The 56,556-nt window shown below is 67.1% G+C and carries 58 protein-coding genes; 27 read left to right on the forward strand and 31 right to left on the reverse strand.

The features are described from left to right. Positions 1-664: 664 nt before the first annotated feature. Together ACIBVN_RS52960 and ACIBVN_RS52965 are read left to right on the forward strand one after the other, a co-directional pair. Positions 665-1,792, forward strand: a complete 1,128-nt coding sequence (locus ACIBVN_RS52960; RefSeq protein WP_397149205.1) for an SMI1/KNR4 family protein — start codon at positions 665-667, stop codon at positions 1,790-1,792. A 776-nt stretch (positions 1,793-2,568) separates the two neighbouring features. Then, positions 2,569-3,513, forward strand: coding sequence for a bacteriocin fulvocin C-related protein (locus ACIBVN_RS52965; RefSeq protein ID WP_397149207.1), 945 nt, complete (start codon positions 2,569-2,571; stop codon positions 3,511-3,513). Positions 3,514-3,522: 9 nt separating this feature from the next. Here ACIBVN_RS52965 and ACIBVN_RS52970 read toward each other — a convergent pair whose 3' ends face one another. From ACIBVN_RS52970 to ACIBVN_RS52985, 4 genes are read right to left on the reverse strand one after another with little or no spacing between them, the layout of a single operon-like run. After that, complete coding sequence (locus tag ACIBVN_RS52970) at positions 3,523-3,708, reverse strand: hypothetical protein (protein WP_397149209.1); 186 nt, start codon at positions 3,706-3,708, stop codon at positions 3,523-3,525. A gap of 20 nt (positions 3,709-3,728) precedes the next feature. Next, a complete protein-coding gene (locus ACIBVN_RS52975; protein ID WP_397149210.1) occupies positions 3,729-5,057 on the reverse strand; it encodes a hypothetical protein in 1,329 nt (442 codons plus the stop codon). After that, on the reverse strand, positions 5,054-5,719 hold the full coding sequence (locus tag ACIBVN_RS52980) for an ABC transporter ATP-binding protein (RefSeq protein ID WP_397149212.1): 666 nt from the start codon (positions 5,717-5,719) through the stop codon (positions 5,054-5,056). Before ACIBVN_RS52980 ends, ACIBVN_RS52975 begins: the two co-directional genes overlap by 4 nt. Beyond that, a complete protein-coding gene (locus tag ACIBVN_RS52985; protein ID WP_397149214.1) occupies positions 5,712-6,440 on the reverse strand; it encodes a PadR family transcriptional regulator in 729 nt (242 codons plus the stop codon). The genes ACIBVN_RS52980 and ACIBVN_RS52985 overlap by 8 nt, the downstream gene beginning before the upstream one ends. 48 nt (positions 6,441-6,488) lie before the next feature. On the opposite strand from ACIBVN_RS52985, the gene ACIBVN_RS52990 reads away from it, so the two are divergent. Then, positions 6,489-6,815: a hypothetical protein gene (locus ACIBVN_RS52990; RefSeq protein WP_397149218.1), complete on the forward strand. Its 327-nt coding sequence runs from the start codon at positions 6,489-6,491 to the stop codon at positions 6,813-6,815. Between the two features lie 226 nt (positions 6,816-7,041). On the opposite strand, the gene ACIBVN_RS52995 is transcribed toward ACIBVN_RS52990, so the two are convergent. Beyond that, positions 7,042-7,326 (reverse strand): hypothetical protein, encoded by a 285-nt coding sequence (locus tag ACIBVN_RS52995; RefSeq protein WP_397149220.1) that lies wholly within the window; start codon positions 7,324-7,326, stop codon positions 7,042-7,044. Positions 7,327-7,549: 223 nt separating this feature from the next. Next, positions 7,550-8,035: a hypothetical protein gene (locus ACIBVN_RS53000; protein ID WP_397149222.1), complete on the reverse strand. Its 486-nt coding sequence runs from the start codon at positions 8,033-8,035 to the stop codon at positions 7,550-7,552. 482 nt (positions 8,036-8,517) lie between these two features. On the opposite strand from ACIBVN_RS53000, the gene ACIBVN_RS53005 reads away from it, so the two are divergent. Both ACIBVN_RS53005 and ACIBVN_RS53010 read left to right on the forward strand, forming a co-directional pair. After that, complete coding sequence (locus ACIBVN_RS53005; RefSeq protein WP_397149224.1) at positions 8,518-8,907, forward strand: hypothetical protein; 390 nt, start codon at positions 8,518-8,520, stop codon at positions 8,905-8,907. A gap of 184 nt (positions 8,908-9,091) precedes the next feature. Further along, positions 9,092-9,820, forward strand: a complete 729-nt coding sequence (locus ACIBVN_RS53010; protein ID WP_397149226.1) for a hypothetical protein — start codon at positions 9,092-9,094, stop codon at positions 9,818-9,820. Positions 9,821-10,026: 206 nt separating this feature from the next. On the opposite strand, the gene ACIBVN_RS53015 is transcribed toward ACIBVN_RS53010, so the two are convergent. The 6 genes from ACIBVN_RS53015 to ACIBVN_RS53040 all read right to left on the reverse strand — a co-directional run bounded on the left by ACIBVN_RS53015 (position 10,027) and on the right by ACIBVN_RS53040 (position 15,347). Continuing rightward, a complete protein-coding gene (locus ACIBVN_RS53015) occupies positions 10,027-10,506 on the reverse strand; it encodes an AAA family ATPase (protein WP_397149228.1) in 480 nt (159 codons plus the stop codon). A gap of 330 nt (positions 10,507-10,836) precedes the next feature. Next, positions 10,837-11,379 (reverse strand): hypothetical protein, encoded by a 543-nt coding sequence (locus ACIBVN_RS53020; RefSeq protein WP_397149230.1) that lies wholly within the window; start codon positions 11,377-11,379, stop codon positions 10,837-10,839. Between the two features lie 273 nt (positions 11,380-11,652). After that, positions 11,653-12,000, reverse strand: coding sequence for an SDR family oxidoreductase (locus tag ACIBVN_RS53025; protein WP_397149232.1), 348 nt, complete (start codon positions 11,998-12,000; stop codon positions 11,653-11,655). Between the two features lie 1,250 nt (positions 12,001-13,250). After that, on the reverse strand, positions 13,251-13,442 hold the full coding sequence (locus tag ACIBVN_RS53030) for a hypothetical protein (RefSeq protein WP_397149233.1): 192 nt from the start codon (positions 13,440-13,442) through the stop codon (positions 13,251-13,253). 40 nt (positions 13,443-13,482) lie between these two features. Continuing rightward, complete coding sequence (locus ACIBVN_RS53035) at positions 13,483-14,016, reverse strand: GNAT family N-acetyltransferase (RefSeq protein ID WP_397149235.1); 534 nt, start codon at positions 14,014-14,016, stop codon at positions 13,483-13,485. Between the two features lie 2 nt (positions 14,017-14,018). Then, entirely contained in the window at positions 14,019-15,347 is a 1,329-nt protein-coding gene (locus ACIBVN_RS53040) for a helix-turn-helix domain-containing protein (RefSeq protein WP_397149237.1), read from the reverse strand. Between the two features lie 920 nt (positions 15,348-16,267). Here ACIBVN_RS53040 and ACIBVN_RS53045 point away from each other — a divergent pair. From ACIBVN_RS53045 to ACIBVN_RS53070, 6 genes are all read left to right on the forward strand, one after another. Continuing rightward, positions 16,268-16,546, forward strand: a complete 279-nt coding sequence (locus tag ACIBVN_RS53045) for a hypothetical protein (RefSeq protein WP_397149239.1) — start codon at positions 16,268-16,270, stop codon at positions 16,544-16,546. Positions 16,547-16,801: 255 nt separating this feature from the next. Next, the gene (locus ACIBVN_RS53050) at positions 16,802-17,539 is read left to right on the forward strand and encodes a class I SAM-dependent methyltransferase (RefSeq protein WP_397149241.1); all 738 of its coding nucleotides are present in this window, start codon (positions 16,802-16,804) and stop codon (positions 17,537-17,539) included. Beyond that, positions 17,536-18,273, forward strand: a complete 738-nt coding sequence (locus ACIBVN_RS53055) for an aKG-HExxH-type peptide beta-hydroxylase (protein ID WP_397149243.1) — start codon at positions 17,536-17,538, stop codon at positions 18,271-18,273. The genes ACIBVN_RS53050 and ACIBVN_RS53055 overlap by 4 nt, the downstream gene beginning before the upstream one ends. Next, positions 18,270-18,944 carry a putative 2OG-Fe(II) oxygenase gene (locus tag ACIBVN_RS53060; protein ID WP_397149245.1) on the forward strand — a complete coding sequence of 225 codons (675 nt, stop codon included), beginning with the start codon at positions 18,270-18,272 and terminating at the stop codon, positions 18,942-18,944. Before ACIBVN_RS53055 ends, ACIBVN_RS53060 begins: the two co-directional genes overlap by 4 nt. Next, on the forward strand, positions 18,941-19,498 hold the full coding sequence (locus ACIBVN_RS53065; RefSeq protein ID WP_397149247.1) for a hypothetical protein: 558 nt from the start codon (positions 18,941-18,943) through the stop codon (positions 19,496-19,498). The genes ACIBVN_RS53060 and ACIBVN_RS53065 overlap by 4 nt, the downstream gene beginning before the upstream one ends. 89 nt (positions 19,499-19,587) lie before the next feature. Next, on the forward strand, positions 19,588-19,797 hold the full coding sequence (locus ACIBVN_RS53070) for a hypothetical protein (protein WP_397149249.1): 210 nt from the start codon (positions 19,588-19,590) through the stop codon (positions 19,795-19,797). 146 nt (positions 19,798-19,943) lie between these two features. On the opposite strand, the gene ACIBVN_RS53075 is transcribed toward ACIBVN_RS53070, so the two are convergent. From ACIBVN_RS53075 to ACIBVN_RS53090, 4 genes are all read right to left on the reverse strand, one after another. After that, positions 19,944-20,291 (reverse strand): DUF6300 family protein, encoded by a 348-nt coding sequence (locus ACIBVN_RS53075; protein WP_397149251.1) that lies wholly within the window; start codon positions 20,289-20,291, stop codon positions 19,944-19,946. Further along, the gene (gene dnaE / locus ACIBVN_RS53080; protein ID WP_397149253.1) at positions 20,288-23,842 is read right to left on the reverse strand and encodes a DNA polymerase III subunit alpha; all 3,555 of its coding nucleotides are present in this window, start codon (positions 23,840-23,842) and stop codon (positions 20,288-20,290) included. The genes ACIBVN_RS53075 and dnaE overlap by 4 nt, the downstream gene beginning before the upstream one ends. A gap of 323 nt (positions 23,843-24,165) precedes the next feature. Next, positions 24,166-24,465 carry a hypothetical protein gene (locus ACIBVN_RS53085; RefSeq protein WP_397149255.1) on the reverse strand — a complete coding sequence of 100 codons (300 nt, stop codon included), beginning with the start codon at positions 24,463-24,465 and terminating at the stop codon, positions 24,166-24,168. Between the two features lie 169 nt (positions 24,466-24,634). Then, entirely contained in the window at positions 24,635-25,045 is a 411-nt protein-coding gene (locus ACIBVN_RS53090; protein ID WP_397149257.1) for a hypothetical protein, read from the reverse strand. 162 nt (positions 25,046-25,207) lie between these two features. Between ACIBVN_RS53090 and ACIBVN_RS53095 the strand changes: the two genes are divergently transcribed. Both ACIBVN_RS53095 and ACIBVN_RS53100 read left to right on the forward strand, forming a co-directional pair. Then, positions 25,208-25,591, forward strand: a complete 384-nt coding sequence (locus ACIBVN_RS53095) for a hypothetical protein (RefSeq protein WP_397149259.1) — start codon at positions 25,208-25,210, stop codon at positions 25,589-25,591. 72 nt (positions 25,592-25,663) lie between these two features. Then, positions 25,664-26,440 (forward strand): endonuclease domain-containing protein, encoded by a 777-nt coding sequence (locus ACIBVN_RS53100; protein ID WP_397149261.1) that lies wholly within the window; start codon positions 25,664-25,666, stop codon positions 26,438-26,440. 63 nt (positions 26,441-26,503) lie between these two features. On the opposite strand, the gene ACIBVN_RS53105 is transcribed toward ACIBVN_RS53100, so the two are convergent. The 4 genes from ACIBVN_RS53105 to ACIBVN_RS53120 form a co-directional block, all read right to left on the reverse strand. Beyond that, positions 26,504-26,956 carry an NUDIX hydrolase gene (locus ACIBVN_RS53105; RefSeq protein ID WP_397149263.1) on the reverse strand — a complete coding sequence of 151 codons (453 nt, stop codon included), beginning with the start codon at positions 26,954-26,956 and terminating at the stop codon, positions 26,504-26,506. Continuing rightward, the gene (locus ACIBVN_RS53110; RefSeq protein WP_397149265.1) at positions 26,953-27,141 is read right to left on the reverse strand and encodes a hypothetical protein; all 189 of its coding nucleotides are present in this window, start codon (positions 27,139-27,141) and stop codon (positions 26,953-26,955) included. Before ACIBVN_RS53110 ends, ACIBVN_RS53105 begins: the two co-directional genes overlap by 4 nt. After that, entirely contained in the window at positions 27,138-27,800 is a 663-nt protein-coding gene (locus ACIBVN_RS53115; protein ID WP_397149267.1) for a hypothetical protein, read from the reverse strand. Before ACIBVN_RS53115 ends, ACIBVN_RS53110 begins: the two co-directional genes overlap by 4 nt. 210 nt (positions 27,801-28,010) lie before the next feature. Then, positions 28,011-28,544, reverse strand: a complete 534-nt coding sequence (locus tag ACIBVN_RS53120) for a toll/interleukin-1 receptor domain-containing protein (protein ID WP_397149269.1) — start codon at positions 28,542-28,544, stop codon at positions 28,011-28,013. Positions 28,545-28,763: 219 nt separating this feature from the next. Between ACIBVN_RS53120 and ACIBVN_RS53125 the strand changes: the two genes are divergently transcribed. From ACIBVN_RS53125 to ACIBVN_RS53135, 3 genes are all read left to right on the forward strand, one after another. Then, positions 28,764-28,958 carry a hypothetical protein gene (locus tag ACIBVN_RS53125; RefSeq protein WP_397149271.1) on the forward strand — a complete coding sequence of 65 codons (195 nt, stop codon included), beginning with the start codon at positions 28,764-28,766 and terminating at the stop codon, positions 28,956-28,958. A 451-nt stretch (positions 28,959-29,409) separates the two neighbouring features. Continuing rightward, positions 29,410-29,847 (forward strand): NUDIX hydrolase, encoded by a 438-nt coding sequence (locus tag ACIBVN_RS53130; protein ID WP_397149272.1) that lies wholly within the window; start codon positions 29,410-29,412, stop codon positions 29,845-29,847. A gap of 164 nt (positions 29,848-30,011) precedes the next feature. Further along, the gene (locus ACIBVN_RS53135; protein ID WP_397149274.1) at positions 30,012-30,614 is read left to right on the forward strand and encodes an NUDIX domain-containing protein; all 603 of its coding nucleotides are present in this window, start codon (positions 30,012-30,014) and stop codon (positions 30,612-30,614) included. Positions 30,615-30,848: 234 nt separating this feature from the next. On the opposite strand, the gene ACIBVN_RS53140 is transcribed toward ACIBVN_RS53135, so the two are convergent. Further along, positions 30,849-31,526, reverse strand: coding sequence for a YdcF family protein (locus tag ACIBVN_RS53140; RefSeq protein ID WP_397149276.1), 678 nt, complete (start codon positions 31,524-31,526; stop codon positions 30,849-30,851). 83 nt (positions 31,527-31,609) lie between these two features. On the opposite strand from ACIBVN_RS53140, the gene ACIBVN_RS53145 reads away from it, so the two are divergent. Together ACIBVN_RS53145 and ACIBVN_RS53150 are read left to right on the forward strand one after the other, a co-directional pair. Beyond that, positions 31,610-31,750 carry a hypothetical protein gene (locus tag ACIBVN_RS53145; protein ID WP_397149278.1) on the forward strand — a complete coding sequence of 47 codons (141 nt, stop codon included), beginning with the start codon at positions 31,610-31,612 and terminating at the stop codon, positions 31,748-31,750. Positions 31,751-32,196: 446 nt separating this feature from the next. After that, complete coding sequence (locus ACIBVN_RS53150; RefSeq protein ID WP_397149280.1) at positions 32,197-32,940, forward strand: hypothetical protein; 744 nt, start codon at positions 32,197-32,199, stop codon at positions 32,938-32,940. Positions 32,941-32,964: 24 nt separating this feature from the next. On the opposite strand, the gene ACIBVN_RS53155 is transcribed toward ACIBVN_RS53150, so the two are convergent. Next, positions 32,965-33,507: a peptide deformylase gene (locus ACIBVN_RS53155; protein ID WP_397149282.1), complete on the reverse strand. Its 543-nt coding sequence runs from the start codon at positions 33,505-33,507 to the stop codon at positions 32,965-32,967. Here ACIBVN_RS53155 and ACIBVN_RS53160 point away from each other — a divergent pair. Continuing rightward, on the forward strand, positions 33,491-34,021 hold the full coding sequence (locus tag ACIBVN_RS53160; RefSeq protein ID WP_397149284.1) for a hypothetical protein: 531 nt from the start codon (positions 33,491-33,493) through the stop codon (positions 34,019-34,021). The genes ACIBVN_RS53155 and ACIBVN_RS53160 overlap by 17 nt on opposite strands. 228 nt (positions 34,022-34,249) lie before the next feature. Here ACIBVN_RS53160 and ACIBVN_RS53165 read toward each other — a convergent pair whose 3' ends face one another. The 3 genes from ACIBVN_RS53165 to ACIBVN_RS53175 all read right to left on the reverse strand — a co-directional run bounded on the left by ACIBVN_RS53165 (position 34,250) and on the right by ACIBVN_RS53175 (position 37,953). Continuing rightward, positions 34,250-34,564, reverse strand: a complete 315-nt coding sequence (locus ACIBVN_RS53165; protein ID WP_397149286.1) for a helix-turn-helix domain-containing protein — start codon at positions 34,562-34,564, stop codon at positions 34,250-34,252. A 33-nt stretch (positions 34,565-34,597) separates the two neighbouring features. Beyond that, positions 34,598-35,962, reverse strand: coding sequence for a group II intron reverse transcriptase/maturase (ltrA, locus tag ACIBVN_RS53170; protein WP_397149288.1), 1,365 nt, complete (start codon positions 35,960-35,962; stop codon positions 34,598-34,600). 629 nt (positions 35,963-36,591) lie between these two features. Next, entirely contained in the window at positions 36,592-37,953 is a 1,362-nt protein-coding gene (locus ACIBVN_RS53175) for an IS256 family transposase (RefSeq protein WP_397149290.1), read from the reverse strand. 455 nt (positions 37,954-38,408) lie between these two features. On the opposite strand from ACIBVN_RS53175, the gene ACIBVN_RS53180 reads away from it, so the two are divergent. From ACIBVN_RS53180 to hemC, 3 genes are all read left to right on the forward strand, one after another. Further along, positions 38,409-38,561, forward strand: coding sequence for a hypothetical protein (locus tag ACIBVN_RS53180; protein WP_397149291.1), 153 nt, complete (start codon positions 38,409-38,411; stop codon positions 38,559-38,561). A gap of 103 nt (positions 38,562-38,664) precedes the next feature. After that, a complete protein-coding gene (locus tag ACIBVN_RS53185) occupies positions 38,665-39,540 on the forward strand; it encodes a hypothetical protein (RefSeq protein ID WP_397149293.1) in 876 nt (291 codons plus the stop codon). Beyond that, positions 39,537-40,490: a hydroxymethylbilane synthase gene (hemC, locus tag ACIBVN_RS53190; protein WP_397149295.1), complete on the forward strand. Its 954-nt coding sequence runs from the start codon at positions 39,537-39,539 to the stop codon at positions 40,488-40,490. Before ACIBVN_RS53185 ends, hemC begins: the two co-directional genes overlap by 4 nt. A gap of 76 nt (positions 40,491-40,566) precedes the next feature. Here the strand turns inward: hemC and ACIBVN_RS53195 are convergent, their stop codons facing one another. The 4 genes from ACIBVN_RS53195 to ACIBVN_RS53210 form a co-directional block, all read right to left on the reverse strand. Further along, complete coding sequence (locus ACIBVN_RS53195; RefSeq protein WP_397149297.1) at positions 40,567-41,934, reverse strand: cytochrome P450; 1,368 nt, start codon at positions 41,932-41,934, stop codon at positions 40,567-40,569. Between the two features lie 334 nt (positions 41,935-42,268). Next, complete coding sequence (locus tag ACIBVN_RS53200) at positions 42,269-42,421, reverse strand: hypothetical protein (protein WP_397149299.1); 153 nt, start codon at positions 42,419-42,421, stop codon at positions 42,269-42,271. A gap of 1,146 nt (positions 42,422-43,567) precedes the next feature. Beyond that, positions 43,568-43,744, reverse strand: coding sequence for a hypothetical protein (locus ACIBVN_RS53205; RefSeq protein WP_397149301.1), 177 nt, complete (start codon positions 43,742-43,744; stop codon positions 43,568-43,570). 398 nt (positions 43,745-44,142) lie between these two features. Then, positions 44,143-44,994 (reverse strand): hypothetical protein, encoded by an 852-nt coding sequence (locus tag ACIBVN_RS53210; RefSeq protein ID WP_397149303.1) that lies wholly within the window; start codon positions 44,992-44,994, stop codon positions 44,143-44,145. 492 nt (positions 44,995-45,486) lie between these two features. On the opposite strand from ACIBVN_RS53210, the gene ACIBVN_RS53215 reads away from it, so the two are divergent. The 3 genes from ACIBVN_RS53215 (at position 45,487) to ACIBVN_RS53225 (ending at position 50,886) form a co-directional block, all read left to right on the forward strand. After that, positions 45,487-46,302, forward strand: coding sequence for a hypothetical protein (locus ACIBVN_RS53215; RefSeq protein WP_397149305.1), 816 nt, complete (start codon positions 45,487-45,489; stop codon positions 46,300-46,302). Continuing rightward, positions 46,299-49,898, forward strand: a complete 3,600-nt coding sequence (locus tag ACIBVN_RS53220; RefSeq protein ID WP_397149307.1) for a DEAD/DEAH box helicase — start codon at positions 46,299-46,301, stop codon at positions 49,896-49,898. The genes ACIBVN_RS53215 and ACIBVN_RS53220 overlap by 4 nt, the downstream gene beginning before the upstream one ends. A gap of 655 nt (positions 49,899-50,553) precedes the next feature. Then, entirely contained in the window at positions 50,554-50,886 is a 333-nt protein-coding gene (locus ACIBVN_RS53225; protein WP_397149309.1) for an Lsr2 family protein, read from the forward strand. A 225-nt stretch (positions 50,887-51,111) separates the two neighbouring features. On the opposite strand, the gene ACIBVN_RS53230 is transcribed toward ACIBVN_RS53225, so the two are convergent. Further along, on the reverse strand, positions 51,112-52,365 hold the full coding sequence (locus tag ACIBVN_RS53230; RefSeq protein WP_397149311.1) for a DUF1173 family protein: 1,254 nt from the start codon (positions 52,363-52,365) through the stop codon (positions 51,112-51,114). Positions 52,366-53,506: 1,141 nt separating this feature from the next. Here ACIBVN_RS53230 and ACIBVN_RS53235 point away from each other — a divergent pair. Further along, positions 53,507-54,424, forward strand: coding sequence for a phosphotransferase family protein (locus tag ACIBVN_RS53235; RefSeq protein WP_397149313.1), 918 nt, complete (start codon positions 53,507-53,509; stop codon positions 54,422-54,424). A 62-nt stretch (positions 54,425-54,486) separates the two neighbouring features. On the opposite strand, the gene ACIBVN_RS53240 is transcribed toward ACIBVN_RS53235, so the two are convergent. Further along, entirely contained in the window at positions 54,487-55,998 is a 1,512-nt protein-coding gene (locus tag ACIBVN_RS53240; RefSeq protein WP_397149315.1) for a helix-turn-helix domain-containing protein, read from the reverse strand. Positions 55,999-56,087: 89 nt separating this feature from the next. Here ACIBVN_RS53240 and ACIBVN_RS53245 point away from each other — a divergent pair, with 89 nt between their 5' ends. Further along, complete coding sequence (locus ACIBVN_RS53245) at positions 56,088-56,462, forward strand: hypothetical protein (RefSeq protein WP_397149317.1); 375 nt, start codon at positions 56,088-56,090, stop codon at positions 56,460-56,462. Positions 56,463-56,556 lie beyond the last annotated feature (94 nt).

Here is a 56,556-nt window from a genome sequence, read left to right on the forward strand (position 1 = left end):
TTCGTCATGATGGACGCTCCCCCCGAAGCGTTAAGATGATCTACCTTGACTAATCTACCCGTAGTGATCGTTTCCACACTTAGAGTGATATCCCCTTCTTGTCCTGAGGGGAGACGGCTCCGTACGTGGCGCAGGTGTAGGTACGTTCGGGCAGAGGTAGTGCGCTTGGTTCTCACTCCGCACTGTGCGCAGTCCATGGTGGTGTGCGGGGTGGACGAGCCGCAGGGTGCGGCCGTGCTTGCGCGCCATCTCGATCAGGGCGTGCTTGACGCCGATAGCCGCGTCGGCGGCCTTACGCGCCACGGCTCACCGTGGCGGCGTGGCTGGCGAGGGCCCGCGGCTTGGAGAGCGGGTCCCTGTCCTCCCGCTTCACGAGTCTCCGTCAGCGGCGACGTCGTCTCTTCACGACGCTGTCTGTCAGCCATTCCGCCACCCGTTGGTGTCCCCATTGCCTGTCCGCGGCGGGTGAGATCACGCATGGAGGTGTTCGCCTTCTCAGGGTCACGCGCGAACGGAACCGCTGCCCAACACCCCGAACGACACACCCAGCTGCGCTCCCGCGGTATGGATCACCCGATGGACGCCATCACCTGGCACCGGCAATGTCGGTGACGCCTGATGGAATTCGCGGGATCAGATCGGTGCGACGTAGTAGGAGCCCGCCGTGGACCGTCATGCATGGAAGCCGTTCCTGCAGCGCTGGAGCGAGGAGTGGCGCATCGCCCACCCCGACGACGAGCCGGACGGCGACCCCTGGCTCGGGCGCCCGCCCGCCACCGAGGAGCAGATACGGGCTCTGGAGACGCGTCTGGGGTGCGCGCTGCCTCCATCATTGCGGGAGTTCTTACTCGTCACCAACGGCTGGCGGCACGCGGGCAACTTCGTCTGGAGCCTACGCGGCACCGAGGAGATCGGCTGGCTGGCCGATCTGGAGCCGATGTGGGCCGAGGCCTACGCCGACTGCTATGAGCAGGACGCGGAGCCCGCGGCGGCACGATCGTTGCTGATCTCCCTGGACGCGGACGCCGGCGTCGTCTACCTCGACCCGGGCGACGTCGACGAGCGCGGTGAATGGGCGGCCTACGACGTGTTCTCGTGGACGGCCATGGGCCCCAACCGGCACGGCTCGTTCTACGAGAAGATGCATGCCTTCTACGCCGCATTCCACGCCCTGGACCGCCCCGAATGCGAGACTCAGCGTGCATGGGACGCCAAGGTCGAGGACGCCCGGCTGGCGAGCCTGCGCGGTGAGGTAGACCGCCCACTGGGCGTGTTCGCGCAGGCCGCGCGGTTCGGCCGCGACCGCGCCTCGTTCCTGCACTTCCAGATACGGACCATGTTGAGGCACGAGGACGACGACCCGTTCTACCGGCTGCTCACCAACAGCGACACCCGCTCGTGGACCCTCGACGAGGACCTGTTCGCCGCGCAGGCCCTGCCGCTGCTGTTCACCGCTCACGAACAGGCCCGCCGCTTTAGCTCCGGTTCCACGCTCCAATTCCTGCGGGAGCGCGGCCCGCAGCGGGTCAAGCACCTGATCGGCAGTCATCAGGCGCAGCAGAAAGAACCGGGGTTCCGGCTCTGCTTCGGCAACCCGGAATTCGACGCGGCCGCGCACGCCGCTCTCGACGCCGGCGAGGACGCCTGGCCGCGCCTGCGCGACGCCCTCGCCTACTGGCGGCCACTCCATGAAGACCATCTCGCACCGATCGCCCTGCTGGCCGACCCCCGGGCCGCCCGCCTGATCACGCCGGAACGCGGACGCGAACTCCTGGCCACGAGACGGGGCTGAACGCACATCGGTTCGCCGCCTCAGATCAGCGGCGGTAGTCCGCGGTTCGCGCTTCACTCTGCGTCGCAGCATGCGTGTTTCCAGACCAAGCCGCTAACCTGGCCGAAGTGATCGGAGAGCCTCTCACAGCGTCCCGAGGCCGACCACGGCACCCGGCAACTTCGAAGGCAAACGCGACTCGATCGGCGGGAAGGCATCGGCTCAGCCGCACAGACCGCCTGCACACAAGGGCGTGGCCACGTTGTCGCCACCGGCTTCAAATGAGCGAAAATGATAACCGTTTACTATCCATGCTAGAAGAAAGTATGGGCGAAGCCCATTCCTTTCTGGTTTGTGGAACAGGCAGAAGTAGTGACACCCATGCCACTTCCTTTACAATGTAGATCCGCCTCTGGTGATGTGGGGACATCGAAGCTGCTGGTGGCCGCCGGGAACTGACCGGGAACGCCGAGACATGCGAGCCAGGACAACTGACCCTGAATGCTCAGGATGGTTGCACCACAGCGTGCTGCGCGACTGGGCCTCGAGCGACAACCTCAGGCGAGCCGGCACGGCAACCCTTGACTGCGTGTGAGCGGCCGCTCCTGACGTGACTGGGCGACAGAAGGCCTGGACAAGTGACAACAACGATGGCGAGTCACAACACGATTTGACTCCGACTCTTGGTTCTCTGACAAGTTTCGTTTACGCTGCTTGACATCAATTTACCGATCACGCGCTGCAAGCCCTCGCCTCTACGCAGGTTGAAGGGAGGCAAGCGCAATTGGGAGGGCGTTGTGGCTTCAAAGCCTGCCACCTGGGTCTTAGCATTCAACGAATCGTGTTCCCGATGTCGAACGATCGCCGAGAAGGTAAAGCAATCGAGCGGCGATAAGCTCGACATCCGCCCACTGGCCCATCCTGAGATTCAGGAGTGGCGCACCGAGGCCCTCGGAGAGCACGCGCCGTGGGCTCCGACACTGATCAAAGTAGGCCCTCATGGCGTGCAGGCCTGGACCGGCGCGGCCATGGCCCTGCGCCTCCTCGCACGTCTGGGGCCGCGCGTCACCTGGAGTGTGTTAGCCGCTCTCGGTGAATCCCGGGGGAACCCGGCCGACTCTGACGCCAACAAGTCTCAGATGGGACGCGGACAATTCCTACGTCTGGCGGGGCTGGGGATAGCTGCGGGCGTTCTCTTCGGCAAGGCGTCACCGGCGCAGGCAGATCCTGGGGGGTTATCTCCCGCCCAACAATGGGCCAAGGACAACAAGGACCACCTGCCCAGCACGTACCGCGTTTTCTCTGCGCATGACATGCCGCATCGCAAGGCCATCTACGCGGAGCTGCCCCCCAGTAAGAAGGGCAGTCTGTGGAGGGAGCACCTGGAAAGCTATCGCCACAATCATGCCGGCCTCACGGCGCAACAGCATCAGGCGATCGATCAGGCTCTCCAGGTCGTGCGCGATGAATCCACGTTTGCTGACGTCGGGACCGCCGCGGTCCAAAAGCGGATAGAAGACGTTAAGGCCATCGTCCTGAGCGCGTTCGGTCGCGACGAAGCGGCCCTCCTGATAGCGACCCTCGGCCCTCCCGTCTCATCTACTCTGCTAGCGCGTGATTGCGACTGCAGCGCCTTTGATGACATGTGCTGGGGGAGCACCTGCTATCTCGGCGGCTGTACGCGTAGCTACGCCGGATGCGGGTCATTCTGGCTGCAGTTCTGCGACGGTTTGTGCAGATAGAAAGCCTGTCTACTGGGCGATGTCGATGTCAGGGCGGGAATCAAGACCACCGGCAGACGCCAGCACCGGTCCCACCACGAATCGTCTGAACAGGGTGATGCTCCGGGTCACGAGCGCGCCATTCCCAGATAAGGGGACATGGATGACCATGCTAATCCCGCGCTCGTGACCGTGCGTCGCCTGCAGGATGCCCACGCCATACAAAGCATCCTTTGTCAGGGTGCGCGGAGATCCTCGATAGCGAGTGACCGGCGCATGAGCGGCTGTGCGGCGCGCGCCACCGCCACGGCGGCAAGGACGCCGATTCCAACCGCAAGAACGCCTTGAATGGTGGCGAACGCCAGCGCGGCGGGTCGGTGACTGTAGACGTCGGCCACGATCAGGACCACCAACGCTACTCCACCTATGGCAGCCACGGCGCACACCGGCAGAGCCGCGATGACGGCTTGGCGGCTCACGACCACGCTCAGGGCGCGGATCGGGACACCCGAGGCAGCCAGAGCCGCAAGCGAGCGCCGATGGTCCAGCAGGGCTTCCGCCTGGTGCACGATCAGTGCCGCGGCCGAGGTGATCAGCGCGATCAGCAGGGCGAAGTACACCAGCCCGTAGGTCATGACAGGAAAGGCGTACGACTCGTGCAGCAGGAGGACCGGCGCCTGCTGAGCACCGACAGCAGAGCCGAAGAACACCGTCAACCCCACCACCGACAGCGCGCGCGCCCAGCCACGCGGATCAGCTTCGACCATCCGAGCCGCGACCAGCGTCTCTGCCGTCTTGGCGCGGCGACCGGCCCATCGTGCGCTCGCTCTGATCAGCCAAGCTGCCCCTAGGACCAGGCCGAATAGCAGGAGCACCCCTCCGACGGCCATCGCCAATCCCGCACCATACGGGCCACCCAGCACAAACCGGCCCTTGCCTGCCCAACTGGCGCCCACCAGGCCCGCGCCTGCCAGAACCAGTATCAAGTCGACCGCCTTCGGCCCGGCCGGGCCGGTCCGCCGGGCAACGCCGAGCGGGGAGGTCACCACGTGCCGACCCGCCATGAGCCCCGACAGGACACCGCCTACGGTGAGGGCCACGAACAGCGCTGCGATCATCAGCGGCGACAGAAACGGTACAGCGTCCACGAACCACGACAGCGCCCGGTTGGCCAGCGCATACAGCGCGAGTCCGAACAAGGCGCCCATCAGCGTCCGTTTGCCGCTCTCGTAACCGCCGAGCAGTCGCACGTCGCGCGGCGTGGCTCCGGCCAGCCGCAGCGCCGCCAGCCGACGTTCCCTGCTGGCGGTGGCCAGGCGGCTACTGAAGTGGGCGAAGGCCATGACGGGGACGACGAGCAGGGCAAGTGCCAGCGCCGTCACGGCGCGCCTGTCCTGCGTGGACAGGACGCTGACGTCGACGCGCGCGTCGACGTCCAAGGCCAGCAAATTGGCCGCCAGGCACACCAGCAGCATCGCCGTGGCGGCTCCGGCGGTCATCAGCCGGCCGCGTATCCGCTCCTTGGGTGAGGCGCCCTTGGCGAGCATGCGCATGATGGTGATCATGCGCTCACCTCCGCCAATACCCCGCCGTCACGCAGTACGACTTCCCGGTGAGCGTAGGCGGCCACGCGATTGTCATGCGTGGCGATCACCAGTGCTGTGCCTTCCATGCGGGCGGCAGCCAGCAATTCCTTCATGACACGCTCGCCGCCCAGCGAGTCGAGGGCGCCGGTTGGCTCGTCAGCGAAGACCACGCGGGGCCCGGTGACCAGCGCTCGAGCCACCGCGACCTGTTGCAGTTGACCGCCGGACAACTCCCCCGGCCGCTGATCAGCGACATCCGGCACGCCGAGCCGTTCCAGCCACGTCTGGGCAGCACGCAGCGATTCCTGACGCGCTCGACGGTTGAACAGCAGGGGAAGCGCCACGTTCTCCACCGCGGTCAGTTCTGGCACCAGGCCCCCAAACTGGAAGACCAGGCCAAAGGTGTGGCGGCGCAAGTTGGTGAGGTCGGTCTCGCTGGCCGTGTCGATGCGCTGTCCCTCGAATCGGATCTCACCGGTTTCGGGGCGGATGATGCCGGCCAGACAGTGCAGCAGGGTGGATTTGCCGGACCCGCTCGGCCCAGTGATGGCGACTATCTCTCCCTGGCTGATCTGGATCGATATGTCGTCCAGCGCGACGGTTTGGCCGAAGGTCTTGCGTAGCGCGCGTGCTTCAAGCATGGGCGTCCTCTGACTCTGAGAGTTCGGCGAGCCGGGCCAGGGCGGTCTCGATCCAGGCCAGGTCTGTATCCAGGTGCTGGAGGGCATAGTCGGCAGCCAGTACCTCGGCAGGAGAATCGGCGGCCTCTTTTTCGGCGGTAAGTTCTCGCATGCGTGCCAGATGGGCGGCACGCTGCCGCATCAGGAAGTCGCCAACAGGTGCTCCCAGAGTGGCCGCCACGACGACTCGTGACACGAGCTTGCTGGACACAGTTGATGCGGCCATCTCAACCTGCTCCAGCCATCGGGACAGCTCAGCGCGGCCTTTCTCGGTGATGGCGTATGTCGTACGTTCTGGGCCACCGTCCTGCGCCGTCTCGGCGACTTCAGCGAACCCATCTCGCTGCAGACGCTCCAGCGTCTTGTAGACCGTGCCGAAGGCGAGCGGCCGGGCACCAGAAAGCAGCCGATCGTGGGCGTGCTTGAGGTCGTATCCGTGCCTGGGTCGCTTCGCGAGCAGACCAAGAAGCACATGTCCTGTAGACATACCGGCACTATACACTTTGCACATGTGCACAGCGAATAGTGGCTGATCATCTGGCCTGGCCGAATCCTGAGATCTGCAGGTTGTTTGGCCCGGCTCGGCAATGATGTCGCCGAAACTGATGAGATCATCAGCGAACATCGGCCGCTGAAGCCCCTGACGATGCACAGGCGTGAGCCCCGGGGCAGCCGCGCCCACGGCGAGAATCCAGCGACCTGGGGTAAGCGGCTGTCCACGGTCCTGTCCATGCGGCAGATCTTGATGCTCGCCCAGGAAGATGAGGAGCCGTGGCGCAACAGCGAGCCGGGCATTCCCTATTGGGAGGGGATCAGGGACCTTCCCGGTGTCGAGGAATGGGTGTCGAAGCGGGCCGCTGATGGTCTGGCGCGGGCCCGCGCCGCAGCGCTCCAGGCTCAGGCCAAGCTGGAGCCATGCACCACTTGCCAGGCTCGTTTGGGTGCCTGGTGCCGGACGAAGAACGGCCACGTCGCCGAGTCGTTCCACAAACCGCGGTTGAAAGCCGCCGCCGCCGTCGTTGATGAAGCGCTCGCCGAACGCTCGCAGGACGCCTGAGAGGCGGGTTACTCAATCGCGCTCGCAGGTCGGCAAGGGCCGCGCTGCCTCGAACGCCGGGGAATCGGCCGGGCGGCAGCGGGGCGAGCAGAACGCAGCCGGGCCGAGAGGCGTTAGCCACAACGGCAGCAGCTCCAGCGGCAGATCGCACAGCAAGGGGCTCTGCGGCCCTGTGTGCTTGGGCAGGCAGGCCTTCCGGTGGCCGCGAACGGCTGTGCCTGCATCCTTAGCCGTCCGCGAATCGTTCCAGCGACCAGCGCCGTCGCGCCACGTCCAGCGACAGCATCAGCACACCAGAGCCGTGCCCTGAGCAAGCCTGCAGCCGGTAGTGCCAGATGTCCAACGGCGCGTCGTAGGGCAGATCCTCTCGCCACCACTGGCGTGTCGTCGCCCACGTCGTCTCCAGCACCGCCTGCACCTGGTAGATGCGCACGCCTCCACGGCGAGGTGTCCAGGTGAACTCCACTGGCCGTCCCAGCGGGTAGACCGGATCGTCATCGGCTACAGTCAACACTCTTACCTGCCGGTCCTCCCCCATCCCATCAAGGTAAGCGCCGCTGACGTGCAGGAGCTCACGACGCGCACGAAGGTGCCGAGCCGGCGGACGTGAGGGTGCATCGGCGGCCGACGCGGTCAGCATCGGCGCGCTACGCCGTGGTGCGCGCAACCATCACACCTTCACTGCGGGACAAGCGTGCCAGCCTCAACAGCCCACCGTCAGCCGGCCACGGCGCTCAGCCGATCCCGAACTCCGTCGGCATGGGCTGGGGCAGAAACATGTTCCCCGCCCAGTCGGCCGGGATGCGATACCGCTCGAACGTCTGCTCCGCGGTCAGCCCGGCGGCCGAACCGACCTCGGCCAGGCTCGCCCCGTACATACGCGTCCACTGGGCGGCGTTCTCCTCATGCTCGCGCAGGCTCTCTGCGAGGATCCTGGCCACCATGACGAATGCCAGCCTTAGCTGCTTCTGCTGCTCGGCGTCGCGCTGATCGACATCCGCGTCGGTGTCCTGGCCACTTTCCGCCCGGGCGTACCGCCACATCAAAGCACGCACCTCGTCGGCGAGCTGTTCCATCGGGGTACGGGAAGTCTCGGCCACCGCCCGTAGCGTCTCCATCGTCTCCCCGCTTCTCTGGGCTGCGCTTTCGGGCGTGTCCGGCCGGTCCAGCCACGCCTGCTCGGCCGCCTCCAACTCCGCAGAAGCGTCCTCGATTGGCACGGTGCGTCGGTCCCGAATCTGGTGCCGAGGATCATCGGGGGTGATCATCCGGCCAAACTACCGGCTCACGACGCGGAACCCAAGATTCCAGCACAGGATCAGCTCAGCTCCCACAGCATCATGCGGCATGTAAGGCGGCTTCGGCGTGCGGCGATACTCGGCGAAGGGGACTCCGCCCATGGTCTACCTTGATCGACCGTCACCTGGGCGGCTCGAAACTCCCCGGGGCTGACCCGCTCGACGTCAGCGCTGACCACGGCACGTGGCGCGACCGGACACTCACCCCGCGGCCCCCAATCCGCCACCAAACCGCTGCGCAACAGCGCGCACCTCCCGCCTGACCACCTGGCCAGGATGCTGTGCTCGGCGCCGGACACCTGCTGAACAGGCCTGGTGCAACCCAGGCTGATCAACTACGTGGTACAGAGAAGGTGCCGGTCACGCCATAGCGGCCGCCAGACGGCTGTGGCTACGGTAAACGGGTGGGTGACTATCGGGAGGCGGTCGCGCGCTGGATCCGGCAGCTCACCATTGTCCTCGACACATCCCTGACCGATCAGGAACAGGCCCAGTTGATCGGTGAGGTGAACGGGCCGGTCCAGTTCACCATCCAGCTCCCCCCCTACCGCTGGGCCTGGCAGCAGGCCGTCGCCCGGGACGTGATGGAAGCCGCCGCCGAAGCGGGCATGGCGGCGTTGAACGAGCATCTCAACCCCGCGATGGAGACAACCCGTTATCTCCTGGAGCGGCTCAGCGAGGCCACCGGCCGTCCGCTCGAGGACCTGATGCAGGAGATGTCCATCGTGCTGGACGCGGCGGTTGCCGCCGCCGAGAATCCTCCCCACGGCCAAGGCCCGACCGATGACAGCTGACGCTGCAGCGTATGAGCCGGCCACACGGGACGATCCAGGCTTGCCCGCTCTCACCGACTTGCTCTGCGTCGCCTGCGCCCGCCCTTCGACGCCAGCGCCGACAGCTGACCAAGCAACCCACCCACCACACCATCTGCTCGACCGCCAGAGCGCCATCCGCCGACCACACCAGGGAGAGCCGACCGTGAGCCTGACACCCCCGGATCTGAACCTCACCGACCCCACGAAGGGGTATACGCACTTCGTTCTGTATGTCGAGGCCCAGATCGGCGCGGCAGGTTCGGCGTGGAACGCCACGGTCTCCATCGAGCGGCAGTCCCCGTACGCGCGCGAATGGTTGGACCGCCTGGTGCGCTGCGAACCGAACGCGCTGCACGTCACGCTCGTGAACACCCAGGACATCCCCAGGCTGTTCGACCCGTGCGTGGACGATGACAAGGACAGTCCCGCGGCCGTTTCGGGTTCGGGCTGTGTCTGCCACCGGACCTGGTACGACCCCGTGTTCGACCTGCCCGTCGTCGGAAAGCACTTCCGGACCGTCGGCGCCGGCACCGACCAGTGGACCTACGCCACCTACGCTCCTCTGGACCTGCGTCCCAACGATGTCTTCGCCAGCCTGGTCATCGATCGGATCAGCGACCTGTTCTGGATTCGCACCACCGCGGGCACGCTCTCGTTCCTGCCGGAGCACCACTCCCGCGGCTACGACGTCGGCCGCCCCGGGGGAGGCCCCGGCGCCTTCGCTGAATACGTGCACAAACTGATCGCCTCTGATGGGCAGGACACCGCCATCGGAGGTCTGCCCCACGGACAGCACGTCGACCCGCACATCCTGGCCTGGGTGACAAGCCAGGACGCCAACCGCACTCAGGAACTGACCTTGGAGCAGCTGAAAGCCATCCAGCGCAGGTAACCCCCGCCCCCCGCACCCTCCCTTCTACGCCCTGGCGAGACCTACAGCCTGCTGCGCCAGCACTTCCCCAAGAGCACCCACCTGTCGGTTCACACGCGCGTCACCTCCGCCGTCGCCGCCGAGCTGAACACCTCGCAAAGCTCTTGACGACCTGCGCCTGAACCCAGAAGCAGTGAGGCAGGAGGGCCTGTCCCCTGCGCCCCCGGTCACGGCATCGTTTGCGCGAGTTCCTCAAGCTGCTGGACGACCTTGTCGATCGGCGCAGAAGCGTCAATCTCGACAGTGGAGGTGGCCCTGAGCAGCGGCTCCACGTCGGCCAGGTCACGCAGGATCGCCTCACGTTCCTCGGGGCGCTTGCCGAAGGGGTTGGTGGTGCGCGTCGCGATACGGGCAAGCAAGATCTGAGCAGGAGCGCTGAGCAGGACGACGTGGTCGAAGTGCGGGTAGAACCGGCCCTGATTGGACTTGCAGCCGGCCACGAAGAGGGCGCCCTCACCGTGGTTGGCGAGCAGGTCCCTAATGGCCGGCTCCCGCCACACCCAATCGGTGGATCCATCCGGCAGGGTCACCCAGTGGCTCCATTGGTCGGTGTCGGTATCGACGGCGCGATGTCCCCTGGCCGCCAGCATCTCTAACGCCGTGGACTTGCCGGTGCCCGACATCCCCGTGACCAAGATCTTCGCCATCAGCCGAGGTTACCGGACCGCTCTGATCTCGGCCGGCTTCTGTCGCCGACGTTGGCGATCTGCCGACCTCCGGTCATGGGTTTCCGTATCCCCCGCATCTCGGGGGATACGGAAACCGCGTTGGCTCGCTCTGCTGGTCGCCGCGAGCAAGTGATCATGGTGTTGCGACGAATCCTCGAATGCGCCGATCAGCCCTCGGCGGCCCTGAGACGAGCTGATGGCGGTCGCCCTCGACGAGTCGCCAGTGAAGCGGTGGATTCGTGCGGGTGCTGCTCGGCCTCCGGAGGCGGGACCCGCTCCGGCGGCCAACCGTCGGGGGACGAATCGGTATCAGCTGACCTCGATGAACGAGTCTTCGTCCAGGGCGAGAAGATCGTCGGCCGTGATGACGTAGCGGCCGAACTGCTGCTTGCGGCGGTGCAGTTCGGTGTAAACGGCTGCGCTGCCGCGGATGGTCATGAAGCCGGCGTAGCTGATGCGCTGGATGCCGTCGCTTCCGGCTGAGTCATCGCAACTCGGTCCGTCCTCGTTCTCATCTGGCACGAGGAGTTGGTGCTCCTTCGTCGCCCAGGCACGCATCAGGTCGTTGCGCGTCCCGGAGGCGATGGCGGTGAATTCGTCGCGATCGATGATGACGTACTCGTCCTGACCCCGGTAGAGGCTGGCCGACCACCCGGCCTCGATCGCGCCGTTGCGGGGATAGGCAGACAGCAACGACCACTCGCCCGCTGAGGCGCTGATCAAGTACGCAGGCCCGGCCTCGCCGTCGACGGGCTGCAGACCAGTGACAGCCCACCCTGCTTCGAGCAGCCGATACAGATCGGCGGACAGATCTGCCGGGAGGCGCTCGTCGCGGCCAAGGTCAGGTTCCATGGTTCTCCTGGTCGGTGGGGCCGATGGGCAACGCGCTCGAGCCTATCGGGCACGCTCGCGCTCCCGGTCCGGAGATCATCCATCGGCTGTGCTGCGGTGACCGTGCCGACAGCGCTCGGGGACTGAGTCAGCCCGGAATGTCGGTGAGAAGTAGCAGCACCCAGAGACCAGAAGAACCACCTATAGCGATCAGGCGATTACCGAGAAGGTGCCTCTCGACCTCAAGATCATATTTGTTGAAAGTGCAGCCTCACTCACCGCCCCGGCTCTCTTTCAGAGAGCGGTGCGGAAGCCGCCGTTACTGAAGAGGTGTTGACCGTTGATCCACTGGCCCTGCGGGGAGCAGAGGAAGGCGACGAGATTGGCCGGCTCCTCGGGGCCGGCGAGATGCCCCGCGGGGGTCTGCTTGCTCCCTGCAATACGGATTTCGTCCGTCATCCACCCGGTGTCGATGGGGCCGGGATTGATGATGTTGGCGCGGACGCCAAGATGGGCGAACTCGTGGGCGGCGGCGAGGGTGATGCGGTCCAGGGCGCCTTTGCTGGCGCCGTAGGGGAGGTTGCCGACGACGTGGTCGCTGGTGAAGGCGATGATGCGCCCGGGGTCGGCATCGTTGGTCATCCCTTGAAAGCGCCGCCCGAACTCGCGGATGAGCCGGACGCTCGCACACGGTGAAGCCTTTGTGGCACCCGAAACCATCGGACGCCAGGAGCTTCGCGCCCGTTACGACACTGTCGCTAGTGCTCATCAGGCCGTAGGGGAACGACGTCGGCCGCGGGCTTTTCCAGGAGTTCACGCAGCTCGGCATTCTCGGCGGTGAGCAGGCTGACGACACGGACCAGCGCGGATTGCCGCGTAGATCTCCACTTTGGTCATTCGCGCCATTCGGGCCCCTTCCCGACCAGGAGCACAAGCAGCGTCTCACCGCAACGCCTGAGGTGGGGCCAAAAGTCATCGGAACGTCACCAACCGGATACACGACGCACCGATGGTGGGGCCGGATCCGACGCGTAAGTGGGGCCTACTCACGCTCGTAGAACCAGCCTGCCCGGAGTGTGATGGCGCGTCGCGGGGGATCACAGCCAGCAAACCTTTCAGGGCGGTGAGGACGTCTTCTGCGGAGGCGTCGTCTGCGTGGGGTTCGGCGAGGGTGGTCGTGTCGGAGCCGGCTGGCGCGAGCGCCGACGGCGCCTCGCTTCCCCTCCTGCCGGCCGTCCCAGTTAATGATCTCGGCCCCGAGGTCCGGCTCACCGCTGACCTGATGGAGCTATGCCCGCCTTCCTCGATCTGGCCGAACGGCTCGGGAGCGGCATCCTCTACCTGCACGCGCCCCCGTTCGTTCCCGTCGGCGCCGGGGACGACGATGTTCCGCCCATCTGCTTGAGCACAAGGGTGCGATCGGCGAAGTCGTCGTCGCGTTCGTGACGAACGGCGTGATCCACTACTGGCAGGAGCGCACCGCCTGGTTCCTGGAATGGCAACGCCTCGCCGAGCGACGCCCGCCGTTCCGGCTCCCACCGCCGGCCGACGATGAATGACATTGTTGGGCTGGTTACGCAGGCGCTGGACGCTATCCGTGCACATCATGGATGCGGTTCGGCGTGACATGCTCGTAGAGCACGCTCGCGGTCTCTGGTGGCTTGTTCTCGTTCAGGCCGCCGATGAAGATCTGTGGCCGGTCCAAATCAACGCAGGCTGCAGCTCGTCCAGTACCCCTGGTTGCCGTCCCGTGGTCGACTCAGACCAGCTCTGTGAAGCTCTCGAAGTTGGCGTGCAGGTCGGTGAGGTCGGGCCGCTCCTCGGCTGAGTTCAGATTGCTCATCAGCTCCAGCCGCGCGCTGAGCGCATCTCGGCCTGGGCACCGTCAGTGCTCACATCTCCTCGCCGGCCCGTGTGCTGACCATGATGCGCACCCGCTCGGCTTGGGCCAGCCGCTTGGCGGAGTGCGCTCCATTGGCGATGTCGCGCCCGTGGCCAGCGATGTCAAGGCGGACCGACACCATGCTTCGCACGCGGAGCACTTGCAGGGCATCCTCGGACGCCAGCCACGCCGTCATGGTCACCGGGTGATGGATGATCGCCGAGTAAGGCGATCCTCGGCTCTTAGCGCAGATCGAGCACCATGATGTCCAGGGCGGGCCCGTCCGGCGCGGGCTGTGACTTGCCTACGATGCGCCATCCCCAGCGCTCGTACATGGCGTGTGCGGGGGCATCTGGGTGAGCCGCCAGAGTGGCGTACTGTTCGACGCGGTCGGCGAGCAGTTCGTCCATGAGCTGCTTGCCCAGGCCGCGGCCTCGGTACTCCTTTAGGAGAATCAGCTCGATGATCGCCAGTTTGGGGAAATCCAGCACATCGGCTGGCGCCTCGGACGTCGCGCCGCGCCACCACCGGCCCGGCTCGAAGGTGAGACCGAAGCAGAACCCTGCGAGGTCAGGCCCATCCTCGGCCGACACCAGCTCGAACCCGGGGCGTTGTGCCTGCGAGGCGCTGCGCTCAACGAACTGCGCCTGGGTGTAGGGCGGGCTCAAGTTGTACGGCGGCTCCGAGTAGATCGTCTCGTAGGTGTCGGCGTACAACTTGCTGAGGACGGCTTCTGCCGCAGCCGTGCCCGTCCTGTGGTGGAAGACGATGCTCATGCTCAGATGCTCTCCTTAGACGGTTGCGGAAGTGCCAGCATCTCCCGGTAGGCATCGACGGTTGGCCGTGCTCGGTTGTCCAGCTTCTCCGGCACGGCCTGGAGCACCATTTTGGCGCTGTAGCGAGTGAACATCGTCTGCTGGCCTGTGGGGACCTCGCTGATCGCGCGGCGGGCCATGTCGAGGCCCTCGCCGACATCGCCCGTTGCGACTTCGGCCATCGCTTGATGGAGCTTGATCTGTGCTATCGCCCGGACGTCGGATGGCGCGTAGGCGCTGAGTGCTTCCTGTTGCGCTTGTTCCGCGTGGTCCGTGTAGGTGGCGACGAACGATCTTGTGTGCAGCATCCGTGTTACTGGCCAGCCGAAGGCGGAGGCCGTATCAGCGGAAATCTCGTCGGGAAGCTGCTCGAAGATGCGTGCCTGCCTGCCCAGCGACTCCTGTGCGCCGGTTTCGTCGCCGATTATCGCACGGACTTGCGCTTGCGCGGTCAGTGCTTCAGCGACTCCTGCGCAGGGCCTGCCGCGTGCGGCTTCGATGGCGTCTTCAGTACGGGCTAGGAGGATCGTCGGGGACCGCTTCTCGTACAGACCGTGCGTGGCTTCCCAGCCTCGGCATAGCGCTACCAACTGCGGATCCCTGCTTTCCTCGGCCGCGTGCCGAGCTGTGATCCACCAGTGCCGGGACTCTCGGGCCTGGCCGGCGAGCCCGAGTGCACGGGCGAGGAGGAATTTCAGTTGGGCGTCCACTCGCGCCCATCCTGCCTCGGTGTTGCCGACCGATGGCAAGATCTTTTGAAGGTCGAGCACGTCAAGGGCGATGTCGGAGATCACGTCGGCCACTGGCTGCGTTTTCAGAGCGTGTGCGTGTTCCCACACGAGCTCTTCCCAGTCGTCTATGCGGGTTGATCCGGCGGTCCGGTCGATCAGGTGCCTTAGATTGCCGAGCTCCTCTACTGGCAGCACCGCTGCTGCTCCTCCGAGCGTTGCGATGGCCGCGAGGAGTTGGCGACGAACCATATCCACGCCTTCAGCATGCCCAATGTCCGATTCGCCGGAAACCCTGGTCTTCCGGTCAACTGAAATGACCAGGGAGTGAAACCCGACAAGCATCCCATTTGCTCCGTAGAAGCTGTCGATGTCTGTTATGACCGGGGCGGGAACGATCCGCTTGCCGCACTCGAACTTGCTGAGGTTGGAGCCGTTGATCAGGAGCGCCTTTTCTACGTCGCCCTGGCTGAAGCCCCGGTATAGCCGCCAGTGTTGCATTAGGGCGCCCAAAAGACGCCTTGGTGAAAGGCCCGAATTCTCGGGCGAAGTTCCAGTTCCCATGCGAACACCTGTTTGTGGTCAGCCTGGTCAATTCATTTGACCAGGGCGCGCACCTTCCGCACATTCTCTGGCGCTCCTCATGATGGCACCACAGAAATGAACACGCACGTAAATCGGTGGGACGTGCGCTGTCACCTTCTAGCGGAAGGCGAGGCCCTCGATGACTACCGGCACCAAGCCCGCGCCTGGCCCCGGCCAGGCGCGAGCGCGTTGCAGCTCCACACCCAACTCGTTCGAACCCCAGGGTTCCGGACGTAGCTTGAGGTTCGTCGACGACGCCACAGGCCGATCTTGGGCCGCACAGGTGGAGCAGCGGACCGCAGGCTGGTGGCTGGTGTTGTGGGAGCCGGCAGGGCAGCACCTCACCGCGTTCTACAGAGGCCCTGCTGCCAAGGGCGTCTGGTTCAAGGAATCCACACCGGACAAGCTGTGGGACTGCCTCGTTCAGAACGGCCCTCGCCAGCGGCTGTACGCGGTCGCCGCTGCCTCGAAGCGACAGCCCTCACTATCCGACGTACTTCCCGCCTCTCTCGGAAAGGGCGGCCTATGAGACGAGACGTGGCCGAGCGAGCTGCTGCGCCTGTAGGCCCGGCAGCCTCCCCACGTCTTGGCGCGGCCAGCGGGGACGTGCCGTTCCTAGCCGGTCGCGCACTGCAGCGCGGGCATTCCAGACAACGATCACACTCAGGATGCCTGCGCCGTCTTTTCCCGCGGTCCACGGCAGAGATCAACGCTGCCGTGGACCGCGGTTCCAACTCTCCCAGCCGCTGTCTTTCCTCCGCACCCTGGCAGTTCGCTGCCTACCCATGGCGGCCGGGAGGCCGGGAGGGAGGCGGACCCGGGCGTACCCCGTACCGCTGCCCCACGGCCTTGCCCACCGACCACCCGGCAACGACCACAGCACTACACGGTGATCACCAATGAACCCCACGACAGTCGCCCACCTGCGGCTTTCCTCTCTCCGCAGAACCCACCCGGCCTGGGAGTTCGTCCGCGGCACAGATGAGGCGGGCCGGGAGTGCTGGCAGATGCGCCTCTGCGTGGAGATCACCCCGCCCATGAAGGATGCCGGGATTGTCGAGTTCGTGCAGCGGCCGGACTTCATCTCGCTCACCGACGAACTCCGCCGCCAGGCGGCGATCCTTCATCCCTTCCGCGGCACCCCGCTGAAGACTCGCCCCCGCGCGTACGCGATGTGAGAGGAGAGCCTGGATGGAACTCATCATCCTCATCTATGGCGATCCGTGGAGTCCCGAACTGCCGGGCGACGCGACCCTCCGTCCCGAACTTGTCCGGGCCTTCACTCTCATCCACCGCGCCATGCAGCGGCTGTTTGGCCGTAAGCGAGTCGCACACCGCCGGCACCGCCCCAATATGCGCGCACCGGTGCGTGTCCACGGGCCCCGTGCCGCGGCGCCCAGTGACGATGAGCCTCACCCTCTGGAGCCAACGAGATGCAGCCGTTCCCACCGCACAACCTCACTGGTTGGCCGCAAGCCCAAGTAGAGCGCACCTTCGGCGTCTTCTACACCACAGTCCGGGCTGGCCAGGCCGGCTTATCCGATGGCGGCGGACCGTTCGGGTTCGACATCACCGTGGCGCTGCTGGTGGACGACCTGTTGAGCGCCTTCGAGTGTGACGCGATCGTTGAGACCGGCTGTTATCTCGGCGACACCACCGACTACCTCGCGCACCGCTATCCGGACTTGCCCGTGCACGCCTGCGACATCACGCAGGCGCACGTCGCCTTTACCCGACAGCGCCTCGCTGGCTTGTCCAACGCGCACGTGACCTGTCTCGACTCGCCGCTCCTGGTCGCACGCGCGAATGCCGCCCACCAACGCACGCTGTTCTTCCTCGACGCCCACTGGGCTCCAGACTGGCCGCTGGAGCGCGAACTGGCCGCAATCACGCGCGGCGTCGTGCTGATCCACGACTTCGACGTGGGCCATCCGCGATTCGGCTACGACACCTACGGCGACCTGGTGTGCGGTCCACAGGTACTGGCCCGTATGCCGGATCCGCCCGAGGTGTACTTCACGCCGGACCCGCAAGCCGACTGGCCGCTGCCGTGTCTGCAGACCGGGCGTCGCGCCGGCGTCGCCGTACTGGCCATCGGCCTGGACGACGAGGCGCTGTGTTCCCATCCCTGTCTGACCACCCGCCATCTGAAAGAGGAGGTTCACAGGTGACGACTCTGGCAGACCCGATCACTGAGCTGGACGGCGTGCCGTTCTTGGACGACGGCTTCGCTGCCCGGCGGCTGCTGGCCGCCGTCGCTGCGGCTCGGCACGTCGCCGGGCAGCGTGCCGACCTGGCCGACGAGGTATCGGCGGACCAGGCGGAGCTGTGGTTGAGCCCATCTCGAGCGGTAATGCTGGTCGACACCGACCGGCCGATCCCCGCGGTGCCTCTCGGTGCCGCCCGTAAAGGGCAGGTGAAGGCCTCTCTGGAGTACGTAGCCGCAACCATCCCCGACTGGAAGCTCCTCCTGGACTTGCCGACCAGGTTCGCGCTGCTGTACCCACCGAGCGGAGCGATTTCGGCTTCCTCACGGGCATGGCCGCAGCACGTGCTGCTCAGCGCAGAAGCGTTCGCCAGCCCGAGCGAACTCGCCGAGCAGATCGTGCACGAGCTGGCCCATCAGTGGATCTACCTGATTCAGGAGATCTGGGCGCTGGGGCAGCACACCGAACGGCGGTTCACGCTCCCATCCGGCACATCCCATCGTCCGCCCGCAGAAGTGTTGGGGGCCGCGCACGTCGCTGCCACCCTCATCCGGCTCTACCAGGCCACATCCAACGACGCCGAGGAGCGGATCAGCGCACTGCGCGAGTACGGCGCAGGGTGCCTCGCCCTGCTGGAGGTTCCCGACCTGACCGACGCCGGCTGGGCCATCGCCCAGAGGATCAAGGAGGCTCTATGACCACGACCGAACCCGCCGTTCGCCAGCCCACCCGGCAGGTGATGATGAACTGGCGAACCCCCGTCTACAGCAAAGACCACCCGGACGCCGACGAACACAACAAGATCCTTCGCGAGCTGATCCTGGCAGCTGAGAAGGAAGACGACGCCGCGGCGAACTTCGGCGGCATCGACGCCATCAAGTCCTCCGAAGACATCCTGCTGTGGGACCACCCCTCCATCGACTGGGTGAAATCCCTGATCATGGAGGCCGTCAACGAACTCACCATCGCGGTGCTGGGCGACGCCGCCAAAGAGGTGACACCCAAGATCCTCGCCGAAGGATGGGCGGTGGTCTACCGCAGTGGCGGGAGCCTGCGCCCACACAGCCACCACGACTGCAACTGGTCAGGGGTCTACTACGTCGACAACCCCACCCCCGTGGGCGCCGAAGGCGACGCCGGCTACCTGCAACTCCTCGATCCGCGGCCGTCCGCTGTCTCCCGCCAGGCGAGCCCCGGCCCGGTGCGGTTCGAGCCCGTGCCAGGCCGGATCGTCGCCTTCCCCGGTTGGCTTACCCACCAGGTCCGATCCACGGCCACGGGCTCCGGCCTGCGCATCTGCATCGCCTGGAACGTGGCTTACGACAAGGCGTTCACCCGCGTCGGCACCCCCGCTGGAGGCACCCTGTGAGTACCGCCACGCTCCCCAGCCAGACGGTCACCAGCCACTGGGGAACCGCCATCGTCGTGGACCACATCGACGTGACCGGCATCCTCCACTACGTGCTGCCCGCCGGCCTCGGCACCGGCAGCATCCCCGTCGAGGAGATCCCCATCGACCAGGTCATCGCCGACGCCGAGCCTCTTCGCGTGGAGTTCCTCGCCTCGATGAACGCCATCGCCGAAGCCCACGACGAACCGCCGGTGCTCGACCTCGATCTCACCGTGCAACTCTGGCAGGCGGGCTACGACGACCCGATGATCTCCCACCCCGCGCGGATCGTCGCCTGGTGCTTCCTGGCCTGCTCTGAAGCGCCCCCCAACACCGAATCGGGCGCGCTGGCCTTCCCCGACCCGCGCAACGCCAGCTCGCAGACCGCCATGCCGGGGCTGCCATGGGGACGGCAGCTCATGGTCCGGCCCGTTCCCGGCGCTCACGTCGCGGCGCCTGGGTGGACGACCTGGGCGGTGGTCCCTCTCGCCCGCGGCCAGTACTCGCTGGTCGCTTTCGCCACGGCCCGGTGACAACGCCGAGCCCAGAAACAGAAAGGAGGCCATGTACGCCGTGACGGCTCGGCGGCAAGGCCGGGCCTCGACAAAGTTAGGAGAGGCACATGTCCCTACCCAATGAACGGGCCGCAGCGAGCCTGCGGCTCGAAGGGCCAGCACTGGGCCTTGGCCTGGAGCAGCAGGAGGTAGGCCACTACCTCGACGTGGTCAGCAAGGGCCTGCTCATCCCCGAAACGCCGTGCGACATGGGGATGCAGAACAACTGGGCGCTGCGGGCTGACACCACCACCACGCTCAGCTCAGCCGCTTCCTGACCGAAGCCCATGCCCGGTGTCTGTGACGGGCTGATGAGGCCCTGACGACACAGAGACATGGGCGTGCTCAACAGTTCGTAAGCCCCGCCCCCAGTATCCTCCCGGGGGCGGGGCTCCTGTCTGCGTAGGCTACCCGGCGCCGGGGGTCAGAGGCTTCCGCTGCGCCAGAGGCTGATCTCCTCGTCCAACCTGCCTTCATCCAAAGGCGGAACGGATGCATTCTCGGCCCATGCCACCAGCAGCCGGACGAACTCCTCGCTGGTCTCGTTCTCTACGTTGCCGTTCACGTGGAACCACGTGATCAGCGGAGCGGCGTGCGGCGCCTGCGCGTCGCACGCCGCGCACAGCACGACACCAGTCTGGCCGTCCACGGGATCGCCGGAGGCGTTGGCCCAGCCGTACGGCACTCGCGCGAGCAGCAGCCCTTCCGCGAGGCAGCGCGGGCACGTCGGCGGCTCCTGCGCGGTGATGATGTCGATCCGCCGCTTGGTCACAGGGAGATCGCTTCCGGCCCGAACAACTGCTTGACGTCAGCGGCGAAGCTCGGTTCAGCGTTGACCGAGAACTCCGGCACGGCGCACACCACGGTCTTCCCAGTCACCTTCCGCACGTTGATCCGCAACGGCACGCTGCCCTGATGCAGTTTCAGCACGTTGCGAAGCTCCTCCACGACCTGCTGCGTGAGACGTTCCTCCCGTACCTGGATCGTGACGGGATGCCCGGAGTCGCTGTTGACCCCGGACACGTCGATAAGCGTCAAGTCTTGGGCGAAGACGCTGATGGCGCCGTCCCGGTTGTTGACCTGGCCGCCCACCGAGACCACGATGTCGGGCCGCAACTCGGGCCCGTACAGCTCGTAGTTGCGTGGGAAGAACAGGCATTCAACGGCAGCGTCCATGTCCTCGACCGTGATGATCGCCCACGTGTTACCCGCCTTGTTGACTCTCCTGTCCACCTTGGTGATGAGGCCGGACACCCGGACGTCGCCGCGGTCGTCACGGCCGCTGTCCAGCAGGTCGGCGATCGTGGTGTCGCGGTTGCGGGCCAGCAGCCGTTCGGTGCCGGCCAGCGGGTGGTCGGACACGTACAGGCCGAGCATCTCCCGCTCGAAGTCGAGCTTGGTCTTCTTGTCCCACTCCATGTCCGGGATGGCGATCATGAACGCGGTGTCGTCGCCGGTGTCGTCAATCCCGCCGAACAGCGAGTCCTGGCCGTGTGCCTCGTTCTTCTTGATGTCGATGACGGACTCGACGGCCTGCTCGTGAATCATGAGCAGGCCCTTGCGCGGATGTTCGAGGGAGTCGTACGCGCCCGCCTTGATCAGCGATTCGATGACCCGCTTGTTGCAGGCGGTCAGCGGCACCTTGCCCAGGAAGTCGTTGAAGTCGGTGAAGCGGCCCTTCTCTATGCGGGCCTTGACGATCCCGTCGACGACATTCTCCCCGACGTTGCGGACCGCGCCCATGCCGAACCGCACCTGGGTGTCGCCGACCGCGACGAAGTCGAGCTGGGAGTCGTTGACGTCGGGCGGGAGCACCTGGATGCCCATCTTGCGGCATTCGGCCAGGTAGACGGCCGCCTTGTCCTTGTCGTCGCCCACCGACGTGAGCAGGGCGGCCATGTACTCGGCGGGGTAGTTGGCCTTCAGGTACGCGGTCCAGTAAGCGACGAGGCCGTAGCCGGCGGTGTGTGACTTGTTGAACGCGTACCCGGAGAACGGCAGCATGACGTCCCACAGCGCCTGAATCGCCTCGTCGCTGTAGCCGTTGCCGCGCATGCCTTGCTGGAAGTTGGCGAACTCCTTGGCCAGGATCTCGGGCTTCTTCTTGCCCATGGCGCGGCGCAGCAGGTCGGCGCCGCCGAGGGAGTAGCCGGCGAGCTCGCGGGCGACGGCCATGATCTGCTCCTGGTAGACGAGCAGGTGGAAGGTGGGGCCGAGGATCGGTTCGAGCGCCTCCTTGAGCTCCGGGTGGATCGGCTCGATGTCCTGGCGGCCGTTCTTGCGGTGGGCGTAGTTGGTGTGCGCGTTGGCCGCCATCGGGCCCGGCCGGTACAGGGCGAGCACGGCGGCGATGTCCTCGAACCGGGTCGGCTCCATCAGCTTCAGGAGCTGCCGCATGGGGCCGCCGTCGAGCTGGAAGACGCCCAGCGTGTCGCCGCGGGCCAGGAGCTGGTAGGTCTTGGTGTCATCGAGCGGCATCGTCAGGGTGTCGAGTTCGATGCCGCGGTTCTGCTTGATGATCTTTATGGCGTGGTCGATGATGCCCAGGTTCCGCAGCCCCAGGAAGTCCATCTTGACCAGGCCCATGTCCTCGCAGGACGGGTAGTCGAATCCTGTGATGACCACGCCGTCCTTGTCCCGCATGTGCATGGGGATGAGGTCGAGCAGCGGTGTCGAGGACAGGATGACGGCGGCGGCGTGCACGCCGGTGCCGCGGATCAGCCCTTCGATGCCGCGGCCGGTGTCGATGACCTTCTTGACGTCGGGGTCGTTCTCGTACAGGGCGCGGAGTTCGGTGCCCTCGTTGTAGCGGGGGTGATCCTCGTTGAACATGTCCGCGAGAGGGACGCCCTTGCCCATGACGTCCGGCGGCATCGCCTTAGTGATCTTGTCGCCCATCGCGAACGGGTAGCCGAGGATCCGGCTCGCGTCCTTCACCGCGGCCTTGGCCTTGATCGTGCCGAACGTGTTGACCTGGGCGGTGTACTCGCTGCCGTACTTCTGGGTGACGTAGGCCACCATGCGGTCGCGCTGGCGGTCGTCGAAGTCGAGGTCGACGTCCGGCGGGTTGATCCGCTCCGGGTTGAGGAAGCGCTCGAACAGCAGGCCGTGCTCCAGCGGGTCGAGCTCGGTGATGCGGGTGGCGTAGGCCACGATCGAGCCGGTGGCGCTGCCACGGCCGGGCCCGACCGGGATGCCGTTGTCGCGGGCGTACTTGCAGATGTCGGCCACGACGAGGAAGTAGGAGGAGAACCCCATCGGGCCGATGACCTTCATCTCGGTCTCGTACCGCTCCATCACCTCGGCGGGGACGGGGTCGCCGTACCGCATGACGAGGCCGCGCTCAACTTCCTTGCGCAGCCACGATTCCTGCGTTTCTCCCTCAGGTACGTCCGGGTAGTCAGGCATCCGGTCCACCTGGCGGAAGACGTCACTGTAGTCGCCGACCATCTCGGCCACGAGCAGCGTGTTGTCGCACCCCTCGGGAAGCTCGGGGAACAGGGCGTACATCTCGTCGGCGGACTTGAGGTAGTAGCCGGAGCCGTTGAAGCGGAACCGGTTCGGGTCGTCCTTGTTCTTGCCCACGCCGACACACAGGAGGCTGTCGTGGGCGTCCGCCTGGTCCTCGGTCACGTAGTGGGAGTCGTTGGTGACCAGCAGCGGGATGTTGAGCTGCTTGGCCAGCCTCAGCAGGTCTTCCCGAACTTCCCGCTCGATGCTGATGCCGTGGTCCATCAGCTCCAGGAAGTAGTTCTCCTTACCGAAGATCTCCTGGTACTCAGCGGCGACCTTGACGGCTTCGTCGTACTGGCCGAGCCGGATCCGGGTCTGCACCGCGCCGGACGGGCAGCCGGTCGTGGCGATGATTCCGGACGCATACTGCGAGATCAGGTCCTGATCCATGCGCGGCTTAGAGTAGTAGCCCTCGAACGACGCCAGGGACGACAGCCGGAACAGGTTGCGCAGCCCATCCGCGTCCTTGGCCCACATGGTCATATGGGTGAACCGGCCGCCGCCGGAGACGTCCTTGCCGCCCTCGCCGTCCGCCACGCCAGTCTCAGCACGCTGCCCCCAGAACACCGGCTTCTTCACAAACCGGCTGTGCGGGGCCACATACGATTCAATGCCGATGATCGGTTTGACCGGTGAGCCCGACGCGACTTTCTGGAACTCGTACGCACCGAACATGTTGCCGTGGTCGCTCATGGCTATCGCCGGCATGTCCAGCCGTTCAGCTTCTTTGAACAGCGGCTTCAACTTGGCCGCGCCGTCCAGCATGCTGTATTCGGTGTGCACATGCAGATGCACGAAGGACTTGCTCACCCGTTCCCCTTGCCTCTCGCCCCGGCCAGATGTACCGCATGAGCCTATTCCGTCTCATGAGGCTGTTGGGGCATCGCGCACAAGGGGCAGACACCCTGTTTCGAGCTGTTGCCAGGCTGCATGCTGTCCTGGATGGCGGCCTCGCCGCCAGGGCCGGCCCGTTGATCTGTGCAAGTCGTGGATGTGGCTTAGTCCTTCAGATGAACCCGGTAGCGCAGCTTGGACAGGTGCGTCGGGATGACGAACGTCGCTACTTTTACGGGCCGGCCGGCGCGGGTTGAACAGGTCGGCGAGCCTCTGAATGAGGGTGGACTTCGTCGTGGTCATGATGGGCTTCCCCCGTTGTCGGTGCTGTCGCCTGTCGGGGTGTGGATCGGCGCGTCTAGGTCGGAGGCTGGCTTCAGCCCGTGCTCCCGCATGACTTCGGCTGCGGTGTCGACCACCGCTTCGCGGAGCGCGAAGTCGAGCTCGATGACGAGCTTGGGATGGTCCTGGGGGTTGTATCCGGCTTCTTCCACGAAGGAAGCGGCGTCCACGGGGAAGTGGCCGCTGACGGTCCCGCACTCAGGGCCGCAGTGCCAGTGCCGGCGCGTGCACGGCGTGGGCGGGTCGAACGCACCCATGGATTCGCCTCCTTCGGTTCGGCTCAGCAGCGCGGTGTAGCGCGCCGGCGATCTCCGGCGGCCAGTACGTGCGGCCGTAACCGGGGCCGCCCTCGATGAGCGCGTCGCAGCCGGGGCCGTCGCAGACGGGGAACGGCTTCCAGATGATCGCCATCGGGGGCGCCTCCTCTCAGAGGTCTCGGATGAGGTCGTTGAGCCGGTCCTCGCGGGCCTGGTGCTCGGGGGTTGGCTGCTGGATGGTGCAGCAGGCGACGCGGACGCGGCCGCGGCCGGGCTGGCGGATGTCGGCATGCAGGCGCCAGTTGCCGACGCTGTCGAGGATCACCTCGAAGATCTGGGTGGCGGGCTTGTCGTGGATCCGGTCGATGGCCGCGGCGACGTCTTCGGCGGCGGTCGGGCTGGCGAGCCGCGGGAAGTCGGGTGCGAGCGCGGCGACGACGGCGGTGCCGTACGTGCGCGTAAGCAGCGGAAGCCACTCCTCCATCCACGGCAGGTCCAGGCTCTCGGCGAGACTTTCGGCAAGGCCGTCTTCGACGATCTCCTCCAGGAGGTAGCCCTCCTCCTGGCAGCGCGCCCGCATCCTGGCGGCGACTTCGGCGCCGGTGACGGGAGTCAGCAGGGTCGCATCGTCGCGGCGCCAGCTCTCGACAAGGGCGTCGTCGGTGAGCGGCCCGGCAGCGTAAAAGATGCCGCACCGGAAGTCGCCCTGGCAGGTGAGAGGGCCGATGAGCGGCCGGGGGCGTTGGCGACCACCCAGTTGTTCTCGGCGATCTTCGCGGCGTGCTCGGCGGGCCAGGTGCCGGCGGACTTCCCCGACGGTCTCGAGTGGCAGGCGATCCGCGCGGCGACTGACCAAGCCGACGAGCTGGCCGTGAGGCACTATGCGGCGCTCGGCGACCGGCTCGACGAGCTGGCCGCCGACCTCGTGGCAGACCCCGAGTATCTGGCCAAGAGTTCGGCGGCCGCGCGCAAGCAGGTGGTGGCGCGGTTCCTGATCGCCCGCGCCGACGGGCTCAGCGGGCCGACCTACATCCGCGACGAGCTGCACAGCAAAGCCATGGCCTTGCTGAAGTCTCAGGCGCCGCGGCCGCCGCGCGGGCCCGGCGTGCCGGTGACCTCGCCGTGAGCCGCACCAGCCGCGCGGCGCCCGCCGTCGAGACTGGCGCCCGCTCGCTATGAGCGCTGCTGCGGTGGCGTCGTGATCGCCTGGCTGGGGCCGCAGGACATGCCTGAGCATCGCCGCGCCCTCCTGCTGTACCGGCTGGCCTGGGAGGCCCAGACCGACGATCCGGTGGCGTTGGCCGCGCTGGTGGCCGAGCGCGTCGGACGGCCGTGCCGGGTGCTGGGCGGGACCGCCAAGCCTGGCTCGTCGGTCGCGGTGCTCGGCGATGACAGCCGCTATCACCTGCTGCTGGACGGCCACTACATCTGCTCTCACCCGTGGCCGGGGAGGAAGAAGCCGCCGGCCGGGACCTTACCGCACGAGCAGTGGTGCACGTGGTGGACCGCCGACGAGCAGAGCTACCGGGTCAACCCGCCGTACGGCACCGAGCTCCAGGAAGGTGTGTGGGGAACCCTGGACGTCCGCTGGCCGGTGCGTCCCCTGGAGATCGAGGCGGATCCGGCGGCGATCAGGCGGCGCGAGCGGTGCGCGGCCAGCCAGGACGACGGCCGATGGCCCCCCTTCCAGGGCAAGATCCTGGGCCCGATCATCCGCGCTCTCATCGAGGCCTTGGGCCCGGCCTGTCACGCCTGCGGGAGCCGGACAGGCGTGTTCGTCGACCACAACCCGGACACGCTCCTGGTGCGTGCGCTCCTATGCCGGCACTGCAACACCTGGGTGGAGACCTGCCCTCACCCTGCGGGCTGCGTGTGGGGCGACTACCTCAACGACCCGCCCACCGCATTTCTCGGGCTGACCTACCCGCGGGCGGCGATCAGCCGCAAACGCCGCGACGGCTTCCCCGGGCGGTGACAACCGCAGCGGCCGGAGCAGGACGCCAGCGACGAAGCTCCGCTCGGGGCCGGGCCCGGGGTCTCAGGCGAGCAGGCGAACCCCGTCATGCACGCGGACCGCCGGTGCGCCCTGGAAACCCACGGCGTCCAGGAGACGGATGGCGAAGGCCTCGCTCATGAGCCCGCTGACCTCGTGGCAGGTGAGCCAGGCGACCTCGACGGCCTCATCGGTGGAACGGACGCGACCGCCGACGACGTGGCAGCGGAAGACGAGCGCGATCACCCCGGCCGTCATGTTCTTGTACACGCCGGTCAGCGCCTCGGGCTCCACGATGAGCCCGGTTTCCTCTGCCACCTCACGGCGGACCCCGTCCTGCGGGCTCTCGGCGAGTTCGAGGACGCCGCCGGGTGGCTGCCACGCGTCGTTGTCGCGGCGGCGGATGGCCAGGAGTCGGCCGTCGGGGCGTATGACGGCGCCTGCGACGCTGACGGAGTGCCGGGAGAATCCGGCGCCCGGGAGGGGCTGGCTGCTCATGAAGGTGTTCCCGAAGGGGTGGTGAAGTCGACGACGGCCAGCGCCTTGTCGTCGTGGGCCTTGTACCGCGGCCACCGGCGGGCCCGCGGGTCGCCGGTGGCCGCGGCCTGGTGGGCGGCGTCGAGGACGCTCTCGGGGCCGTGCGCGAGGACGGCGGCGACGAGCTGGGGCCATCCGCCGATCACCCGGTAGGGCGTGACGACGCTGGCGGCCCCGTCGGTGGCCAGGGCCAGCGCGCGCACCTGCTCGCGCGGCCAGTTGCGGCAGAGGGCGTGGAAGGCGGCGTCGGGGATGGCCTCGGCGACCCAGTAGCCGCCGTCCCGGTTGCGGTGGCGCGGGTGATCGCCTGCATCTCCCGCAGCCGCTCGGAATCGAACGGGGCGCCGTCTGCTATGGCGCGCAGGTATGCGGCGCGCACGGGGTTGTCGATGCGGTGCAGCCGATCATCATGCAGCAGCGCGGTCTGACCGTCGGCGTCGAGGGCGGCCAGGGTGGTGTCGCAGAGCACGAGGGCGTCGACACGGTCGTCGTACCAGCGGGCCAGGGTGAGCGCGGCGGAAGGGGAGCGGCCGGGCTGGAGCTGATGGGTGCGGACGATGCCGGCGATCGCGTCGGCCAGCACATGAGACAGCGAGCGTCCGGGCGAGGGCAGCCGCCGGGCCAGGGCGTAGCCGAGGACGCCGGCGTACCAGCCGCCGCTGCCGGGTCCGTGCTCGACGGAGGTGGCGCCGTCCAGCACGATGATCGCGTCCGGCAACACGATGATGAGGTCCTCGTTCGGGCTGTCGGCGAAGCCCGGGCGTGCGGCGGAGTGGATGCGCGGTGGCGAGCTGCTGATGGACACGATCGTGTTTCTACCGGCAGATTGGTATGGCCGGACGAGAATTCACGCGGAGCATCGGGACATTTCAGGAGTGCCTGCGCGAGGCATCTGTCGTGAATAGGAGCTCCAGTCGGGAGGCTCTCCATGCGCCACCTCGGGTGGAGCGGATGGCCGACGGGCGCCAGGCGGCGTTGTCGTTCATCCTCAGGCTTGAATCCACGCGAGCACGGGTCAGACCTCGCCGCCGTCGCTCCAACCGCACCCTTGGCAGATCACGCCCGCGTAGCGGTCGTCCCGCACGTAATCGACGTGTTCGATGTATTCGAGCTGCTCGACGTCGGCTCCGCACCGTGGGCATCCGACGGCGACGCCGAAGCCGGGGAAGTACTCGAACCGGAGCTCGGTTTCGCCGATGGCCTGCTGGACCGCGCGGATGAACGCCTCCCGCGTTTCGTAGCCCATGATCTTCCGGACCACGTTCTCGGGGCTGGTTCCCTCGGGCATGTCCACCCACAGGCCGTCCGCGAGGAGATCCGGAGGGTTGGTGTCGTCGAGCCGGACCAGGACGGGTTGGACGGATCCGTCTCGGAGATACCGGGCGAAGGTCGAGTTCATCTCGGCTTCCACCGAGCGTGATCTCTTCGCGTTCTGCGACCACATGATCAGGACGGGGTTGGCCAGGCCCAGGGCGGCGTTCACCGCGCCGGGGATCGATTCGCCGGGCTGGATGTTCCACTCGTCGAGCCAGACGTTCGGCGCCGGCAAGCTGTAGTTGCGCAGCGAGCGGCTGTACGCGTGGCTTGTCCTGGTGGTTGTGCGACAGAAAGATCTGCATGGACCGAGCCTGTCACCTCAGCCTCCACCGAAGGAGGAGGCGTGGCTCGAGTGGTTGGGCCTAGCGTGTGAAGCAGACGCAGGGCTTGGCGGCGGGAGGGAAGTGTGTGCTCGCTGGCAAGCGGAGATCTGGCGGAGCCCACCTGGGCGGTGATCGACTTTGAGGCGTTGACGCCTGCGGACGTGCCGGTGACTCCGTTCGATGTCGTTCTGGGCGGCACCGCCGTCGACGGCGATGGCGACCTCTCTCATGACGCTGCGGTGGTGGCCGGCATTCTGGCGCGGTGCCCCAGGACCTGCGCTGCGGTCCGCGTGGAGGCCGAGGTGAGGGAGGACGGACGGTGATCGCGCACAACTACGGGCATGGAGGGCCGGGTGCCACCTTGTCATGGGGATGCGCTGAGGAGGTTCGTGGTCTGGTCGCCGGATAGTTGCTGGTGATCAGGGGCGCCAGAGCCAGGGAAGAGCGTCTGCTTCCTCCGGTCGACGGGCAGGCGGCTGGTCCTGGCGGCTGAATCCCCGCCCGTGCCTGCCCCCGCCCTTGTAGAGTGCGATTCCTCTCGGCTGCCCGCTGTGCGAAGCGGCCGTCTCGTTGCATCCCGCGGCGATTCAGGGGCTCCTGCCGGGTGGGGCTCGCGGGTGGATGTGGAGGTCGCCGATGCCTATCAGTGACGCGGACATATCCGCAGCCCTGTCCACATACCTCTCACGGCACCCCGAGGAGGCTGAGGCGCTAGAGGAGCCGCTGAGCCTACTGGCGAAGGGCCGCCGCTTCTCCTCACGCCGGACGTTCCCCATGCATGTGACCGTCGGTGCGCTCCTGACCCGCGGCGATAGCGAGGTTCTCCTCGTGGATCATCGTGCGTACGGGCTTCTCTTGCAGCCCGGCGGTCATATCGAGGTCGCCGACACCACGCTGCTCGGCGCCGCGATGCGCGAGCTGGTCGAAGAAACAGGTGTCGATCCCGATCAGATCGCCCCAGCGTCGCAGATCCCGGTGTACGTCGACTACGGTCGCGTACCGGCGCGGCCGGACAAGGATGAGCCCGCTCACCATCACCTCGACATCGGCTACGCGTTCGTGACGACGAATGCGGACGTGGGCGACATCCAGGAGTCCGAGGTTCTCGGCGCCGCTTGGTACCCGCTGGCCGAGGCCGAGCGCCTGGTCGGCCCCTACATCGCGCGGGCGATCGGCCAGGCCGGGTCTGACCTGTTGACCGGGCCCGGCTGAAGGACGCCACCTCGGAGGTGCCCGATCGCGCGTCGCCGACTCGCCGGTGGACGAGTCCTGCTGATGGCCGGGCGTGCGGTGGCCTGTGGTCGGTAGGGTGCCTGCACTGGTGAGCGTGAAGGGGCTGGAGGTTCACCAGATCGTCCATCAGCGGAAGGTGTCCGATGTCTGGCAGGCAGCTTGGCCCGCGGCTAGTTGTTCGAGATCTCGTTCAGGCCGTCGCGCCGTATGACGAGCGCGAGTCCGCCGACCAGCGGTGGATGCTCGATTGGATCGATGCCGGTCATCCGCTGTTCCGTACGGCCAAGCCCGCCACCCCGCCGCAGCACCTGGCCGTGTATTCCGTCCTGATCGACGCGCCGACGCGGTCAATCATGATCGTTTGGCATGTACTGGCACAGGCTTGGTTGTTCCCTGGCGGCCATGTCGATGATCTTGAGGATCCGCGTGCGTCTGTGGTCCGCGAACTGGCAGAGGAACTGCAGATCGCTCCTGCCTTTCACCCGGAGTTCGGCGACGACCCGTTCTTTCTGACGGTCACCCAGACCCGCGGCGCGGATTCCCATACAGATGTCACGCTCTGGTTCGTCTTCGAGACTGACCGGGACGGCCCAATGGTGCCCGATGAGCGGGAGTTCGGCGAGGTGCTCTGGGTTCCGATCGATGACCGGACCGCGTGGCCTGCCGGGGTGTTCGACCCGGGCCTTGCGCGCTTCCTTGCCAAACTGGCGGCTCGTCTTGGCCCTGATGCTCTCCCCAGCAGGTAACGGGCCCTGGTCCGGCGAGCACTGGTGTCAGGTGGCCCGGCTAGTGAGCAGCCGTGGACCGACATCCGCCAGTTGCTGATGAAGTCGACGGTTTTCCAGCTGCGCCTGATGAAGTGCGCCGACGAGCGCCTCGTTGATCCAGCGGTCGGCCGCGAACAGTTTGGCCAGCGAGCTCAGCCGGGAAAGAGGTTCGGCTGGTAGATGGCCACCACGCGGTCGTTGCCGGTGGGCGGGTCAGGTTGCCAGGAGGCGGCTGTCGTAGCCGGCGCGGATGAGAGCCACGTAGGCGTCATAAACGTCTCCTGGGACGTCCTGCTCGATGGCGAAGCCGTGCTTGGGGTATTCGATGATGCGCTGCAGGTCGCCGACGAGCATGTCGAGCACGAGCCGGGCGTCGCCGATCGAGGCGAGGTAGGCGTCGAATTCCAGCGGCTCGGAGGCGCAGATCGCCTTGGTCTCGGGCCATACCTGGCGGGCGGTGGCGTAGGAGCGGCGTTCCATGTACGGCTTGGAGATCAGCAGCACGCTGGCGGGGGTGATCCCGGCCTCGGCCAGGACGCGCCGGGAGTAGGTGAGGTTCTGGCCGGTGTTGCCCGCGTGCGGCTCCAGCAGGACCGCCTCGGGCGGCAGGCCGCGTTCGATGGCCCGCTCGCGGAAGTGGACGGCCTCGCCGCGCGGGAAGCGTGCCTTGGTGGTGGGGCTGTTACCGCCCGAGAACACCAGGACAGGAAAGAGGCCGGCCCGGTAGAGATCGACGGCGGTGTCGGCCACGCCGAGGTCGTGGCTGCCGAGCCCGATCGCGGCCTCGCACGGCCGGATCGGGTGGCGCATCTGGTGGTAGTCCCAGATGAGCAGCGCCTGTCGGCGTTCGTGGTCGCTAATCGTGTGAGCTGCGGTGGTGTCGCTCGCCACGGATTCCTCTTCCTGGTCGCGGTCGCCGTCGGCCCGGCGGCCTGGCGGGGTGTGGGCCGGATGCTCTCGATGGCGCGCAGCTGGTGGGTCAGGCCCACCCGGGTGGCCAGGGCGGCGGCGCGGTCGAGGACGTGGAGTCCATCTTCCATGGTGACGGCGTCGGACAGCAGGATGTGGCCGTACGCGACGTCCAGCCGGACGCGCCGCATGGGCGAGTCGCCTGAGTCGGTGCTGCGGTGCTGCTGGCCACTCGCTGGCGGCGGGCAATGTCGATCAGCCGCAGCACCGCGACGAGGTCACCCGCACGTCCTGGGGGAGCTCGGCTAGGTGCGCCTGTTCCGGTTCGATGCGGCGCGCCTTCAGCGGCAGACCGATCGTCGACGCCCAAGCCCTCAACGACGCGGCGAGGTCACCACAACCCGCCGATGAGATCAACCGGACGTCGAACCAGGAGGCTCTGACGGCAGGCCCGCAGATAACCGGCGCCCCTGTCCCCTCATTGAACGTGACGATCGCCTCGACCCATCGATGACGCGCCGACGGACGCATACGGGAACTGCGCGGGCGGCGTGGGCAGTTCGTCCTGACACTGCAGCCCCCAGCCCAGCTCGACCGGGCGACATCCCGCCGAGCGGCGTCGGGGACAGCCCTGAGGGGAACATGTCTCCTTGTGGAGATCGCGTTGCGAGCTCAGCGGGCCGGGCAGTCGCTGTCGCGCTGGCTGGCACCGATGGCCTTCACCGACTGGTCTGCGGCCCGGGTCACCTCCGAGTTGACGCGCGCCATCGTCGCCTGGGGCGTCGGCCATCAATGGCGGGTGCGGTGCGAGGTGCCCAGCCTGGCCGGATTACCCGGCGCGCACCCGGACCGTCCGGGATATCTGGACGTCGTCTGCGAGCGCCTGGACGGCCCGCCGATCGCCATCGAGATCGACCAGCACGATAAGCCATGGTCCCTTCGCAAGTTACTGGCCGAAGCCCAAGCCGGCGTCGTGCCTGTCTGGGTGCGCTGGGGAGAACCCGGCACGCGCCCCGTACCGGCGCCGGTGGCCCTGGTCGAGATCGCCACCCCCTACCGCCTCGCAGGACCGACCGGACGGCGGCTCTACTCCAAAATGGCCATGGCGCTGCAACAGCCACCGGCGCCCGAGAAGGCGGCCGCGGCAGCTGCGGACGTTGCGCCTGCCGCTCGGTGCCGGGCCACGACCAAGGAAGGCCAGCCGTGCTCCATCGACGCTCGCCCTTCAGGGCTGTGCCATGTCCACGACCCCGAGGTGCAGTGCGGCGGCACAACGAGGAAGGGAAAGATCTGCGTCGTGCCCACGGGTGGCGGCAGATGTAAATACCATCTCGACCAGCCCCAGGATGCCCCTGCCCTCGCCCCCTTGTGGCTTCCCGATCTCAACGTGTCATAGCGGGGAACCGGGGCCCTCGGGCGGTCAGGAACGCTTCCAGGGCTGGCCGATGCCGCGATACTCCTCCACCGGGAGGGGCTTGACGCCCTCGCGCATCCGGCTGGTGTACAGCCGACCCGCGAGATGGTCGATCTCATGCGCGACGAGGCGGGCCAGCCCGTACGGGAACGCGGTGGTCTTCGTCTGCCCGTCCAGGGTGGTGTGCTCCACTTCCAGGGTGAGCGGCCGGGGGACCAGGCCGCGCACGTCGAAGAAGGACAGGCAGCCCTCGTACTGCTCGGCGGTCTCGGCGCAGGCGCTGATGATGCGGGGGTTGAGCAGCACGATCGCGTCGTCAGCGTCGGGGTCGGGCGGGATGACGATGGCGGCGGCCCGGCCGATGCCGATCTGCGGCGCGGCCAGCCCCACGCCCTTGGCGAAGACGTGGAGTTCGCGGACCCGCTGCAGCGCGGCGAACAGCGCGGCGACCACTGCGCGGGCTTGGTCGGCCTCGGCGGGCAGATCGAACGGCGTGGCGACGGCGGCCAGGATGGGATCGCCGACCTGGAGGATGCCGACGGCCTTCATCCGGTCGCTACTGCGCAAGTTTGCCGCTTTGGCCACAAGGGATCTGGCGTCGCACGTCCGCTACTGGCTCGAGGGCGCGAACGACACCGACCGCTATGAGCCCACCGGCACCACCGCGCTCACTCAGGAGCTTCTGAACCGGAGCGTTCGCACAGCGTCGGACGCGGTGTTGTCCGCGGCGGCTTGGCTCCGCGGCATGCAGGAAGCGGCGGCGCCACCGGAGGATGACGACCCGGATCGGCTTACGAAGGTTCAGGCGCGGGAGCAGGCCGCCAGCTCGCATCCCGTGCTGCGCGGGTGGGCCCGCTGTAGCTTCGGGCCGAGCCTCCCAGCGCCCTCGCTGGGAGAGCAGGCGGTCATCGCGCTGGAACCACGCAGCGCGGGCTCGTGGGGCAGTGCTATCGCCAACATGCACTGGGCTCTCCGAGAATTCGTGATCGGCGATATGCGAGCCGGCATGAGTCGTCTGATCGTGCTGCAGTGGGCTCTCGATCACCGCGCCGTCCCTGAGTGAATCGAAGCCGGCGCTGGGTGGTTCACAGGCGGTGTGGAGGTCAGCGGATGTCGTGCGCGCCTGCGGCGGTTGCGCTCATGGGCGAGGACGACGGTTCCCGAACGGACACGTACGGGGGGCAGGCGCGGCGTGGCGCACGGCACCGCCGGGTCCGGCGCCTGAGTGACGTCGGCCTTCGAAGCAACCTGACGACAATCGTAGAAGGCGATCAAGGGTGCCTGGCTGCTGTCAGCGCGCCCGCGCTGTTCCGCTTCGCTGACCGTTGAGGATGCGGCTGATCGTGCTTTTGCTGATCCCTGTCCGCGTGGCGATCTCCTGTGCCGTCATCTGGCTGGACAACTCGTGGATAGTGGGTTCAGATGGCGGTGGGTCACCCCGCTCACGGCAGGTCGCGGTAGGGTCGGGAGCTGGCGCGGTGGTTTCTCCCGGTGGTAGGGCCTGGGGCCTTCGATACCGCCGGTTTCCCGGACGGGTGTGCCACCCCAGTGGCCATGACCAGGTTCTTGGCTCCGTTTCCAGCTCCCGCCACTTCGAACCGTGCATGCGGTTCTCCCGCACACGGCTCTCCGACGTCCTTCACCGGCGGTGTTCGGCCGTTGCCCGCCAGGGCCGGAAGGGCCTGGGAGCGACGACGGCTCCATTGAGGTTGATCAGGCCGAGCTGCGTGGGGTCGGTGTAGACGACCTGAAGCCAGCCCCACTTGCGCCCCCGTTTGTGCTTCTTGCCGAGGAATAACGCCAGCCTCGCGAGGGCGAAAGTCCTGATCTTGTCGAAGACGCGGGCGGAGTTTCCGTAGCGGAAGTACCCGACCCAGCCGCGCAGGAAGGCATTGACCTGCTGCACGATTGTCTCGACCGGCACCAGCAGCCGGGACCGATCCGACAGTCGGCGGATCCGATCGCGGGCGTGCTGGGCCGCCTTGCGTGAGGGCCAACGGGCGAGGAAGACGACGCGCCTGGCTCCAGTACGGCCCCGGGCGCGCACCAGCCGGTGGTGGAAACCGAGGAAGTCGAACCCCTCGCCGCCCTCGGTCAGGTGCACGATCCGGGTCTTGGCCGCCTTCGGCTGCAGTCCGAGGTCGGCCAGCAGTGCGGTCAACCGCGCCAGCGCGCGTTCGGCCTCACCCCGGGTCCGGCACATCACCACCAGGTCATCGGCGAAGCGCACCAGTACCCCATCGGCCTCATGCCGCCATGCCCGATCGAGTCGGTGCAGGTAGATGTTGGCCAGCAGCGGAGAGACGACTCCGCCCTGCGGGGTGCCGGTCACCGATCGCCGGATCTGTCCCTCCTGCATCACTCCCGCCCGCAAGATCGCGCGCAGCAGCTTCAAGACGGACTGATCGCAGATGCGTTCCTCGACCGCCTGCATCAACTTCTCATGCGGAATCGCCTCAAAGCAGTTGGCGATGTCCGTCTCGACCACCCAGCGGCGCCCCTGAAACGATTGATCCAGCAGCACCTGGAGCGCATCGTGTGGTGCGCGTTTGGGCCGAAACCCGAACGAGCACGGGTGGAAGTCGGCTTCGAAGACCGGCTCGAGCACGATCTTCAGTGCCGCCTGCACGATGCGATCGCGCACCGCGGGGATCGACAGCGGGCGACGCTCGGCGCTGCCGGGCTTGGGAATGAACACCCGGCGCGTCGGCAGCGGTCGCCAACACCCCTGTCTCAGGTCCGCGACCAGTTCATCGAGAAGCCGAGCGACCCCGTACTCCTCGATCATCTCCAGAGTGATCCGGTCGATGCCGGCCGCGCCGTCGTTGCGGCGCACGTTGGTCCACGCCCGCCGCATCACGTCCCTGCGGAGGACCTTGTCATGCAGCGCGTGGAAGCGTCGTCCGGGATCGGCCTTGGCCGCCCGGTAGAGCGCATGCTGCAAAGCTCGGACCGGATCCATCACAGACCCCGACACGGTGGGACTAGCCACCTGGGCACTCACCGGGCCCCTCCTTACCAGCACACGCGTGGACGAAGCAGCGGCCCTTCCCTCCCCGGGAGTTATGCTGTCCGCCCGGCTCGATCGGTACTATGGCCGCCTCCGACTCCCTCCCGGCCCGCCGTCCATTTCCCGGCTCCTCACCGGTTATAGGACACCGTTTCTCCGGCGGATTTCCGCAGATCCACCGGGCCGGGGAGGGCCTCCCCAGTTCCCGCCGCCACCTTCTGCGCGTTCCACGTCCTCTACGCCGGGGAGTTCTTAAGGGCTGCACCTTCAGGATCTTCACCCCGTCCATGGCCTTCGCCCTGAAGGACCGGGCTCGGCTCTCCCTTTGCCCCGCACACGGCGGGCACACTAACGACGCGGCAGACTTCGCTTGACGCTGCGGACCGCACAGTCGCCTCCCCTAATAGGGCCTTCGACGCTGGACTCCGGCCCGGCCCGTTTCCAGGCCGGACCGCCAGCCTGCTACCGGGCTCCCTGACGATTACCCGGACCGGACTTGCACCGGCTGGCGACGACGAGCTTCCGATCAGGTCATGACCGCATCAGCGATCACCTCCAGATCTCTGGGCGTACTCCTCGGAGCGGTGTAAAAGGCTCGATGAGGTAGGTGCCGTGAGTGGATCTTAGGCAGCTTCGGTAGCGGGTGCCAAGGTTGGATGGAGCTGTGCGGGCGGGTGGAGCAGTGCGCGGCGGAGGTCCTGCAGGATGCGCAGGCCCTTGCTGGTGCTGGTGAAGCCGCGCCAGCCCCGGGCGGCGCGGTCCAGCACGGCCCAGACTAGGCTGACGCAGGAGGTCTCGCCGGGGAAGCGGCCGATGACCTTGACCCTGCGGCGGGTCTCGCCGAAGGTGCGCTCGATGAAGTTGGAATGCCGCACGCGCTTGTGGTGCTCGAGTGGGAAGCGCAGATACGGGGTCAGGCTCTGCCGGTCGGTCAGCAGGCACTTGACCGCCGCCGGATAGCGGCGGCCCCAGGTGTCGGCGAAGGCATCGATGCGCCGCTGGACGAGTTCGACCAGCGGCTGGCCGACCTTGACGTCCTCGCCCAGGTCGCTGATGTCGAAGATCTTCCAGAAGTCGGCTTTCACCTCGGCCTGGTCATCGGAGGAGACCTTCGCGACCACATTCCTGGCGCGGTGCACGAGGCACCTTTGGCGTAGCGAGGCGGGGAAGACTAGCTCGGCGGCACTGATCAGGCCAGGTGCGCCGTCGGAGATGATCAGCAGCGGTGGGCGCAGGCCACGGCCGACCAGATCGGTGAGGAAGTCTTCCCAGGCGTCGGTGGACTCGGCGCCGGCGGCGGCCAGGCCGACGAAGACCGGCTTGCCGTCGGTGGTGATGCCCCAGGCGGCCAGGATCGGTTCGGCTCGGCTGCTGGCCTCGTGCATCTTAAAGTGGGAGGCGTCCAGGAACAGGTAGTCCAGCTCGACGCCGGTCAGGTCGCGGCGGCACCAGGCGTCGTACTCGGCGACGATGGCCTGGCAGATGGTCGAGACGGTGGACTTGGACAGCGCGGCTTCGGGGCCGAGCGCGTCGGCCAGCGCGCCCTCGACGTCACGCGTGGACAGGCCACGCACGAAGGAGGCGATGACCAGGGTTTCCAGTGCGTGGGTGCGGGTGACGCCGGTACCGAACAGGCGGGAGGCGAACTTCTCGGTGGTGCCGCGCAGCTTGGGTCGTGCCACCGTGATCGGGCCGCTGGTGGTCTTGACCGTGGTCGGGCAGTGGCCGTTGCGGTGGCCGGGCCGCACCACGGTCTCTTTTGCGTCGCCGCTGTCCCCGGCGACGGAGGCGGAGGCGATGCTGGCGCGCTGGTAGCGAGCTCGGCCGAGGAAGGCATCGACCTCGGCTTCGACGGCGGTCTGGATGATCAGGCGGGCGCCGAGCCGGGCGACGTCCTCGATGACCTCGACCAGATCATGATGGGAGGTGAACAGGGCGTCGATCTCAGCACGGATGGCCTGGATAGGCGATACTCGACGGGTCACGAGCGTGGGACCTCTTTCGTACGAACTTGGCGGTTCAGTACGGAACCTACGCTCGTGATCTATTTACACCGCATCCGGGACGCGACCTCACGGCATGCCTCACCATGTTCGCGGAATAGCCCCACTCTCGGGCCAGTTGCGCGGCCGTCGTGGTTCCCTCGCGTACTCGGCTGCGTGCCTCGACGACCGTATGCGGGGGAATGACCGGAGGCCGACCAGGTTTCTTCGGCACAGACTGCATCGCATCCTCGGTTTCGATTTCTCCAGGGGGCAACTGTCCCTCAAAGGGATGAGACCGGAGAACCGGGAGCGGAACGGTGATCAACGATCGTTGCGTTCCGCAGAATGTGTTGCGACGCCTCAAGGCCTGATGAGAAGGGAGCCGAGCTTCCCTACACGCTGAGACCAGAGCACAGCGATGGCCGGTGTCACGCTTCCGGCGCACTTGTCTGTTCGTGCGGGGCGATGCCCCCGACGGGCGGATGATGAGCAACACTCTTGCCCGCCGCGCCGCCGCCAGCAGGTCCTGCCGTCCGGTCGCGGCGAGCGTCCTCGACGAGGACGCGGCCAACGACTGGGCCACCCCGCGGTCGCCCCCAGTGTTCTGACCGGCAGCATCAGGCCCGGCGGGTGCATATGGTCCGGGCCGTCTGCGATCTGGCCGGCGATCTCCTGTGACCGCCAGGATTGACGTTGCTAACCTGGCTTACTATGGAACTTGACAATCAGTCAGAGAGCGAGTCCGAGCAGAGTAGCGGCGGCAAAATAGCCAAACACAGCGTGCGGGTCGAAGTCTGGCCTCTGATGGCCGACGAGGACGGAATCTGGTTGATCAGTGGACTCGGCGCATGGCGCACGGGCGACATCAACTGCCAACCCCATCCCGCCGTGCAGCGATTACTGTCCGGCCATGGCGTGAGCGACCTCGTCCGGCTCCTGCACTCGACCAGCTGGCGGGCCATCGGCGGCGCGGTCGTCCTGACCTACATCGCCGTGCGCGACCACCCGCACGAGCCGCTCTCCTCCAGGTGGCCGGCCTCTCTTGCGATCACTCGCACCTGGGCTGCAGCGGCAGGCAAGCCTGCACCACACCCTCCGGCCGAAGCGCCGACACCACGCGACGCGGACGTGCTGCTGCACGGCCTTCGCCACCTGCGTTTTCTCGCGGCCACCGACACCACCGCCTATCAGGCCATGAGCGAGCAATGGAGATCCTGGCTGGAACCCTTCACCGCCACTCTGAGCGGCCTGTACCAAAACTCCGACGAACCTCCTGCGCCGGCCAACCAGCGCGGCTCTCAGCCGCCGCCCCCGCCGACGGAGACTCCCCCGAGCACCCACACGCCAACAACAAACCTCGCGGATACCGAAATTGCCCAGCCCCACGATCACGATGCAGCCATCGCCGCCGAACGGGCCTGGCTGGCAAAGGCTGTGGCACCTCTTTACGATCTTGAGCGGGAACGTCGTGGTGACCGGGCACGACACTATGAGGCCCCGCGTCCGGCCTTTGAAGGGCTGCACCGTGGTACCCGAGCGCACCCTCGATCGGTGCCAGCGCCTGCCCCTGGCCAGGTGGCGCAATGATCGACGATTTCCCCTATCTGGTCGATGAGCTGGCTGGCTCTCCGCTGCGGCTGGGTACCCGCGCGAGCCGGATGGCACTTGCCCAGGCCGACATGGTGGCACACGCGCTGAGGTTCGGCGTCGGCCGCGAGGTCGAACTCGTGAAGATCACCGCTACCGGGGACGCGCCGGCCGCCCCGCACGGCCAGCACAGCGACACCGGCGTGTTCGTCAGCGCGCTGCGCGAGCAGGTACTGCGCGGCAACATCGACGCGGCCGTGCACTCCTTGAAGGATCTGCCCAGTACGGCCGCGGACCCGCGGCTGACCATGGCGGCGATTCCGCGCCGAGACGACCCCCGCGACGCCCTGGTGGCCGGGGCCCGGCTGGACGAGCTGCCCGCAGGAACACGCATCGGCACCAGCTCCGCGCGCCGCGTCGCGATGCTGCGCGCGCTACGCCCGGACTTGACCTACGTCCCGATCCGCGGCAACCTCGAGACCCGCATTGGCAGCATCGTCGACGGCACGGTCGACGCGGTGGTGCTCGCGGTTGCGGGCCTGCGGCGGATGGGCCGCGGCCCCGCGATCGCGCAGATCTTCACGATCGACGAACTGCTGCCCGCCCCGGGACAGGGCGCGGTGGCCATCGAATGCCTGACCGAGCGCGTCGACCTGCGCCACACCCTGTCCCGGCTCACCGACAGGCGCACCCGCACCGCGGTCACCGCGGAGCGCGACGTGCTGGCTCACCTCCGGACGTGTCGCACCGACCCGGTCGGCGCCTACGCCGCCGACGACGGCCACCTCCTCACCCTCACCGCTGCGCTCGCCAGCCCGGACGGGCGGTGGGCACGCGTAACCGGCACCGACGACTCCGGGAACGCCTGCCACCTTGCTTATGACCTGGCCTACGACCTGCTCACCCGACACCACGACGCGCGTGCGCCGCACGCGAGCGCTGAGACATGACCGCCTTCGCTCCGCAACCGCCAGCTACCGATGCGCACGCCACATCCCGGGCACGCGCGATACCCCCGCTAGACCATCAGCCCGCACGGCTCATGGCTGCCCCGTCGTTCGACCCCGGATGGGCGCTGTCGTGTTGTGGCCAGCGGTTCTTGAATCCCGTACGGCGCTCTGCGAAGGTCACCGTGATTGGGGCTGGGCGGTTGGTGGGCCCCAGCTGGGGCCGAGCCCAGCCGTGGATCACGGGTCGATACCGGCGCAGGGTGTTGGCCAGCAGCAGGGTAGCCGTGGTCTCGAAGAAGTGTCGGCCCAGGCATTGATGCTGCCCCGCGCCGAATGGGAGGTAAGTCCCCCTGGGGACAGCGCGGCCAGGAGCGAACCGGGTGGGGTCGAAACGATGCGGTCGTTCCCAAACCTGGGGGAGCCGATGCATCAGGAACGGGCTGACCAGCACGGTGGCGCCGGCAGGCATCGTTACCCCGCCAACCGTGACCGGCTGGTTAACCTGCCGCGGGATAACCCAGGCTGAGGGATAGAGTCGCAGCGCCTCCCGAACCGTCATCTGCGTGTAGGTCAGCGCGGGCAGATGCTCGGCGCGCAACGGCCCATCGCCAGCCAGCTCGTCAACCTCGCGAGTGATGTGATCAACAATGCCGGGGTGCCGGTGCAGGATCGGCCAGAGCCAGGAAAGCGTCGAGACCGTCGACTCGGTAACAGCTCCGTGGAGGGCCACGACGTCATCACGGATTGCTTGCTCTGCCGTCGATGGTGGCTCATCCCGCCAAGCCCGGCACAGCAAGCGCAACACGTCTGTAGGCGGCGTATCGGTGCTCTCATCCGCGAGAGCCAGATGCGCGCGGGCCTGGCGGATGCGCGGGTAGACGACGGCATCAATCATGGCCACCGCGCGCGCCACGACCCGGTCGCCCGGCAGTGGCACAAAGTCCGGCACGCCCGACAGCAGTATGCGCACGGTGCTCGCGCGCAGCGCGGCGTGATACGCAGGGCCTAAGCGCTGGAGGTCGTTTTCGGTAATCCACCCGCCGCACAGGTCGCTGAGAACAGGGTAGGTGATCCGGGTCAACGCTGTGGTGAGGGGAATCCGTTGACCTGGCACGATGGACTGATCAATGGCGCGGGCGAGGACGGCGTGCATGCGCTCACTCACATGGCTTACCGCACGGGCGGTGAAGTGGGGCTGCAGCAGGTCGCGACTGTGTTTCCAGGAGCCCTCAGCGAATACGCCGTGCTGACCGACCAGCAGGCGGATCTGGTCCCAGAACATGCCTCGCCGGACGAAGGCATTGCTGTCACGGAGCACCTGGCGCACATGATCGGGATGACTCACCAGATAAGGGCCACCCATCCCCAGTCGTACAACGCGGCCGCCGACAGCAACCGCGCCGATCCGTGTCAGGGCGGCGAGCGGGTCAGCGTTGTAGATCATCCTCTCGAGGGCGACCACGGGCGGGCGAAGGGATGTCATGTGACCTCCAGTCAGGGGCCTCGTAGGCCGAAAGGACGTTGACACCACGAGCGTCCGGTACCTCGGCGACGTGAAATAGCCCACGCATAAACGCGACCACTTCTTGCGAGCCGGAGATTACAGCTGAGGCGAGGGTCCTTACGGCCGAAAGGAGGCGCCAAGGCACCACTCAGGAATGCAACGTGAGTAAGCGTCCAAAACGCCAGCACCGTCGCAGCCACGGGCATCGTGGCTGCGACGGCCCGGCAGTCGGCCTGCCTCAATCGGGGCTAGGTGCCCTCAGAGAGGCCCCCGACTACCACTGGATCCAGCCAAGGGGAGCGGGAGCGGCCTTCTCAGGGCAGGCGCAGGTTTGTGCACTGGCGCCGCCGGCGGCGGCGACGCCGCTCAGCATGGCCAGGACGAGAGTGGACAGAGCCAGCATCAGGCGGATGCGGAGGCCAGGCATAACTTCTCCTTCTGAGCACGGCTGCGAAACAGAAGATCACGCGAACACCATTCTTCCTGACTCATAGTTATGCCACATGTCAGAGCAGATTGTCTGCACTTTCGGCAGATTTCATCCGTTTTCGTCACTCCACAGCCTGAGCGCTCAGCCAGCTTGACAAGTATATTTACGCAAGGTCAGGATATTTTGCCTGCTCCGTGCCGTTGGAGACCTCTGCACGGGTGATGTAAATAGTCGCGACGCGGGCGTGAGGTGACTGTCCAGGCGGTCAGCTGGGCAAGGGCCAGCCGCCCCCGTGACGGAGGTCCGCCAGGGTGCGGTGCTGTTGCAGCGCACCCGGGGTCGATCTGAAGGAGTACCCGAGCTCACACCTGCCCCTCCCACCCGGCCGCGGCAGCCATGGGGCGACGCCGGCCGCAACTCACCATCTGCCGGCGGTCATCGCGGTCTGTGATCGACTCTCGCGCTGGTCGTTGAGTAACCTCAGACCGGTCCACCCGTCGCGCAGGGCCCTGCGGCTTCCTCGTCGACCGAGGCGCCGGGCTGCCGCATACCCGCGCGGCCAGCAAGAACGCAGCTGATGCTCGGGTGTTTACGCATCCTCTGCTGAGGACAGCCGAGTGTCGTCTCGGGGAAGGCCACCTACGTTGGGCGCGCCGGCCCGTATAGGAAATGTCGGTGGCGTCCGGCATGGTAGGCCCATGTCCGACAGCCGCCACCGCTGTTCTGGCCGGCAACGTCGGCTCTCACCGGGGCTGAGCAGCACGCCACGGTGTTCCCGCGGAGACATGGGGCGGCCGTTGCGCTGCAAGCGACCACCGGATTCGCAGCACATTGAAACACTGCTCGCACCATGACGTTTGAAAGGGTCTCCATGACAGCCGCTCAGCCCCGCCTCTGCCCAAAGTGCCAGGGGGTGCCCGTGGCCACGCATGCCGCTGCCTACACGGCCGATCGCGGCCGGCTGATCATCACCCATGGGTACTGTCTTGGGCGGTGCTCCCACGCTGAGCCCGACGCTGCGCCCGCTGAGGACGCCGACAACGTGATCCTCCTTCACCAGTCGACGCCTTCGGACGCCCCTTCAACGCCCTTGTAGCGACCCTTCGGCACCGCGCCGGGAGGTCAGGAGGGAAAGGAGGATCTCTAGCCTCGAAGACGGATGGCCGCCCGGGCCACCAGCACGGCGAAACAGACCAGTTCGGCGATGCCAAGCACGCCCAGCAGGACAATTTGGAGGATGCCGCTGACACTGCCGTTCATGACGATAGCGAACGCCACGGCCACAACGCCCGCCACGATGCTCAGCCATTCCGTGGCCATGATGTTCGATGAGTCACCTCTCATCACACCAAGGGTCCTCGCATCGCGGGCCGTTCGTAAGACACCGATGTCACCGGCGCGAGGTGACAGGTGTCATAGCGAGCGTCCGCTCGCGCGCGAGCTCGACCAGCAAGCCGCCAAAGCCGCCGAGCAACAGGCACGCGAAGCCGAGGAGGAGGCCGCGCGGCGTGGCCACTCCTGCGCGACGTGACGGACGGCGCCACCATGCACCTCACCGATATCTGGCCACGCCTGGAGCTCGAGCGATGGGACCTCGACCCCGTCGCGGTCCTCGAACTGCTGGCCCAGCGCGCCGCAGGTGCCTCCAGCCTCTACCGGCCCGACCGGGCTTTGCCACGCTCTGCCGGTCGGACCGGCGTACTCGAAGGGGTGAAAGATCAGCTTGCGGGCCGGCGACGTGCCGCCCCTCTCTTCAGCCGGTCGTGTTCCTGCTGCGCCGCCTGCCGCGAGATGCCGCCAAGCGCCCGCCCGATCAGTGGCCAGCCCAGCCGTGGCACCCGACCGCGAGCCCGGTTCAGGTCGGCCAGCCGCTCGGCGTCGAGGGCGGCCAGAATGCGGGCCCGATGCGCGGCGGCGACGGCAAGGACAGCGAGGTCGACGACGGCGTCCGCGGCGGCATCGGCGCGAGCCGCAGCCAGGGCCACATTCTCGTCCAACGTGGCGAGCCGACGTCGCCACTGCGCGGCGGCCGCTCCTGTGGCATACCGCGCGGTGAGCACTTCAAGGGCAAAATGCGGGTCCCCAGCCACGTCGTCAAGGGCGGGCTCAGGCAGCAGCCACTCCACCCCGTCATGCTGAAGAAGCAGATCAGGAACGGCGTACTTATCGCCGCCGGATGCCTGCAGCAGCCGCTGCGCCATGGCCGCCTGCCGGTCATTCACGCCGCGCTCTGGATCGGCCAGGTCACGGCAGGAGTCGGAAATGAGGAGCGACATCCCCGCAGCCGCGTGCCGACGTCGGTCGAACTCGAGCTTCCCGGCCAGGGCCAGGCGGATCGCCTGCATGGCGATGGCGTCCACTCCGACGTCGCGCGACAGGTCGATGTGATCGGCCGGGACGCCGGCCGGAGCGTGCTTTGCAAGCACGGTGCGCATCTGGCCGCTGGTGGGGCCGTTGCGCCAGCGCAGTTCCCAGCGCGGTCCCGGATAGGACGCCTCGATCTGGACACCGGTGAGGCGGGTGAGCGTGCGGGCGAGGTTGTGCAGCTGACGGGATCGGTTGGTGGCCACGTGATCTCCTTCCGACCCTCGACGGCGCAAGCTTAGCTTGCGCCGGGCTTTCCCTGCTGCTCAACCACACCGGACCATCATGAGCCGAGCGACGTTTCAGACTCTCGCACCATCGAAAACGATAATCAATCCTTAATCTTTCTATTCAGGCGCGCGGGCGAAGCCCGTTCCTTCTTTCATCCGACGGAGGGTCGCCACCCGCGGCGCCTCCGGTAAAAAATAGCCAACGCCTTTACTAAGTAGATCCATAATCGGGGTCATCCAGACCACCGCGTGGGATGCCCGAGGTCGAGGTTGAACCACGCCGTGTACGACCCGAGAGGCGATCTGGGCGGGCGGGTCGGTTCTCCCACCAGATGTCCCGTGAGGAGAGGCGATGGATCGCTCCATCCCGTACGCTAGGCGATCTACTCACGGCATCGGACGGGCTGGCGCATGCTCGAAAAATGGCTTCAGCAACACGATCCCCACGAGGTCTCCACGCTGCTACGGGTGCGACACCTCACGACCAGCGACGCGGTCGACCAGCACGCGGCTGATCAGTGGCTGGGGCAGGACCTGCTGCGCAACTACGTCCACCCCGAAGAGCGCGCCCTGCTCGAGCAGACCTTCCGCGACCTGGGACAAACAGCCCTGGCTGATCACTTGATCAGTCACAAGTTTCCCTCCGACGTCAAAGTGCGCAGCGGCGACTTCGGCGAAGCTCTCAGCGGCGCCTGGTACCGGCGCGCACGCCGCTGGTGCGTCCCCCTACTGAAGCTGCGCTTCAAGCATCGGCCCAACCAGCCAGTGCAAGGAGTCGACTTCCTGGCCTTCCGGCTGCGCGAGGATCCGCCCGTGGTGGCCACTCCGGAGGTGAAGACACGCCTCAGCAAGCAGTTGAACGTGGGCGTCGAGGCCGTCGCCAGCCTGCAGGGCGTGCTCGACGACCTGCCCTCCAGCCTGCATTTCGCCGCAGCGCGCCTGCTGGACCGAAAGATCGCGTTGGGTGCCCGTCTGGGGGCGCTGCTGGTCGGCCCGTACCGGGTGGAACGCCACATCGTGCTGGTACAGGACGACACCGGCTGGGACGAGCGGATCGTGGAACGCCTGGCGGCCCAGCTGACCGACCCCACCGAGGTGAGCGTGATCCGGCTACATGATCTACGCTCCATGATCGGGCGCGCCTACACCACGGCTGCCGCCGTGGCGCAAGCGCGCACCGGCACCGATTCCGCGGCCTCGTCCGCTCCCAGCTCTGCGCCGGTGTCAGCGTCGGCGGCACGTACGGCGACGACGGCCGAGGTGTCGGCGGCGGGGACGGGATGATGCGCGACTACGACGGCCGCTTGTCCGATCTGGCCGCGCACGCCTTCACCGACGAGGCCCGCCGCACCTGGCTGCGACAGCTGCGCTCGGCCACCCTGCTGGAGCGGGTGCGCCACCCCGACGACCCACGCCCCGCTTTCACCTTCGACCCCGGCCATGTCGCGCAGGCAGCCGACCTGGTCCGGCTGGCCGAACTCACCCGCAGTGGCCGCGAGCGCCGCCGCGACCCGGGGCAGCTGCCGACGATCGCGCAGGCCTACACCGATCTGGCCGAGGCCCGCCCGTCCGGTACTCCCCGCCGGATCGAACTCCTGGCGCTGGCCGCCTCCACCTGGAGCCTGGCCGGCTACCAGGCCAACGCCGCCAAACTCGCCGGCGACTACCTCGCCGACATCGACCTGGCAACGGGCAGCGCACCCGCGGCGGTCGAGGTCCTCGCCCACGCCGCGCCCGCGGGCATCGCCGCGTTGACCGGCGTCATCCTGCAACGCGACCTGGCCGAGGTGGCCCGGCTCGGCGCGCTGGCCAAGGAGACGCTGCCCGCGCTAAGCCAGCGGATGCTCCTGGACGCGGGAGATGAGCCGCTGGATCACGCCGACGCCGCGGTGCTTGCCGCCTACGGGCTGCTGGGCCGCGCCGCCCGGGCGCTGGTGCGGTTCTGGCGGCGCGGCGAACGCGCCGCCGGACAGAGCGCCCTGGCCGATCTGGAGCAGTCCGCCCGGCTCGTGCTGCATGCCAACGTCGTCGACACCTGGGTGTTGCTGGACAACCTCGCGCACGTCGTGGAGGACGCCGTCGCCACCTCACCGTGGCGGCTGCTGCGCCGAGCTCCCACCTGGAATGCGCTGTGGGAGCACTACCTGCGCGCTCGCGCGCTGGCGCGGCCGCCGGTGGTGCAGGTCTGGCTCTCCCAGCGGCAGGTCCTCGATGCCGGGCTGCTGGACGGCGATCAGCCGCATCTGACCGTCACCATGCCCACCTCGGCCGGCAAGACCCAGGTGGCCGAGTGGGCCATCCTGCACGCCCTGGCTGTCCCGGCACCACCAGGCCGGATGCCCAAGCTCGCCACCTACATCGTGCCCTCGCGCGCGCTGGCCGCCGAGATCGAGCGCCACCTGGCCGACAGCCTGGGCCCGGTGGCCTTACGTGTGTCCGGACTATTCGGCGGCGCCGAGCACGTGGGCTATGAGCTGCACCTAATCGCCGATACCAACGTGCTGGTCGTCACCAGCGAGAAGTTCGACTTGCTCTTGCGCAACGATCCCGACCTGGCCGAACGGCTCGCGCTCGTGATCGCCGACGAAGGCCACCTGCTCGGTGAGCGCGAGCGGGGACTACGCCTGGAACTGGTCCTGACCCGGGTGCGGCGGATCTCGCCCGCCGCCCGGCTGCTCATCTTGTCCGCGGTGCTGCCCAACGGGCACGAGATCGCCTCCTGGCTCGATCCCGCCGATCCACACCTGGCCGCCGTCGACTGGACCCCCTCCCGGCTGAACATGGGCGTCTTCACCTGGAAGGGCCGCAAGGTCGACGGCCAGCAGGGGTTCGTGGAGTATCGCTCCAGCGACGCCGACCACGGCTTCTTCCTGCCCTACGTGCTCACCCGGCGCCAGCGCCGGACCCGGTTGTTCCCCAGCGAGGTCAAGGACGTGGCCGCCGAGCTGGCTGTGCACTACCAGCGGCTGGGGCCAGTGCTGATCGCCGCGCCGAAGAAGGCCTCCACCGCCACCATCGCCCGGGAGGTCCGCAAGGCCGCAGATCGGGCCGACCTGGTCTTGGGCGCTGACGCCACCGGGCTGGTGCCTGCGGACCTGCGCGCCCAGCGCGAGCGGGTCATCGAGGTCATCACCGAGTACGCCGGCGCCGACCACGAGCTCGTCGACCTGGCCGGCTCAGGAATCGGCTACCACCATGCCGACGTGCCCGAAGCCATCCGCCAGGAGCTGGAGAAGGCCTACCGCGCTGGCGCGATCCGTGTCCTGGCCGCCACCAGCACCCTCGGCCAAGGCGTCAACCTGCCGGCCAAGACTGTGATCGTCGCCGGGATCCACCGCGGCCATAACGACCAGCTGTCGGTGCGCGATTTCCTCAACACCGCCGGGCGCGCCGCCCGTCCCTTCCGGGAGACCGAGGGCCACGTCATCCTCATCGCCAAGGACGAACCCGAGGCCCGCCGGCTCCGCAGGCGCTACCTCGACTCCCCCACCCTCGAACCGGTCTACTCCACCCTGCTGCGGCTGTATGCCGATCTGCTGCGTGCCCGGATGCCCGGGCAAGCGCGCCTTCCCAACGGGCCCGACGTCCCGACCGACCTTGACTTCGCTGACCCTGACACCGGCACCGCAGCCGCGGACTGGGCCGCCGTGCTCGATCTGCAACTGCTGGCCATGCTGGCCGAGGAGGTCGTCGACACCGACGACGAAGCCCTCCTGCACAGCGCCGTCGACCAGGCGCTGGGCACCACTCTGGCGGCCACCCAGCTCGGCGCCCGCCACTATCCGCTCGCGCCGCTGACCCGCTTTGCCAGCCGCCGCATGCGCGCCCTGGCCGCCCAGATCCCCGACGGCACGCTGCGCACCGCCTACCTGCGCACCGGACTCAGCCTGTCCGGCTGCGCCGATGCCCGAACAGCCGCCCAATTCCTGGCCGTGCTGACCGAGCTGGATCCCGGCCTGCTCACCGACGACGGCTGGCCGGAACTGCGCCAGGCGCTGCTGCGTCAGGCCATCACCGTGGCCGAACTGCAACGCTCGGCTGCCCAGGAACGGGTCGCCGACGTCGGCGTACTCGTCGACCTGGCCAGCGACTGGATGGACGGCATGTCGGTCGACGACCTACGCCGCCGCCACGGCGCCCGTCTCGGCCAAGACGACCCGATGCGGTTCGTCAAAGTGCTCGACCGGCTGGTGGTGCACGATCTGGCCTGGATGATCTCAGCGATCGTGCAACTGTGGGAGCACGAACGCGACGGATTGCCTCTGACTGGGCCTATCGCCGCGTGCGCTGCCATGGTCAAGTACGGCGTCAGCTCCGAGCCGGCGTGTTTTGCCGCCAGCATCGGTGTGCGCAACCGCCGGGATGCCATCGCCCTCGGCCAGCTCTACCCCGCCACACCCGGTGAAGGCTTCGCCCCCTTCCTGTCCTGGGCAACCGCGCTCACGCCCGAAGCAGTGGCGGGCTGGGTGAGCCGACAAACCGCCCGACTCTTCCTGGACCGGGCCGCCGTGCTGCTCACCCCCCGGCAGGCGTGGGCGTTGGCCATCGGCGAAACCGGCACGCTCACCGTCCCCCTGCGCGGGATCGGCCCTCTCGGCGCCGCCGCCCTCCTGGAGCACACCCAGGCCGGCGATCTCGTCCGCCTCCAGCGCGAACGAGACAACCTCGCCGATCCCCACGCCATCGCCGTCCACCTGCCCGCAGGCCAACAGCGCATCGGCTACATCGCCCGCGAGCTCGCCCATGTGCTGGCACCGCTGCTCGACCTGGAAGGCGGCCCCGCCGTCCATGCCACCGTCGAAACCCTTCCCCACCTGCGCACAGCAGCCGCGCTGGCCCGCCGTGATGCCGTGAACCTGCGCATCGAACTCTCCATCTGACGCAACAACCGCGACAAGACGGCCGGACCACGCTACGCCGGTTCCACACCCCACTTCATACGATGCCTGCGAGCTTGGAGGAGCGCCCCGTCACCGGCGAACGGCAGAGGCAGGCCGGCCACGACACCAACCACATATCCACCACCGCTGTCTGAGGTGAACGACAACGCGCCGGCCCAGGTATCCGTGCCGCAGCCGGGCACGGGGCCGCGGGTCGAACCGCGATCCGGCACAGTAGCGACCCGGGCGTTCATTCATGCAAAGGCTGGCGCGGCCGCGGTCACACCCATTCGCTTACCTCATTGTCCCTACTGGAGCTGCTTCCTGATCACCATTCTCTGGGCTCCTCACCCCCTGAGCCTCGTGGTGTGCTACGGACAGCAATGTGTGTCACGCCCTACCAGAAAAACGCGCAACCGCTTCCCCTACGGCCACCGACCTCCCCCGCCTGGCGATCGTTGCATGAGACTCACCGCTCAGCCGGTCATCTCGGCCCTCCCTGAAGGCGCCAATATTCCCAGAGCACCTGAGCGAGATAGTCTTCGATGTCGGCATAGTTCTTCGACATTCACCGCATCTCGTCGCCATGGCATGCCAATACCGCTAAGTTTGTGGTATCCAGAGCATGTAGACACACCTTTCGATGGGACAGGCAATGGCTAAGCGGATTCAGGAGATCCTCATCGACGACCTCGATGGGGGCGAGGCCGAGACGGCAGGTTTCGCAATCGATGGTTCGTCCTATGAGATCGACCTCAGCGACCTGAACGCCAAAAAACTCAGAGATGCGCTTACGCCTTTTGTGCAGCATGCGCGCCGGGCGAGCGTCTCAACCACGCGTCGCCGCGCCCGCGGCAGTGGGGCCAGTGGGATGAGCCGAGAGAAGAGTTCCGAGATCCGGCAATGGGCCAAAGCTCACGGCCTGCCGGTAAGCGAGCGCGGCCGCATCGCTTCAACTGTTGTGGTGAAGTACGAAGCCAGCCATTAGCCGTGACAGGACGAGAACTGAAGGCGCGCAAGACCGGAACGCCACATCAGACCCGGGGAAGCGCCGCTGACCTGCACACAGCCCTCGCTTCGATGATTTCAACACGGGGCCTACGTCGTCTCAGCGAGCACCCGGAATGCCCAGCCCCGTGATCGTCGGAGCTTTTGCTACTGTCATATTCGCGCTGATCCTGGACGTTGCGTGGCGAACGGGCCGGACGCGCGGCTAACCGGGCAGATCCGGGAGTGGATCACCTACCTCCCATTCCAGTACCGGTATGCCGGCGGCGGCATAGTAGGCACGTTTGTCGCGTTTGTGGTCTTCATAGGCTTGCTGGCCCTGTACGCCATAGACCTCAACATAGACCCTGGGGTCGACGTCGACCAAGATAAAATCGGGAAATACGGCAGCGCCCGCTTCATAGCGCAGCGGTTTGACGAACGCCCGCCCAGCCGCGACCAGATGGTCAGTCAGGCGTACTTCGTGGCTGGACTCCGCCGGCAGATATTGTGCGTTGGTCAACATCGCAACCATATCGACCACGCGGAGATAGCCTCGGCCCGTTCGCTCGACAACGGCTAGCACGATCCGGCGCGATTGCTCCGGAAGAGACGCGGAGAACGCAGCGCGGTAGGACCTGGCGACCCGATCCAGGAGCTGCGCGTCGCTGAACACAGGTGTGCGTTGATGGCGCAGCGCGATGCGGTACCCGTACGGCGTCGGCTCGATCAACCTGATCTCACCCAAGATCAGACCTCGGCGAGTCGTGCGGCCCGATGTGCCAAGCTCGCCACAAAAGCGATCGAAAGCCAGCGCAGTCGCCCTGGCGGTCTCCGGCCGATACGGCGGCACCAAATGCAGCACCGCACTCAGGGGCACATCGCTAACAGCGCAGGTGGCCACCTCATGGCTCAATGCCCGGTGGCAGTCGACCCAGGTCCTGCACTGGCCCGGTTCTCGCCATTCCGACAAGCCCGCATCCTGCCATACCAGGTGCAGCAACCCGAGCAGCCCGACCGACCGGCGCGTCGCCGACGGCACGCTATCCAAGTCGGGAGGCGGCGTCCGCGCTGCCGCCGCCCGGCCGGATCGCAGGTGCAGCGGGACAGCCAGGCGGACCCGGGTGCCCTGCTCGGTCTCCTCGATGGCTCCAGCTGTGTAGGCGCTCCGCCCCGACACCTGCAGGAGCTTGTGAAAGTCGCACCCGGTGGCATGCTGGTCACCTTCGCCGGGCCAGCCAGCCAGGTGGTACCGACCCTTCCCGGCCCGGATCACCAGACGTAACGGCGGCGTACTACACAGACACAAGCCGTACCCCACGCCTGCCTTGGCGGCTCCAAACAGGCTGCTGAAGCGTTCCGGAACTCGGCGCAGGCTCGTCAGCGACACACGTTGCCCTGCCAGTTCCACCAAGGGAGTGCCGGCCGCACCTGGGTCCACCGGCAGTCGCCGTACCTGTATATGCAGTCGATCACTCATGCCCCACACGGCGTTTCCCCAGAAGTGTTCCGGTCCTACCGGCAACGCGGTCTTCAGAAGGTGCTCAGTGCGCTCCCGCCTGGGATAGAGCTGGCACCCGACCCCTCACGGCGTCATCGTTTGATCAGTCGCCTCGTCCGCCGTGCCCCCGCTTTCAGGTTGGGCGGTGCCCAGACCCACTCGGCCGTCCGACCGGCTGGAGCGTCGGTCAACTGGGCGACCTCAGCCATCACAGGACTCTCATCGTTGCTGCTCAGAGCTGCCCACCCGAGCTTAGCCCTCCGCCTTGCGTCAGTCTTCTGCCTTGCACACTCTGCGAACAGACGCTGAAAGCAACGCTCAAGTTGAGCCTGCGCCAGATGCTCGTCGAAGACCTCAACCCACAGATTCACCAATTGCTCTTCCTCGTAGCAAGCAATGCCGATAGGCACCGACCAGCATGGGCTGACCCTGGAGTTGACCTAGCACTTTACTGCCCATGACATGTCCAACTTTCTTAAGCCTAGAATGAAATGTCAACACAATCCTGACTATCTGTCATATGCCCGGTCTGAGCAGTAGCCTCAGGATAGGGGTGCACCCGTGCGCCCCACCAGGCGATCTGGCCCCCATCTGCCCGAAGCGCGGGTGAATCGGCGCGCGACCCTGCAATACCGGCCGGCGCGCTGCCCGCTCGGCCTTGGACGTGCCCGCCACGACAGGCGCGGTGCCCGAGCTCGCACGGCCGGTGAGGGGCGGCTTCAGTGAGCGCCCGGGTATGCCGCACCGAGATCGAGCCGGATGCCTCGTTCAGCACGTTCTTCTTCACGTTCGGCCCCGGGCGCCACACAGTCCGCCGACTGTCCCCGTACGCTCAGCATCTCGAGCTCAAGGGGGAGCACGAGCACGAGGGCGGCACGCTGGTCCGCTGTCCCCACTTCTCGGTCGAGGGGCCACCAGCGCCGATGCGCCTGTTCGCCCGAGCCCCAGCGCCAGTGGGCGCTTCGCGTATCCTACGCTGCCGCGTACCCTCCCCTACCCAGCGGCACTTCGGCCTGGTGCATGCGACGCCTTCAACCCGGCACAACCGCCCTTCGGCTGGCGGCGGACCCGCTCGTATCCTTGACACGATGACCACCTCCAGCACCCCGCACCTCAGGCCATGACGGCCGATGGCCAAGCCGCGTCTTTCACCGCGGCGGCCGCGTTCCGCGCTCTCCATCTCGCATGCGAGCAGAGGGAGCTGAACTGCTCGGACGCCACCCTGCTCGGCCCCGTCGGCGACAACGGGGTATTCAGGCTTCCCCACGAACGCATCGTCGCCCGGGTGGCGTGGGGGATGCCCGCGTTAGCCACAGTCGAGCGGGAGCTTCGCGTGACCGCGTGGCTTGCCGAGCAGGATCTGCCCGCCGTGCGGCCTTCCGCCATGGTGGCGGACCAGCCACTGCTGTGTGACGGGCGGGTGATTACATTCTGGGAGGAGATTCCCGCCCCGCAGCAGGGGCGGCCGGCCGACATGGGCGCGCTGCTGCGGCGCCTGCATGCGCTTCCCGTCCCGCCTGAGGGGTTGCTGCCCAGGTTTGATCCGTTCTACCGCCAGGACTCCCATATCCGCGACGCCACCGGCCTCCACGAGCAGGACAGGCGCTTCCTGCTGGATCACCTGGAAGAGTTGCGGGCCGCCTATGACAACCTGCCGTTCGTCCATTCGCTGCGCGCCATCCATGGCGACCCGCATCGGAAGAACCTCGTTCGCGGCGCCGATGGCCGCACCGTCATGCTGGACCTAGAGAGGTTCGCCGTCGGGCCGATCGAGTGGGATCTGGTCGTGGTGGCGGTTTACCACCTGGTCGGATGGTACGACGATACGGAGTATGCCGCCTTCGTCGAGAGCTACGGCTGGGACATCACGCAGTGGGATGGCTTCTCCACGCTGGCGAGCGTGAGGCAGCTGCGAATGACGACGTGGCTGGCAGGCCGTACCGGCCGGGAGCCGCGGCTGATCCCCGAGGTGCTCAACCGCATAGCGACGCTGCGTGACCCTGCCGCTCCCCGCCGCCCGTGGACGCCGGGGACCTGACTGGCCTCGGGTGGCCTTAGGCCGCGACGTCGGTGGCTTGCCGCAGGTCCGCCTCGTGAGCGCTACGTGAGTGCGAGGGCCTCGTGCCACTGCTCGCGGAAGTCAGCGACGACCGGCAGGGCCGTGTACGAAGCCAGCTGGTCGTTGAACCGCTCGACGTAGGTCTGGACTCGCCGCGACTTCAGGTCACCAGCCATGGCGAGCGCCTCGGCGGCCGTCGCGCACGCCAGCTCCACGTCGTGCCTGCGGGGCCTGCGCGAGCTGACATGAACACCGGCTTGGATCAGTCGGCAGAACGTCCGCGACCGGCGATACGTGGGGCTCGACTCGCTAAGGGCAAGGCCAGTGTGGGTAAGGGCCTCGCTTGTGTCCCGCAGACCTGCGAAGCAGTGGCCGAACTCGTCATGGAATTCCGCCTCGTCGAAATAGCTGATCCAGTCGGGATCTTCTCCCTCGCGCCGCTGTGCGAATGCTCGCTCGGCCTCCCTCAATGCGGCGTAGCAGTTACGCCGGTCACCGAGGCTGGCCAGCGCGCGGGCCTCCATCGCGTAGTACATCGAGAGCACGGTCGGCGTCGCTCTGCTGCCGGCGCCATACCGGGCAGCTCGGGCCAGATCGACCGCCTCTTGGTACTCGCCGACGAAGGTGGCTTGGTGGGATGCCAGGGCGAGCACCTTGCCGCCCAGCGGCCGGTCGCCGGCGGCATGAGCGAGGTTGAGCGCCTGCACGAAATACCTCCGGGCCGTGCCGTGCATGGCCAGGTCGTACGCCATCGCACCAGTCTTGTACGTCAACTGGGCGGCCACCGCGAACAGGTCCTGGCCCACACGGTCGGTGTATGAGCCGTGCAGCATGGACGCGACCTCGCCCTGCAAGAACGCCACCGCCGCCTTGCGGGCGTGCCCGCCCCCGTAGCGATGATCAAGAGTTTCGAACCTTCTCACTGTCGCACGCACCGCCTCCACATCACCGGCAGTGACATGGCGGGTGTGTCTCGTCTGCCCCGCTGGATCGGGCGGCAGAGCAACGAGCCACCTGCCCATCGGCGCCATGAGCATCGACGCGGGCACCTCGTCGAACTGCAGCCAGCCCTCTTGGTCGAGGTCACCCACCCACAACGTCTGGGCCGCCTCCAGCATGCCGGCTCGGGAGGGAAGGAAATCCAGCCCTCCGTTGGGGCCGGCAGACGCGCTGCTGCCTGGCGCAGCACTCGGCACCAGGCAGCGCCCCGGCACCACCCGGCTGATCCTGTCATCTGAGAGCGACGCTGACCGGCCTATGGCGGCCAAAAGCGATTTAAACCGGCGGTACGCATCTTCGTCGGCTTGACGCAGCGCGACGTCAAGCAGTGCCTCCGTATCGGCCTTCGGGTGTGTGAGCACCCCCATGCTTTCCCAATTGGAAACCGTTCGCTGAGATACGCCTACGAACAAGGCGAAGGCGCGCACGCTCAGCCGCAATGCCTTGCGCAGGGCGGTTGCTTCCGCGCCCGTCCATTCCACGACCGTCGCCACACCCAAATGGAAGCACGTTTCGAGGCCCAACTGCAGGGACCTGCAACGGAACTGCAACACCGCTCCTCTCCACAGGCTGGAACAAGGCTTGCATGATCGATGCACGCACCCCTCACCAGGTAAAACGCCGACGATACTTGGGACGCATCATGACTCATGTCGAACAGCGCACCCCGCACGGTGTCGTATGCGGTTACCTCCGGCTTGTCGGGGTGTCGGCCAGAAAGGCGATGGGCCTTCGGGCAGTGCTGGATGACTACTGTCATCGGCGTGGCCTGCTGCTGGCGGCGGTACCTACCGAACGCGTTAGCTCGGTATGCGGCCAGCGGTCAGTCGCGTTCACCGCGCTGCTGGACGTCATCGCCATTAGCGAGGTTGTGGGCGTGGTGCTGCCGTCGCCTGAGCATCTTGGGCCGGGGCAGCTCGCGGCCGAACGTGAACAGCAGATTCGCGCTGCGGGCGGCGAAGTCTTCTTCGTCCGCAGCCGAAATCGGACCCAAGCCCTGTGGCGCCCTGGAAAGTAATTGAGCTCGGTCACGCCACCGCAGCGGCGTGACCCAGCCCATCGGATATCGGAGATCCGACAATGACGAACTGTAGACCAGCCCTGGCTTCCGC

Origin of the sequence: Nonomuraea sp. NPDC049400 (assembly GCF_044466425.1) — a bacterium.
Classification (GTDB): domain Bacteria; phylum Actinomycetota; class Actinomycetes; order Streptosporangiales; family Streptosporangiaceae; genus Nonomuraea.

Excerpts from the sequence above, each read along its gene's own strand:
- ACIBVN_RS53200 (WP_397149299.1), bottom strand. The coding sequence starts at position 42,421 with ATGCCTGGCCTCCGCATCCGCCTGATGCTGGCTCTGTCCACTCTCGTC.
- ACIBVN_RS52975 (WP_397149210.1), bottom strand. The coding sequence starts at position 5,057 with ATGATCACCATCATGCGCATGCTCGCCAAGGGCGCCTCACCCAAGGAG.
- ACIBVN_RS53040 (WP_397149237.1), bottom strand. The coding sequence starts at position 15,347 with ATGGGAACTGGAACTTCGCCCGAGAATTCGGGCCTTTCACCAAGGCGT.
- ACIBVN_RS53165 (WP_397149286.1), bottom strand. The coding sequence starts at position 34,564 with ATGCACGGTTCGAAGTGGCGGGAGCTGGAAACGGAGCCAAGAACCTGG.
- ACIBVN_RS53160 (WP_397149284.1), top strand. The coding sequence starts at position 33,491 with ATGCCGACGGCCTTCATCCGGTCGCTACTGCGCAAGTTTGCCGCTTTG.
- ACIBVN_RS52980 (WP_397149212.1), bottom strand. The coding sequence starts at position 5,719 with ATGCTTGAAGCACGCGCGCTACGCAAGACCTTCGGCCAAACCGTCGCG.
- ACIBVN_RS53185 (WP_397149293.1), top strand. The coding sequence starts at position 38,665 with ATGGAACTTGACAATCAGTCAGAGAGCGAGTCCGAGCAGAGTAGCGGC.
- ACIBVN_RS53105 (WP_397149263.1), bottom strand. The coding sequence starts at position 26,956 with ATGAGCAGCCAGCCCCTCCCGGGCGCCGGATTCTCCCGGCACTCCGTC.
- ACIBVN_RS53225 (WP_397149309.1), top strand. The coding sequence starts at position 50,554 with ATGGCTAAGCGGATTCAGGAGATCCTCATCGACGACCTCGATGGGGGC.
- ACIBVN_RS53050 (WP_397149241.1), top strand. The coding sequence starts at position 16,802 with ATGCAGCCGTTCCCACCGCACAACCTCACTGGTTGGCCGCAAGCCCAA.
- ACIBVN_RS53135 (WP_397149274.1), top strand. The coding sequence starts at position 30,012 with ATGTCTGGCAGGCAGCTTGGCCCGCGGCTAGTTGTTCGAGATCTCGTT.
- hemC (WP_397149295.1), top strand. The coding sequence starts at position 39,537 with ATGATCGACGATTTCCCCTATCTGGTCGATGAGCTGGCTGGCTCTCCG.
- ACIBVN_RS53085 (WP_397149255.1), bottom strand. The coding sequence starts at position 24,465 with ATGGGTGCGTTCGACCCGCCCACGCCGTGCACGCGCCGGCACTGGCAC.
- ACIBVN_RS53090 (WP_397149257.1), bottom strand. The coding sequence starts at position 25,045 with ATGCGGGCGCGCTGCCAGGAGGAGGGCTACCTCCTGGAGGAGATCGTC.
- ACIBVN_RS53025 (WP_397149232.1), bottom strand. The coding sequence starts at position 12,000 with ATGACCAACGATGCCGACCCCGGGCGCATCATCGCCTTCACCAGCGAC.
- ACIBVN_RS53060 (WP_397149245.1), top strand. The coding sequence starts at position 18,270 with ATGACCACGACCGAACCCGCCGTTCGCCAGCCCACCCGGCAGGTGATG.
- ACIBVN_RS53045 (WP_397149239.1), top strand. The coding sequence starts at position 16,268 with ATGAACCCCACGACAGTCGCCCACCTGCGGCTTTCCTCTCTCCGCAGA.
- ACIBVN_RS53015 (WP_397149228.1), bottom strand. The coding sequence starts at position 10,506 with ATGGCGAAGATCTTGGTCACGGGGATGTCGGGCACCGGCAAGTCCACG.
- ACIBVN_RS53220 (WP_397149307.1), top strand. The coding sequence starts at position 46,299 with ATGATGCGCGACTACGACGGCCGCTTGTCCGATCTGGCCGCGCACGCC.
- ACIBVN_RS52990 (WP_397149218.1), top strand. The coding sequence starts at position 6,489 with ATGCGGCAGATCTTGATGCTCGCCCAGGAAGATGAGGAGCCGTGGCGC.
- ACIBVN_RS53230 (WP_397149311.1), bottom strand. The coding sequence starts at position 52,365 with ATGAGTGATCGACTGCATATACAGGTACGGCGACTGCCGGTGGACCCA.
- ACIBVN_RS53195 (WP_397149297.1), bottom strand. The coding sequence starts at position 41,934 with ATGATCTACAACGCTGACCCGCTCGCCGCCCTGACACGGATCGGCGCG.
- ACIBVN_RS53035 (WP_397149235.1), bottom strand. The coding sequence starts at position 14,016 with ATGAGCATCGTCTTCCACCACAGGACGGGCACGGCTGCGGCAGAAGCC.
- ACIBVN_RS53155 (WP_397149282.1), bottom strand. The coding sequence starts at position 33,507 with ATGAAGGCCGTCGGCATCCTCCAGGTCGGCGATCCCATCCTGGCCGCC.
- ACIBVN_RS53130 (WP_397149272.1), top strand. The coding sequence starts at position 29,410 with ATGCATGTGACCGTCGGTGCGCTCCTGACCCGCGGCGATAGCGAGGTT.
- ACIBVN_RS53245 (WP_397149317.1), top strand. The coding sequence starts at position 56,088 with ATGACTCATGTCGAACAGCGCACCCCGCACGGTGTCGTATGCGGTTAC.
- ACIBVN_RS53205 (WP_397149301.1), bottom strand. The coding sequence starts at position 43,744 with ATGGCCACGGAATGGCTGAGCATCGTGGCGGGCGTTGTGGCCGTGGCG.
- ACIBVN_RS53235 (WP_397149313.1), top strand. The coding sequence starts at position 53,507 with ATGACGGCCGATGGCCAAGCCGCGTCTTTCACCGCGGCGGCCGCGTTC.
- ACIBVN_RS53070 (WP_397149249.1), top strand. The coding sequence starts at position 19,588 with ATGTCCCTACCCAATGAACGGGCCGCAGCGAGCCTGCGGCTCGAAGGG.
- ACIBVN_RS53020 (WP_397149230.1), bottom strand. The coding sequence starts at position 11,379 with ATGGAACCTGACCTTGGCCGCGACGAGCGCCTCCCGGCAGATCTGTCC.